General features: G+C 70.9%; 65 protein-coding genes. 47 read left to right on the top strand and 18 right to left on the bottom strand.

The annotated features are described in order from the left end of the window. Nucleotides 1-79 precede the first annotated feature (79 nt). Genes ACPXCS_RS37135 through tap form a run of 4 tightly spaced genes read right to left on the bottom strand, consistent with a single transcriptional unit; the run spans nt 80 to nt 3,402 of the window. Nucleotides 80-469: a hypothetical protein gene (locus ACPXCS_RS37135; protein ID WP_425971198.1), complete on the bottom strand. Its 390-nt coding sequence runs from the start codon at nt 467-469 to the stop codon at nt 80-82. A gap of 15 nt (nt 470-484) precedes the next feature. After that, nucleotides 485-1,045, bottom strand: a complete 561-nt coding sequence (gene tpg / locus ACPXCS_RS37130; protein WP_425971196.1) for a telomere-protecting terminal protein Tpg — start codon at nt 1,043-1,045, stop codon at nt 485-487. A 4-nt stretch (nt 1,046-1,049) separates the two neighbouring features. After that, nucleotides 1,050-1,274 (bottom strand): hypothetical protein, encoded by a 225-nt coding sequence (locus ACPXCS_RS37125; protein WP_425971195.1) that lies wholly within the window; start codon nt 1,272-1,274, stop codon nt 1,050-1,052. 4 nt (nt 1,275-1,278) lie between these two features. Beyond that, the gene (tap, locus tag ACPXCS_RS37120) at nt 1,279-3,402 is read right to left on the bottom strand and encodes a telomere-associated protein Tap (RefSeq protein ID WP_425971193.1); all 2,124 of its coding nucleotides are present in this window, start codon (nt 3,400-3,402) and stop codon (nt 1,279-1,281) included. Between the two features lie 245 nt (nt 3,403-3,647). Here tap and ACPXCS_RS37115 point away from each other — a divergent pair, with 245 nt between their 5' ends. Beyond that, entirely contained in the window at nt 3,648-4,175 is a 528-nt protein-coding gene (locus ACPXCS_RS37115) for a hypothetical protein (protein ID WP_425971191.1), read from the top strand. On the opposite strand, the gene ACPXCS_RS37110 is transcribed toward ACPXCS_RS37115, so the two are convergent. From ACPXCS_RS37110 to ACPXCS_RS37085, 6 genes are all read right to left on the bottom strand, one after another. After that, entirely contained in the window at nt 4,176-5,333 is a 1,158-nt protein-coding gene (locus tag ACPXCS_RS37110) for a protein kinase domain-containing protein (RefSeq protein ID WP_425971190.1), read from the bottom strand. Nucleotides 5,334-5,432: 99 nt separating this feature from the next. Then, complete coding sequence (locus tag ACPXCS_RS37105) at nt 5,433-6,269, bottom strand: DciA family protein (RefSeq protein ID WP_425971189.1); 837 nt, start codon at nt 6,267-6,269, stop codon at nt 5,433-5,435. Then, the gene (locus ACPXCS_RS37100; protein WP_425971188.1) at nt 6,266-8,884 is read right to left on the bottom strand and encodes a hypothetical protein; all 2,619 of its coding nucleotides are present in this window, start codon (nt 8,882-8,884) and stop codon (nt 6,266-6,268) included. The genes ACPXCS_RS37105 and ACPXCS_RS37100 overlap by 4 nt, the downstream gene beginning before the upstream one ends. Before the next feature lie 954 nt (nt 8,885-9,838). Continuing rightward, nucleotides 9,839-11,104: an XRE family transcriptional regulator gene (locus ACPXCS_RS37095; RefSeq protein ID WP_425971186.1), complete on the bottom strand. Its 1,266-nt coding sequence runs from the start codon at nt 11,102-11,104 to the stop codon at nt 9,839-9,841. 236 nt (nt 11,105-11,340) lie between these two features. Further along, on the bottom strand, nt 11,341-12,051 hold the full coding sequence (locus ACPXCS_RS37090; protein WP_425971184.1) for an AAA family ATPase: 711 nt from the start codon (nt 12,049-12,051) through the stop codon (nt 11,341-11,343). After that, nucleotides 12,048-12,806, bottom strand: coding sequence for a GntR family transcriptional regulator (locus ACPXCS_RS37085; RefSeq protein ID WP_425971183.1), 759 nt, complete (start codon nt 12,804-12,806; stop codon nt 12,048-12,050). Before ACPXCS_RS37085 ends, ACPXCS_RS37090 begins: the two co-directional genes overlap by 4 nt. 368 nt (nt 12,807-13,174) lie before the next feature. On the opposite strand from ACPXCS_RS37085, the gene ACPXCS_RS37080 reads away from it, so the two are divergent. The 32 genes from ACPXCS_RS37080 (at nt 13,175) to ACPXCS_RS36925 (ending at nt 33,732) form a co-directional block, all read left to right on the top strand. After that, on the top strand, nt 13,175-13,783 hold the full coding sequence (locus ACPXCS_RS37080; protein WP_425971181.1) for a hypothetical protein: 609 nt from the start codon (nt 13,175-13,177) through the stop codon (nt 13,781-13,783). A gap of 111 nt (nt 13,784-13,894) precedes the next feature. Next, entirely contained in the window at nt 13,895-14,059 is a 165-nt protein-coding gene (locus ACPXCS_RS37075; RefSeq protein WP_331740979.1) for a hypothetical protein, read from the top strand. A gap of 149 nt (nt 14,060-14,208) precedes the next feature. Further along, a complete protein-coding gene (locus ACPXCS_RS37070) occupies nt 14,209-14,622 on the top strand; it encodes a hypothetical protein (protein WP_425971179.1) in 414 nt (137 codons plus the stop codon). A gap of 158 nt (nt 14,623-14,780) precedes the next feature. Further along, nucleotides 14,781-15,149 (top strand): hypothetical protein, encoded by a 369-nt coding sequence (locus tag ACPXCS_RS37065; RefSeq protein WP_406723363.1) that lies wholly within the window; start codon nt 14,781-14,783, stop codon nt 15,147-15,149. A 295-nt stretch (nt 15,150-15,444) separates the two neighbouring features. Next, nucleotides 15,445-15,624 carry a hypothetical protein gene (locus tag ACPXCS_RS37060; RefSeq protein ID WP_331740985.1) on the top strand — a complete coding sequence of 60 codons (180 nt, stop codon included), beginning with the start codon at nt 15,445-15,447 and terminating at the stop codon, nt 15,622-15,624. A 139-nt stretch (nt 15,625-15,763) separates the two neighbouring features. Next, nucleotides 15,764-16,072 (top strand): WhiB family transcriptional regulator, encoded by a 309-nt coding sequence (locus ACPXCS_RS37055; RefSeq protein WP_331740986.1) that lies wholly within the window; start codon nt 15,764-15,766, stop codon nt 16,070-16,072. Between the two features lie 116 nt (nt 16,073-16,188). After that, the gene (locus ACPXCS_RS37050; RefSeq protein WP_254585069.1) at nt 16,189-16,575 is read left to right on the top strand and encodes a hypothetical protein; all 387 of its coding nucleotides are present in this window, start codon (nt 16,189-16,191) and stop codon (nt 16,573-16,575) included. Nucleotides 16,576-16,690: 115 nt separating this feature from the next. After that, nucleotides 16,691-17,050: a hypothetical protein gene (locus tag ACPXCS_RS37045; protein ID WP_425971177.1), complete on the top strand. Its 360-nt coding sequence runs from the start codon at nt 16,691-16,693 to the stop codon at nt 17,048-17,050. 238 nt (nt 17,051-17,288) lie between these two features. Next, complete coding sequence (locus ACPXCS_RS37040; protein WP_425971175.1) at nt 17,289-19,013, top strand: DUF2637 domain-containing protein; 1,725 nt, start codon at nt 17,289-17,291, stop codon at nt 19,011-19,013. Between the two features lie 123 nt (nt 19,014-19,136). Continuing rightward, nucleotides 19,137-19,628: a hypothetical protein gene (locus ACPXCS_RS37035; RefSeq protein WP_425971174.1), complete on the top strand. Its 492-nt coding sequence runs from the start codon at nt 19,137-19,139 to the stop codon at nt 19,626-19,628. Then, nucleotides 19,625-19,864 carry a hypothetical protein gene (locus tag ACPXCS_RS37030; RefSeq protein WP_189292999.1) on the top strand — a complete coding sequence of 80 codons (240 nt, stop codon included), beginning with the start codon at nt 19,625-19,627 and terminating at the stop codon, nt 19,862-19,864. Before ACPXCS_RS37035 ends, ACPXCS_RS37030 begins: the two co-directional genes overlap by 4 nt. A 152-nt stretch (nt 19,865-20,016) precedes the next feature. Further along, a complete protein-coding gene (locus ACPXCS_RS37025; protein WP_425971173.1) occupies nt 20,017-22,242 on the top strand; it encodes an ATP/GTP-binding protein in 2,226 nt (741 codons plus the stop codon). 14 nt (nt 22,243-22,256) lie between these two features. After that, nucleotides 22,257-22,673 carry a conjugal transfer protein TraB gene (locus ACPXCS_RS37020; protein ID WP_425971170.1) on the top strand — a complete coding sequence of 139 codons (417 nt, stop codon included), beginning with the start codon at nt 22,257-22,259 and terminating at the stop codon, nt 22,671-22,673. A gap of 86 nt (nt 22,674-22,759) precedes the next feature. Beyond that, nucleotides 22,760-24,874, top strand: a complete 2,115-nt coding sequence (locus ACPXCS_RS37015; protein ID WP_425971169.1) for a chromosome segregation protein ParM — start codon at nt 22,760-22,762, stop codon at nt 24,872-24,874. 80 nt (nt 24,875-24,954) lie between these two features. Then, nucleotides 24,955-25,143: a hypothetical protein gene (locus tag ACPXCS_RS37010; protein WP_425971168.1), complete on the top strand. Its 189-nt coding sequence runs from the start codon at nt 24,955-24,957 to the stop codon at nt 25,141-25,143. Nucleotides 25,144-25,212: 69 nt separating this feature from the next. Then, nucleotides 25,213-25,758, top strand: coding sequence for a DUF6197 family protein (locus tag ACPXCS_RS37005; protein WP_425971166.1), 546 nt, complete (start codon nt 25,213-25,215; stop codon nt 25,756-25,758). A 119-nt stretch (nt 25,759-25,877) separates the two neighbouring features. Continuing rightward, nucleotides 25,878-26,699, top strand: a complete 822-nt coding sequence (locus ACPXCS_RS37000) for a hypothetical protein (RefSeq protein WP_425971164.1) — start codon at nt 25,878-25,880, stop codon at nt 26,697-26,699. Nucleotides 26,700-26,749: 50 nt separating this feature from the next. Beyond that, complete coding sequence (locus ACPXCS_RS36995; protein WP_425971163.1) at nt 26,750-27,004, top strand: hypothetical protein; 255 nt, start codon at nt 26,750-26,752, stop codon at nt 27,002-27,004. 299 nt (nt 27,005-27,303) lie between these two features. Then, nucleotides 27,304-27,723, top strand: coding sequence for an RRQRL motif-containing zinc-binding protein (locus tag ACPXCS_RS36990; protein ID WP_425971162.1), 420 nt, complete (start codon nt 27,304-27,306; stop codon nt 27,721-27,723). Nucleotides 27,724-27,840: 117 nt separating this feature from the next. Next, nucleotides 27,841-28,350, top strand: coding sequence for a hypothetical protein (locus ACPXCS_RS36985; RefSeq protein WP_425971160.1), 510 nt, complete (start codon nt 27,841-27,843; stop codon nt 28,348-28,350). Further along, a complete protein-coding gene (locus ACPXCS_RS36980) occupies nt 28,347-28,697 on the top strand; it encodes a hypothetical protein (RefSeq protein ID WP_425971158.1) in 351 nt (116 codons plus the stop codon). The genes ACPXCS_RS36985 and ACPXCS_RS36980 overlap by 4 nt, the downstream gene beginning before the upstream one ends. Beyond that, nucleotides 28,694-29,674, top strand: coding sequence for an AAA family ATPase (locus ACPXCS_RS36975; protein ID WP_425971156.1), 981 nt, complete (start codon nt 28,694-28,696; stop codon nt 29,672-29,674). Before ACPXCS_RS36980 ends, ACPXCS_RS36975 begins: the two co-directional genes overlap by 4 nt. Continuing rightward, nucleotides 29,671-29,871, top strand: a complete 201-nt coding sequence (locus ACPXCS_RS36970; protein ID WP_425971155.1) for a hypothetical protein — start codon at nt 29,671-29,673, stop codon at nt 29,869-29,871. The genes ACPXCS_RS36975 and ACPXCS_RS36970 overlap by 4 nt, the downstream gene beginning before the upstream one ends. 137 nt (nt 29,872-30,008) lie before the next feature. Next, nucleotides 30,009-30,311, top strand: coding sequence for a hypothetical protein (locus ACPXCS_RS36965; protein ID WP_425971154.1), 303 nt, complete (start codon nt 30,009-30,011; stop codon nt 30,309-30,311). 89 nt (nt 30,312-30,400) lie between these two features. Then, entirely contained in the window at nt 30,401-31,078 is a 678-nt protein-coding gene (locus ACPXCS_RS36960; protein WP_425971152.1) for a GGDEF domain-containing protein, read from the top strand. Then, entirely contained in the window at nt 31,075-31,518 is a 444-nt protein-coding gene (locus ACPXCS_RS36955; RefSeq protein ID WP_031045603.1) for a hypothetical protein, read from the top strand. Before ACPXCS_RS36960 ends, ACPXCS_RS36955 begins: the two co-directional genes overlap by 4 nt. Next, a complete protein-coding gene (locus ACPXCS_RS36950) occupies nt 31,515-31,808 on the top strand; it encodes a hypothetical protein (RefSeq protein ID WP_425971151.1) in 294 nt (97 codons plus the stop codon). The genes ACPXCS_RS36955 and ACPXCS_RS36950 overlap by 4 nt, the downstream gene beginning before the upstream one ends. A gap of 20 nt (nt 31,809-31,828) precedes the next feature. Continuing rightward, nucleotides 31,829-32,032, top strand: coding sequence for a hypothetical protein (locus ACPXCS_RS36945; RefSeq protein WP_425971149.1), 204 nt, complete (start codon nt 31,829-31,831; stop codon nt 32,030-32,032). After that, nucleotides 32,032-32,517 (top strand): hypothetical protein, encoded by a 486-nt coding sequence (locus ACPXCS_RS36940; RefSeq protein ID WP_425971148.1) that lies wholly within the window; start codon nt 32,032-32,034, stop codon nt 32,515-32,517. The genes ACPXCS_RS36945 and ACPXCS_RS36940 overlap by 1 nt, the downstream gene beginning before the upstream one ends. After that, nucleotides 32,517-32,699, top strand: coding sequence for a hypothetical protein (locus ACPXCS_RS36935; RefSeq protein ID WP_425971147.1), 183 nt, complete (start codon nt 32,517-32,519; stop codon nt 32,697-32,699). The genes ACPXCS_RS36940 and ACPXCS_RS36935 overlap by 1 nt, the downstream gene beginning before the upstream one ends. An 89-nt stretch (nt 32,700-32,788) precedes the next feature. Beyond that, nucleotides 32,789-33,208, top strand: a complete 420-nt coding sequence (locus ACPXCS_RS36930) for a RapZ C-terminal domain-containing protein (RefSeq protein ID WP_425971145.1) — start codon at nt 32,789-32,791, stop codon at nt 33,206-33,208. Continuing rightward, complete coding sequence (locus ACPXCS_RS36925) at nt 33,205-33,732, top strand: hypothetical protein (protein WP_425971143.1); 528 nt, start codon at nt 33,205-33,207, stop codon at nt 33,730-33,732. The genes ACPXCS_RS36930 and ACPXCS_RS36925 overlap by 4 nt, the downstream gene beginning before the upstream one ends. Before the next feature lie 202 nt (nt 33,733-33,934). Here the strand turns inward: ACPXCS_RS36925 and ACPXCS_RS36920 are convergent, their stop codons facing one another. The 3 genes from ACPXCS_RS36920 to ACPXCS_RS36910 all read right to left on the bottom strand — a co-directional run bounded on the left by ACPXCS_RS36920 (nt 33,935) and on the right by ACPXCS_RS36910 (nt 36,745). Then, nucleotides 33,935-34,849: a ParA family protein gene (locus ACPXCS_RS36920; RefSeq protein WP_425971142.1), complete on the bottom strand. Its 915-nt coding sequence runs from the start codon at nt 34,847-34,849 to the stop codon at nt 33,935-33,937. A 32-nt stretch (nt 34,850-34,881) separates the two neighbouring features. Then, a complete protein-coding gene (locus tag ACPXCS_RS36915; RefSeq protein WP_425971140.1) occupies nt 34,882-36,342 on the bottom strand; it encodes a ParB/RepB/Spo0J family partition protein in 1,461 nt (486 codons plus the stop codon). Nucleotides 36,343-36,505: 163 nt separating this feature from the next. Continuing rightward, nucleotides 36,506-36,745: a hypothetical protein gene (locus ACPXCS_RS36910; RefSeq protein WP_425971139.1), complete on the bottom strand. Its 240-nt coding sequence runs from the start codon at nt 36,743-36,745 to the stop codon at nt 36,506-36,508. 641 nt (nt 36,746-37,386) lie between these two features. Between ACPXCS_RS36910 and mobF the strand changes: the two genes are divergently transcribed. The 6 genes from mobF to ACPXCS_RS36880 all read left to right on the top strand — a co-directional run bounded on the left by mobF (nt 37,387) and on the right by ACPXCS_RS36880 (nt 44,146). Beyond that, nucleotides 37,387-39,228: a MobF family relaxase gene (gene mobF / locus ACPXCS_RS36905; RefSeq protein ID WP_425971137.1), complete on the top strand. Its 1,842-nt coding sequence runs from the start codon at nt 37,387-37,389 to the stop codon at nt 39,226-39,228. 79 nt (nt 39,229-39,307) lie between these two features. Continuing rightward, on the top strand, nt 39,308-40,099 hold the full coding sequence (locus ACPXCS_RS36900; RefSeq protein ID WP_425971135.1) for a hypothetical protein: 792 nt from the start codon (nt 39,308-39,310) through the stop codon (nt 40,097-40,099). Between the two features lie 217 nt (nt 40,100-40,316). Next, nucleotides 40,317-40,514 (top strand): hypothetical protein, encoded by a 198-nt coding sequence (locus ACPXCS_RS36895; RefSeq protein ID WP_279543607.1) that lies wholly within the window; start codon nt 40,317-40,319, stop codon nt 40,512-40,514. 827 nt (nt 40,515-41,341) lie between these two features. Beyond that, complete coding sequence (locus ACPXCS_RS36890) at nt 41,342-41,770, top strand: hypothetical protein (protein ID WP_425971133.1); 429 nt, start codon at nt 41,342-41,344, stop codon at nt 41,768-41,770. Nucleotides 41,771-42,359: 589 nt separating this feature from the next. Beyond that, on the top strand, nt 42,360-43,757 hold the full coding sequence (locus tag ACPXCS_RS36885) for a replication-relaxation family protein (RefSeq protein WP_425971132.1): 1,398 nt from the start codon (nt 42,360-42,362) through the stop codon (nt 43,755-43,757). Between the two features lie 92 nt (nt 43,758-43,849). Beyond that, nucleotides 43,850-44,146, top strand: coding sequence for a hypothetical protein (locus ACPXCS_RS36880; RefSeq protein WP_385656075.1), 297 nt, complete (start codon nt 43,850-43,852; stop codon nt 44,144-44,146). Here the strand turns inward: ACPXCS_RS36880 and ACPXCS_RS36875 are convergent. Continuing rightward, the gene (locus ACPXCS_RS36875) at nt 44,125-44,379 is read right to left on the bottom strand and encodes a hypothetical protein (RefSeq protein ID WP_425971130.1); all 255 of its coding nucleotides are present in this window, start codon (nt 44,377-44,379) and stop codon (nt 44,125-44,127) included. The genes ACPXCS_RS36880 and ACPXCS_RS36875 overlap by 22 nt on opposite strands. Before the next feature lie 138 nt (nt 44,380-44,517). Between ACPXCS_RS36875 and ACPXCS_RS36870 the strand changes: the two genes are divergently transcribed. Next, entirely contained in the window at nt 44,518-44,922 is a 405-nt protein-coding gene (locus tag ACPXCS_RS36870) for a hypothetical protein (RefSeq protein ID WP_425971127.1), read from the top strand. A gap of 78 nt (nt 44,923-45,000) precedes the next feature. Here the strand turns inward: ACPXCS_RS36870 and ACPXCS_RS36865 are convergent, their stop codons facing one another. Beyond that, nucleotides 45,001-45,402: a hypothetical protein gene (locus ACPXCS_RS36865; RefSeq protein ID WP_425971125.1), complete on the bottom strand. Its 402-nt coding sequence runs from the start codon at nt 45,400-45,402 to the stop codon at nt 45,001-45,003. Nucleotides 45,403-45,489: 87 nt separating this feature from the next. On the opposite strand from ACPXCS_RS36865, the gene ACPXCS_RS36860 reads away from it, so the two are divergent. Then, entirely contained in the window at nt 45,490-45,939 is a 450-nt protein-coding gene (locus ACPXCS_RS36860) for a hypothetical protein (protein WP_425971123.1), read from the top strand. 26 nt (nt 45,940-45,965) lie between these two features. Here the strand turns inward: ACPXCS_RS36860 and ACPXCS_RS36855 are convergent, their stop codons facing one another. After that, nucleotides 45,966-46,529 carry a DUF6233 domain-containing protein gene (locus tag ACPXCS_RS36855; RefSeq protein WP_425971122.1) on the bottom strand — a complete coding sequence of 188 codons (564 nt, stop codon included), beginning with the start codon at nt 46,527-46,529 and terminating at the stop codon, nt 45,966-45,968. Between the two features lie 160 nt (nt 46,530-46,689). Between ACPXCS_RS36855 and ACPXCS_RS36850 the strand changes: the two genes are divergently transcribed. From ACPXCS_RS36850 to ACPXCS_RS36835, 4 genes are all read left to right on the top strand, one after another. After that, the gene (locus tag ACPXCS_RS36850; RefSeq protein ID WP_425971120.1) at nt 46,690-48,594 is read left to right on the top strand and encodes a pRL2-11; all 1,905 of its coding nucleotides are present in this window, start codon (nt 46,690-46,692) and stop codon (nt 48,592-48,594) included. 106 nt (nt 48,595-48,700) lie between these two features. Continuing rightward, nucleotides 48,701-49,156, top strand: a complete 456-nt coding sequence (locus ACPXCS_RS36845) for a hypothetical protein (RefSeq protein ID WP_425971118.1) — start codon at nt 48,701-48,703, stop codon at nt 49,154-49,156. Nucleotides 49,157-49,297: 141 nt separating this feature from the next. Continuing rightward, nucleotides 49,298-49,519 carry a hypothetical protein gene (locus ACPXCS_RS36840; RefSeq protein ID WP_425971116.1) on the top strand — a complete coding sequence of 74 codons (222 nt, stop codon included), beginning with the start codon at nt 49,298-49,300 and terminating at the stop codon, nt 49,517-49,519. Between the two features lie 137 nt (nt 49,520-49,656). Continuing rightward, nucleotides 49,657-50,703, top strand: a complete 1,047-nt coding sequence (locus ACPXCS_RS36835) for a hypothetical protein (RefSeq protein WP_425971114.1) — start codon at nt 49,657-49,659, stop codon at nt 50,701-50,703. A gap of 99 nt (nt 50,704-50,802) precedes the next feature. On the opposite strand, the gene ACPXCS_RS36830 is transcribed toward ACPXCS_RS36835, so the two are convergent. Then, the gene (locus tag ACPXCS_RS36830; protein WP_425971112.1) at nt 50,803-51,363 is read right to left on the bottom strand and encodes a hypothetical protein; all 561 of its coding nucleotides are present in this window, start codon (nt 51,361-51,363) and stop codon (nt 50,803-50,805) included. Here ACPXCS_RS36830 and ACPXCS_RS36825 point away from each other — a divergent pair. Further along, a complete protein-coding gene (locus ACPXCS_RS36825; RefSeq protein ID WP_425971110.1) occupies nt 51,353-51,781 on the top strand; it encodes a DUF6300 family protein in 429 nt (142 codons plus the stop codon). The two genes, ACPXCS_RS36830 and ACPXCS_RS36825, sit on opposite strands and share 11 nt — an antisense overlap. Before the next feature lie 71 nt (nt 51,782-51,852). Continuing rightward, complete coding sequence (locus ACPXCS_RS36820; RefSeq protein WP_381375446.1) at nt 51,853-52,095, top strand: hypothetical protein; 243 nt, start codon at nt 51,853-51,855, stop codon at nt 52,093-52,095. A gap of 59 nt (nt 52,096-52,154) precedes the next feature. Here the strand turns inward: ACPXCS_RS36820 and ACPXCS_RS36815 are convergent, their stop codons facing one another. Then, nucleotides 52,155-54,542 carry a Helicase associated domain protein gene (locus tag ACPXCS_RS36815; protein ID WP_425971107.1) on the bottom strand — a complete coding sequence of 796 codons (2,388 nt, stop codon included), beginning with the start codon at nt 54,540-54,542 and terminating at the stop codon, nt 52,155-52,157. Nucleotides 54,543-54,924: the final 382 nt, after the last annotated feature.

The raw sequence follows: 54,924 nt of genomic DNA, 5'->3' as shown, positions 1-54,924 counted from the left end.
CCTGGGGGGTGAGGTGCGGCACGAGGGCGGGCCCTGGCAGTTGCGATGCCGGGGCCCGCCCTGTGGTGTGCCGACCAGATCAGGCGGCGGGGCTGAGGGCCAGGGTGTAGTGGCGGCCGGTGTCCAGGTGGACCGTGAGGGTGTCGCCGTCGGCGGTGGCGGCCCGGTAGGCGGGGTGGGCCAGGAGCGCGGGGACGACGACGTCGCGCAGCACGTCGGCGGCGGGGCCGTCGGCCGGGGCCGGGGCGCCGGCCGGGGCCTGGAACACCTCGCCGTCGGGGCCGTCCTGGAAGTCGAGCACCCAGGAGCGCCCGGCCGCGGTGAAGACGATGTCGCCCTGAACGCCGGAGTCGGTGACGCCGCTGATGCCCGGGTGGTCCTCCAGGACGTCGGCCAGGCGCACGGCCTCTTCGTCCACGGCGGTCAGTGGGCTCTTGGCGCGGTCGATAGGCGGAATTTCGGTGGTCACGCTTTTCGCTCCTAGTCAGTAATCCAGATCGAGGTAATCAATGTCGTTGATTGCCACGTCCGACAGTCCCATAGCGCGACCTCCGCCGTCCTGGAAATAGACCTCCTTGAACCCTTCGGCGATGATTCCGCGCATCTGCTGGTCGCTGGCCCCTGCGTCGCGGGCGTCGAAGAGGCGGCGGGCGTATTCCGGGGGAAGGTGCACGGTGAGTCGCCGGAACCGTCCGTCGTCGGTCGTGCCAACCGGCGCGGTGTAGCCGAACCGGGCCCGCGTCTCCACGGTGATCCCGGTGCTGGTGGCCGCCTGCTTCTGCCGGCGCTTGCGCACCAGCGGCTGCCACCGCTTCCGTACGGCGTCGTCGATCTTCGCGGCGACGTCGGCGCGGGCGTGCTTGCGGGCGCCACGCCGGTAGCGGTTGACGGAGTCGGCGGTGACTCCGAGCTCCGCCGCGACGGCCTTCGCGCTGCCGAACTGCTTGATCAGGAACCCGATCTGCCCCTTGAGGGTCTTGGGCGGCTCCTTGGTGAACGCCTCCCGGTCGGCCCGCTCGATGGCGTCCTCGATCTCTCCGGCCACGGCTTTAGCTCCCTTCGGGGGTGGGGTCCTGGCCGTCGGGGTCGACCAGCCGGAACCAGGTCTCGCGCGTCTCGCGCAGGTCATGCCGCCACAGCTCGAACCGCGGCGAGGCCCGGCGGGCGCGCATGGACAACTGCAGGGCCTCCATGCGCGCTTCCAGGCGGTCCAGCGTCCGTTCCCGCTCCGCGTCGGCCTCGAGGGACCGTGCGCCGCTGGTGTCGGTGACCACGCCTCTACTCGCCCTCGTCCAGGACGGCGTCGCCACCCTTGATGTGGCGGGCCGGGTTGAGGCCCTTCTCCATCAGCTCCACCGCCCACAGCATCGGCTGGACACCCTCCAGCTTCGCCAGGCCCGGCGTCGGCCCGAGGCGGAAGCCGCCCGGCTGCGGCTTGCCCGAGGCCGCGTAGGGGAGGAAGTCCAGCGGGCTCGCGCCCGGCGAGGGGTAGACGACGCAGTCGGAGAGCACGGCGAGCGGGAACAGCCCGGTCATCTTCGCCATGTTGTTGAGCTTGCGGTGCATGTTGACCCGGGCCTTGCTGATGACGGCGGCCCGGATGTCGGGGCGCCAGGTCGGCCGCTCCAGGGCCGGCCACCGCTCGCCCTCCTTGTAGTGCTTGCCCTGCGGGCGCTCGCGCAGCTTGCCGACGCCGCCCTTCACCGTGGCCTTGATGGCCGACAGGACGGCGGCCAGGGCCGGGTCGACCTGCTTGTGCTGCTCCATCGCGGCGAGGAAGGCGCGGTCGTCCAGGTCCTTGGTGACGCCGAGGTCGGCGAGGGTGTCGACGTACGCGTTCTTGAGCCGGTCGTGCCACGGATCCAGGTACGCGCCGGTCTCGCGGCGCAGGTACGCCTCGATCGGGTGGACGTCGTAGCCGAGCTCCTGGGCATAGGCGACGGTGTGCGTCTGGTACCAGGCCGGGCCCGTCGGCCGGGAGCCGTCCGGCGTGAACGGCGAGGGCAGGCGCGGGTCCAGCTCGATGTGGCTCAGGTCGACCAGCCAGCTCCCGGGGATCTTCGGGTTGAACTTCGGGGCGTGGAAGTGGTCCGGAGCACTGAGGCCGACGACCAGGCGGGCCGCGGCGGCGAGGAACGCGGTGTTGAGGTCCAGGCCGACCGCGAAGGGCATCATGCACTCCTCATCGCTGAGCGAGTCCACCGACCGCACCCACTGGTACGCCTCCTCATTGAGGAACCCGCCCGTCCAGCCGGACTGAACGACGACCGGGTGCTCCGGGGTGGCCTCCGGTGGCGCCGGGTCCATCGGCTCCGTCCCCAGCGAGCCAGGGTTGTAGGCCGACACCCAGTTGCCGGTCTCCTCATCGCGCTCCGGCTTCGTCGGCGGGCGCAGCGCCGTCATCAACTCCAGCCCGGAGACCGCCGTCGACCCGCGGGGGGTGATGACCCGGGTGGCGTACACACCGAGGACGCGGGCGATGTCGGCCGGCTCCATCTCCGAGACGCCGGGCCAGGACCGCTCATCGAGGGCGTCCCACGACAGGATCGCCAGCTGCACGCACTGCCGCTCGCGCCCCTGCGCCTTTCGGTAGATCCGCGCCCACGGGCCGAACCCGCGCTGCGTGAGCTGCCACTTGGCCTTCGCTACCTGCTTGACGACCGGGTGGTCCTCCGGCAGGCGCAGGGAGCGGCGCTGCTCGTGGCCCTCCAGGCGCTCGGGCAGCCCGAGCTTCACGGCGGCCGCGGCGGTGAGCACGATCAGCGGGTCGGAGTCCTTGCCGTAGCGGTTGAGCTTCGGCGCACCGAGGCCGGACTCGCGCAGCGTCCACTCCACCAGCTCCGGGATCGTGGTCGCCGGGCAGTCCAGCACGATCCCGTCGACGCCGTACGCGGAGCCGTCGCCGTCCAGCACGGCGAGCGGGCCGTGCGGGAAGCGCGGGTCGACAGCGGGCTTCGTCGCCTTCTTCGCTGCCGGGCGCCGCGACGTCGCCGGACGGGCGGGGCGCTCCGGAGCGGCCGGCGCGGCGGGAGCCTCCACCGGCGGGGCGGCCTTCGCCTCGGGCGCAGCCGGGCCCGTGAACGTCTCCGGCGTCACCGGCTGCGGCGCGGTGGCCGGAGCCACGGTGGCGACAGGCGCGGCGGGGGTGCCGTGGGCGGGGTACTTCGCTGCCCACCCCTTCAGCAGCCGCTGGTACGCCTCCAGGCGCGGCGACTTCGGCTCGGAGCGGCCGTTCTCGTAGTTCTTGACCGTCTGCGTGGTGGTCTTCAGCGCGGCCGCGAGGCGGGCCTGGGTGATGCCGGCGGCCTCGCGCAGTCGGGCGCGTTCTGCCGGGGGCGGGAGCTGCGGCTCCTCCGCCAGCAGTGCGTCGATGTTCGCGAACAGCTCTTCCTCGGATGCCATGCGTGGATCTCCTCTCGTGCCCCCACCCTAGCAGCATTTACCCTAGCTTTTAACTCATTTCTTTAACCCTGTCGGAGTGACTTTGTGGCCCGGGGTGGACGACCGGCGCAGGCCCTGGCTCACAGCTGACAGGCTCCGCGTGCGACGCCCTCACCTGGGGAAACGCGGTGTGAGGCTCATAGATGGCGGACCAAGTTGCCGAGAGATCACCCCGTCGGCCGGGCGGGCTCGCTACGGTGGCGACCATGGCGGATCAGAGCGAGGCGCAGACGCGGTCGGGACAGGCGCGGCTGGGTGCTGTCGGGGAGAGCGTGGCGAAGGTTCGAGACCGTGGCGAGGTGCTGGGCTTCGGGGTGGCGGCCGCGCTCTTCCTGCCCGGGGTCGCCTACCTCGGGATCACCAACGGCCACCAGTTCATCGCCAACGACTTCTTCGCCTTCATGTACTGCCTGGCCTGCGTCGGCTTCGCCTCGGTCCCGCTGATGGCGTGGCGCCGGGGCGGAGGCCGCTACGCCGACCCGGGCTTCGTCCGCTCCGCCTGGTTCCCGTGGCTGTTCACCACCGGGCAGGGCGTCGCCTACAGCTCCGCGCGCGGCGACGCGAACGTCTTCGTGCTGATCGTGGGTTGGAGCGCCTTCATCTACGCCGGGATGGTCGCCCTGTACTTCCTCGCCCGCGCACTCTGGGCCGTCGACGACCAGGCCGCCCCGTCCAGCACGGCAGCGCCCGGTGCCGGAGCACGGGAGCTTCGCACGCCGGAGTCCGACGGCTGATCAGTCGACGACGTGCACGGTGACGTACATGTCTCCGGGCGCGCCGCCGTTCTTGCCGGGGCCGCCGAGCTTGCGGATGCGGACCTCCTGGCCGTCCTTGAGGCCGGCGGGGATGCGGACCTTGTAGGTGTGCTGCTCGCGCACGATCCGGCCCTCTCCCTTGCAGGTGGTGCAGGACTGTGCCGCCTTCTCGTCTGTCCTGGTGGCGCAGGCGGGGCAGGTGTTGTGGGCGGTGATCCGCAGGGGGATGATCGCGCCGTCTGTGGCTTCAGCCCGGGTGACGAGCACCTCGGTGGCGATGTCCTTGCCGCGGCTGGGCGCGGCGGCTCCGAAGTGTCGGTCGTTGATCTCCTTGAGGACGTCCCGGACCTTCCCGGCGGAGGCTGGCCGCTGAGCCGGGTCCTTGGCCAGGAGTCGGTCGACGAGCCGTTCGAGTTCCACGGGCGCGTCCGGGCGCAGGGTGCGCAGCGGGGCGGGCTGCTCCTTGATGTGCTGGTTGACCAGGTGCCAGGAGGTGCCGGTGAAGGGCCGGCGGCCGGTGACCATCTCGTAGAGCACGCAGCCGAGCGAGTACAGGTCGGAGCGGTGGTCGAAGGTTCCGGCGAGTGCTTCGGGTGCCATGTAGGCCGGTGTGCCGATCAGGACACCGGTGGTGGTGACGTCGTGCCGTTCGTCGTTGCCCTTGGTGATGCCGAAGTCGACGACCGTCGCCTTGCCGTTGGACCTGATGATGATGTTGGAGGGCTTGATGTCCCGGTGCGTCAGGTCCGCATCGTGGGCGGCTTTAAGGGCGTCGGCGACGCAGGCGGCGACGGACAGGGCCTTGGGCAGGGGCAGTCTCCCGGCTTTCAGGACGGCGCTGAGCGGCTTGCCGGGCAGGAGCTCCATCACCAGGTAGGCGCAGGGCTGTCCGTTGTGTGTCGTGGAGCCGAAGTCGTGGACGGTGACGATGTTCGGGTGGGAGAGGCCGCCGGCGACTGCGGCCTCGCGGGCGAACCGGGCCACCTGCCGACTGTTGCCCGCATCCCCGGTGAGCACCTTGACCGCCACCAAGCGGTCGATCTTGGGATCGTGTGCAGCCCAGACCTGCCCGAACCCGCCCGCACCGATCGCCTCGATCAGCCGGTAGCGCCCGTCCAGCACGGCCCCTTCCCGCACGACTCCCCCTTCTGCACTCACCGCGACGCACGGTGTACCAGGCGTGTACCCGTCACGCTACGCCGTGACAACCACCAGTAACAGGGGGTGCTGGTCTGCTCAGGCCGTGTCGCGCAGTGCAGCCGACTGGGGGACGTCGGTCGGCGTCCCGGACTCCCGGGCCGCACGTTCTTGTCGGGCCCGGCGCAGGGCGGCGGCCTCGGTGGCCGCGGCCTGGCGGCGGCGCTGTGCACGGCTCACCTCGATCGAGGCCGGCGCATCGTCCGCGACGACGTCCGGTTCGGGGAACGCGCGGCGGCTCAGCTCCCGCATCGCCGCGGTCTGCCGTTCCACCGCTTCGGCGATGGCCGGGTCCACCCTCGACGGCCGGGCGGCCTGGCGGTGCGCTTCGATGGCGCGGCGGTAGCCGTCCGGCGGGGTCCGTCGCTGCACCGGCGCGGCGGGCACGGTCTGCGGAGCCGGGTCGTCGGCCGCCGTGGCGGGGCCGGCCTTCATGGGTGCGGGCGCCAGGACGTGCAGCGTGCGGACGTTCGCGCCCTGCACCTTCTCGTTGGCGGCCGCGACCAGCTTCGGCGCGCTCCAGCGCAGCTTCGTGCCGTACGCGGGGGCGTCGGGGGCGACGTCCAGGCGGCCGGTATCCGCGTCGAACGCCACCGCCTGGACGTGACCGGCGAGCTCCGGCGCGGCCGCGGCGAGGATGTCGTCGAACTGCGCGAGGACGCTGCCGCCGGCGGCCGGGGCGACCATGCCGCGCTCGGTCATCATCATGCTGATCGCGCTGCCGAGCCCGAGCGGCTCGCGGCCGTCGCGGCGTACGACCGTGCCGGTGCGCCGCTTCGGCTTCTCCTTCCGGGCGGCCCCGTTCTTCCGTGCCGCTTCCCGGGCCGCGACCAGGGCCTGGCGCGCGAGGTCGACCCCGCTCAGCTCGGTGCTCACGCGATCACCGCCCCGGCCGCCTCGCCGTCCAGCGGTCGGGCGGCGAGCTCGGGCAACCGGTCCGTCCACGGCTCGGGCACGGCCGCCTCGGTCCGGGCCGCAGCCCGCTCGCGCAGCTGCTCCAGCCGAGCAGCCAGCAGGTACTGGGCGGTGCGCTCTCGGGCCGCGTCGGCAGCCTTCGTCGCAGCCGCGACGGCGTCCGCACCGTGCGGGTTGTGCTTGTACCAGCGGCGGTTCTGCTCGGTCTTGTACGCCCGCCGCGCCTCCGCCTCGGCTTCCTCGGTCCGTCCGAGCCGTCCGAGGGCGCTGCTGCGGTACTCCGGCAGGGCCTGCTCCACGGCCTGGAGCGCGGTGAAGGCGAGCGCGGACGCCGCCAGGACCGGGTCCGCGTCCAGCGCGCCCGGCTCCATGAGCTCCAGGAACTCGCTCTGCGCCCGCTCGATGTCGGCCTCCAGCGATCCCCGGACGTGGGCGGCGACGGCGGCGACGTCGCCTGGCTCGTCCAGGTCGGCCGACCAGGTCGCGGCGATGAGCCCGGCCTCCACGATCGCCGCCTCGGTCCGGCGCCTAAAACCGCACGCCTCGCACAGGCCGGCCGACCGCTGAAGTCCGCAGTCCTCGCACGGCAGGGCCTGGCGCACCGCGTCGGCCGCGGCCGCGGCCTGGCGCTCGCGCTCCGCCCGCTCCTGGGCAGCCGCACGGGCCGCTTCACGTCGGGCCTGCTCCGCGCGGGCCTGCTCCCGCCGCCGCACGAAGTCCTCCGCCTCGATGGCCGCCTGCTCCCGCAGCCGCTCCTCGAGGACCCGGCGGCGCTCGCCCTCACTCAGGCCCGGCAGCTCCCGGTCGACCTCAGCCGCGATCTTCGCCCGCCTAGCCCGCCGGATGTGCACCACGTTGCCGCAGTTCTCGCACTCAGCCCCCGTGTCCAGCCGGATCCCGTCATCGCACCGGCGGTCCGAGCACGCCTGACGCTGCACCAGGCCACGCCGCATCAGCCACGGGAACGGGCGCTCCACCAGGGCCTCGCCACCGGTCTCCTCCAGCCGGTCGGTGAACCGGTCGACCAGCAGCCGCGGCGCCATCTCCGGCCGCTCCAGCATGCCTGCCAGCCGGGTCAGCTCCGCCTGCGCCGCCACCTCCACCTGGCCCTGCTGCCAGCCCGACAGCCGCTCCCACAGCCCTGCGACCGGCCCCAGAGCCACCCGCAGACCAAGATCAGCCGGAAGGCCCACCCTCCGCTGCTGCTGCGCCTTTTCCCACCCCACGGCCTTCGGCCGGCCACCGGCCACAGCCCCGGCAGCACGCTGCCCCTCACGCCCTTCGACCGGGGACTCTCCCGGCTTTTCCCCGCGCAGCGGGCCGTCCTCGGCCACCGGCGACGCCGACTCGGCAACGGCCGTCCCGCCGTCGGCGGCCTGGTCCTCGCGCACGCACGCGCGCTCCGGCCGACGGCCTTCAGCCCCACGGCCTTCGCCGGAAAAACCACAAGAGAGCTGCGGAGGAACTACGGGAGTAACCACAGAAGCGTGGTTTGCGTGGAGCTCTGCACCATCGGGACGCTCCTGATCCCCGGCCCTGGCCGCCTGCTCAGCACCACCGATCCCAGGCGTACCAAGGGCACCGTCAGCACCAGCGGGAGCATGATCTCCGCATGCACCAACAGGACGCTGCGAAAACACCGCACCGGACCCCGAAACAACCTCCACAGGGGCCAGGGCGCGGCCGTACGCGCGAGCCACCGGCAGCAGCATGACCCGGCCCCGACCGCGCATCCGCGTCGCCGTCGCCTTGTGCTGCCGCGCCACGACACCGGCCTCCGTCAGCCGCGCCAGCACCTTCCGCGCCCCCGAGGGCGAGCAGCCCAGCAGCCGCGCCAGCGTCGCCGCCCCGCGCCCCTCCTTCAGCTTCACCGAGCCGCCGCACAGCTGCAGCCAGCCCGACGCCCGGGTGTTCAGCACCATCAGTAGCAGCCCGAGCCGGTCGGTCGCCGCCCCCTTGCCCCGGCGGCCGGCCAGCAGCCCCGGCGGCGTCGGCTCCTTGTTCTCCGGCGTCCAGCCGTGCCCGAACAGAGCCTCCAGCAGGCGCAGCAGCGTCGCCAGCTCCGCCTTCGTCAGCGCCAGCGGGTGCCCCGCTCCCCCGCCGTGGTGGGCGTTCCACAACGGCATGACCAGGCAGTCCAACCCGGTCGGGTGCCCCTTCGCGTCCGTCACCACCCTCGTGCGCAGCGCGCCCGAGCCGCGCAGCACCGGCAGCACCTTGTGGTGGACCGTCGACTCCTTCACACCCATCCACCGACCGAGCTCCGAGCCCCAGATGGACGTCTGGAGGTCGTTCTTCTCGCCCTGCGGAGCCCGCGACTTCGCGTACAGCACCACCGCCGCCAGCTTCGGCGCGTCCTTCAGCCCGGCGATCGACGGATCCGACAGCAGCGCCTGGACCGCAGCACGCAGCCGCAGCCGCATCGCGCGACCGAGGCGCAGCGGGTCGTCCAGGCCGCCGTCATCCGACTGCCCGAAGGCCGGCACCGACCGCAGCGCGTTCCGCTGCCCGGGAAGGACCGGAGCGTCGACCATGGCGTCGTCGGCGAGCTCCGGCAGCATCATGGCCGCGCTCACAGAGACACCCCCCAGGTCAGACGGGCCGCCGAACCGGCGACATCCGTGTGACAGTGAAGGGGTGTGATGTACGTCACAATCCTGCCAGAAGGGACACCACAACCAGCAGAAATCACCCCCGGCGGGGTTGCGGCCTGGTCGTGGTCGACCTGACAAGACGACTCACGCTCGTGCACTATGGCGATACCGACCTTCCATATGGATCAACGCAGACGGGCCCCCTGGCAGGGGCCAGCTCGATGGCTCGTGTGGCGGGACAGGTGAGCCCCCTCCGTGAGGAGCGGGCGACAGGGCGAAGGCCAGAGGCGGATCTCCTTCCGTTGGCGGTTTTCGAACTGATGTTTCGAAGCCCTTGGCCGGGCCTCGGAACGAACCGCGAAGCCCCTTGGCCGGGGCCCGCGGGTGTTGCAATGGCGGCCCTGATTAGGGGCCGGTGGGAATGCAGCGGCTTGATAAGCCGCGGCTCAGAATCGGGAGCGAACCGAGATCTGAGCGAACCGCTCTGGGTGGCGAATCCAGGCGGTAGACGGGCCGCGCGAGGCCGAAGAGGATGGCGAGTCCACTTCTTGGCGCGCGCGGCCGATGGCCGCTAGGTCATCCCAACCCCCTGAATCCGGAGGATGGCGTCAAGCTGCGCGCACACAGCCCGGATGGTGTGATCGCGATGGAGGAACGGCGTAGCTGCGCGTGTAGTTCCGCGCGGGCGGGTAGCCTTCATCCCGCGAGCACCTCCCAACCAGGTGTGTCGCCCAACGAGGCGTAGCCCCGTTCGAGAAGCCCCAGTGGACCAGGCGCGGTCCCTGGGGTTCTCGTTGTTTTGGATCACTTCTGCACACAGCCTAGCCGTACGACCCGACAGATTTGCGGGACGAATTCGCGCAGAGTCCGAGGTGCCCGGAATGCCGCGCCCGCCAGACGGGATGCACGCAGAAATCTGCCCGCCACAAAGGAAGCTCATTGGCCGCCTCGCAGTTCGCGGAGGTGGGTGACGAACTCCTGGGCTTCGGAGGCGTGTCCGTAGTGAGTCTGAAGGGCTTGCCCGAGGTCAGCGGCCACCATCGCGAGTGAAGGCAGCGACTTCCGTTCCCCCGTCAGGGCCCGTTCGCCGTAGGCGAGTGCGGTGTCCAGGTCGCCCTCGCGTGCAGCGACCACCCCAAGCGTGACGCGGGCCTCCGCGATCCGCATGGGCGACCGCTCCGTCCCGTCGAAATCCGTGCCCGCCCGGATGACTTCATTGGCCAGCTGCTCCGCAAGCCGGTTCTCGCCCGACTTCCTGAGCGCGTCCATGCGGTAGAAGTCGTATTTCGCGGGGTCGACGACGAAATGGTTCTCGATGTTCTCGGGATACGGGAGCCGTTCCAAGATCTGGCGGCCTTGGTCGAGCGCGACCTCGGTCTGCGACCGGTCGCCCAACCTCGCCCACGCCTTTGCCTTTTGCGCGTACAGCTGCGCGGCCACGCTCTCGTTCGGCGCCACGGCGATGCCGGCCTCCGCGGCCGCGATGACGCCGCGGTAGTCGCCCCGCGTCAGGGCGAACCATGCCCTCATCTCGTGTGCCCAGCCCTGCACGCTCAGGTCCCCGGCCTCCTGACCGAGCATCAGCGCAGCCTGCCGGGTCGCCTCCGCGTCGCGCGGCCGGCCGGAGTCGTACTCGACGCAACCCACCAAGAGCGACAGCTTCCCAGCGAGCGCGATGATCTCGCGATGCTGCGCCAGGCTGACCCGCTGGTGCTGGAGGCCGACGACGCGGGCGAGCCATGCCTTGCCCTCCAGGAGCAACTGGTCGGCGGGCATGTACGCGTACTCGCAGCACAGCCGATCCGCAGTGATCCGCAACGCGTCCAGCGTCGCGACGTCCACATCCGAGGCCCGCAGCCGCGCGATGATGTCGACCGTGTCCATGCCGCTGACCTGCAAAATCTCAGCACGGCCGTCGCGCCGGCTGCGCTCGGGGAAGAAGGCGCCCGTGGTCGTACCGAAGGTCTGAGCGATCGCCGACCTGTACTTCGTCGGTTGAGCCTCGCCCGCCTCCCACCGCTTCCACTGGCGCAGCAGGTCCTGCTCGCTCACGACCTGGTCCTCCGGGAGCCGGGCCATCAGAGCACGCACGGCGTCGGCCTGCGACCAGCCCCGAGCAGCACGCTCATCCACCATCCGGCGAGCCCAGTCAGGACGCTCGTCAACCATCCGGCGAGCCCAGTCAGGACGCTCGTCAACCATCGCGCTCCCCTTCCCCGTACGGTCCAGCGGCGCAGCCTGCGCCCCGACAGGGTGATGCCCGCGGAGCGGAAGCCGGCCCTTCTGCGGCCGAGCATGGCACGGCCCCTTGATCGCGCGGAGGTGACAAGTGGCGGTGACATTCCGAATGTCACCGGCTGATGTCACTTTCCGCAGCCGAAGTACCCGAGCACGGTCATGGTCATCGAGTGCTGGGAGCTGTGGGCAGGAGGTAGAGATCAATGCGGGCCGCCATCCGTGGAAGGACGTGCACGGCGGAGCTTGGCCAGCACGTGCTTCGGGTCACCGTCGTACACGATGTGCGGCTCATCGCCGGTCGGCGGTTCGAAACGGCCCGCATGCCGAAGCAAGTCGCTCTCGCTGAACTCGATGCTGTTCGGGTCGATCAGCGAGTTCTCGTTGCGCTTCCGGATTCGGTCCCAGCGCACCTCGTGCGGCACAGGCAAGTAGATCAGGACGGGCTCGCCGCCAGCCTCCATCACAGTCGCGGCCCACTGCGCCCGCTCTTCTCGGGTCCAGAAACCATGGTCGACCACGGTGTCATGACCGGCCGCCAGGAGCTCCTGAAGCTCAAGAGCGATGTCCTTGAGTACGGGCGCCTCCCTGACCCTGAACTCCCCGCGCGGAAAGTCCCTGCCGTAGTGGCCATAACGGCGGAACATCTCCTCGTCAGGGCAGAGGCGCCGGAATCCGGCCTCTTCCAGGGCGCGAGCGAGCGTCGTTTTGCCAGCCCCCTGCAGACCAGTCATGAGGATCGCGCGAGGCGCGGGACCCGGACGGCCGGACATGGTGGCGGAGATGCGCGCGATCTCGAATCGTCCTTCCAGCGTGAGGGTGTCGGTGCGCTCGGCTCGAAGGAGCTGACCGAGGCGGCCTTCGAGGCAGGAGACGAGCGTGTCGTCCAGGTCGACGGCACTGTCCGGGGTCACGGCTGTGCCTCCGTTGTCGTGCGCCGGGTGCGGCCTGGTGCACCCAGGTCGACGCCGTACTCCAGCACCTCACCGTCGGTGTCCAGGAACTGTGCCGTCAGCACGAGGATCGCTGCAACAGTGCCGGCTTCCAACTCCAGCAACTCGAGGTCCTGCGGTGTGGCGATGCGAGCCGCCTCCTCGTCCACGCGCTTAACGACCTGGCGACCCGTGGCCCGAGCGATCAGGTCCAGCGAGAGGCCGCCCTTGAGTCGCTCACTTCTGGCCAGCTCCGGTACGGCCTGGACGAATTCAGCCGGGATCCATGACGTGGAGTGGGAGACGATGCCATGACCGTCGCGGTAGACACGGCTGCGGCGAATCACGTCGTCACCAGGCGAAATACCCAATACGTGAGCGACGTCCTCGGGAGCCGCCACTATGCCGGCGGTGTGGCCGGAGGATTTCTCTCCGACGCCCCACGACGACTGAGTCTTGCTGCTGCGGTCGTGACGCTCTGCCCCGGAGGAGAGCGAGATGGGACGCGCCATCACCTCGGTGCCGACACCCGGGATGCCCCGCACCAGCCTCTCTTCACGCAGCAGCCTCATCGCCCGGTCCGCAGTAGCGGTGCTGACCTCCCACTCGGTAGCCAGCGTCTTGATGCTGGGCAGGAGGTCGCCCGGCGAGAGCTCCCCGGAGCTGATCAAGTCGCGGTAGTGGCCCGCAATGCGCGCGTACGGCGGCCGATTGTCGGCTCGGGGTGGCCCTGACATGTGCCTTCGCCTCCTTCAAATTCCCTCTGGGTGCCTCACTATACCGCTTGACACCTGAGGGTACCTGATGCAACCTGATGTATGTAAGGCGTCGGTGATCCTCCGGGAGCACCGAGTGAGCACCACCGCAAGACCGCAGTAGTCGTCCGCCCTCCGGGGCGGCCGGAGTAGTCCTCAGCCCGCTGAAGGACGCGAGAGCACCATCGAACTCCTCCGGAGCCTGACGGCCGCGACGAACTGTGTGCACGTTGCAGCGCTGTGCGCTGTCTGTCTTGCGGGACGTCGGCCTTGTGCCGTGCGGCCCGGAGGGCGGAGAGAGCATCGCGACCCGCGTCCCCGCCACTCTGTTCTGTCCGTGAGGAGTTCAGATGTCTGCTTCGACTCTTGAGCGCACCGCTCGTCCCCGCCGCAGCCGGACCCGCTCCCGTACCGTCAACGCCCGGCCGGCGCTGGCCCTCTCCGCCCTCCGGCCCCACCAGTACGACCTGCGTCCCGCCTGTGCGTCGCTGGTCTGCCCCGACTGCGAGACGTGGGTGCCGATCACCGGCCTTCAGACCAAGAAGCCCAAGGTCGTGCCGCACGACACCGGCCGCGCGGGCAAGGACGCGGCCGTCCGGTGCCGTCTGGGCAGCAACCGCCTGGTCCTCGTCGACGTCACGGTCCGGAAGTGGGAGACGCGCCTGACGGACGGCAACTCGGAGACCGTGCACCGCCGCCGGACCAGCGTGCGGCGCAAGCCCAAGGTCGCGGTCGCCCCGGCCCTCAGCCAGATCGCCGCGCAGAAGCAGATGCCGGCGGCCGACGAGCCCGGCGACGGCCGGCCCCTGTGGCTGCTGCGCAAGGAACAGTGGGAGGCGACCGAGTCCGCGGTCCGCGACGCCGACACCCGCCGCGCGCAGCTGCCCGCCGGTGAAGCGCCGCTGGGTGCGCCGCCGGTGCCGCTCACGACGCTGCACCCCGAGCGCCGCGCCAACTGACCCGCTCCGGACGAACGATCACGGTCCTGGCCATCCCACAGAGGGGTGGCCGGGGCCGTGGTCGCTCGTAGCGCCCTTTCCCCTGTTGGCCTGACTTCTTGGGAGGACTTCATGCCCGTGCCGACCGATCCCCGGACCCCGCAGCAGCGCATCGCTGACCAGGTGGCTGCCGCCCGGCGACAGCTGACGCAAGAGGGTCTGTCCCGGTCGCAGCGCCGTGAGATCGCCGACCGTATCCACAACCTGAACGAGCAGGCACGCCGCTTCGGTGCCTGATGCAGCCTGCGCTGCCCGTCGGTCACCACGCTCTCCGGGGTGGTGGCCGGTGGAGTGCGCAGGACGCACTCACGCGACAAACCCCCAGGGATTGGCCCCCTGGGGGTTCGTCTTGCCGCAGGTCACCCTGATGGAAGGACTCGACCTACATGACCAGCATGACACTCCCGGCGCGTGCGGAGACCCGCCCGCCGCTGCCGATACGTCCGACCCCGCACGAGCGGGACGGCCGCCAGGGCGGCGCGGGCACGGGGCGTCCACATCCGCAGCGGCACATGACAGCGGGCCGCAGAGCCGCCGACCTGGCACGTGTGGAGAAGGAGATCGGCCCCCGCCTCCCTGGCGCGATCTACCAGAACGTGGACGGGCGTTTCGAGGTCCTGGCCCTGGTCACCGACCCCGCCGACGCCGCGCAGCTGCTGCGCCGCGACAGTGCCCGGTGGGCGGTCATCGTCCGCGACACCCTGCGCCCGGACGGCCAGCCGTTCGCCATCGGCTCGGTGTGGACGACGTCGGACTACCTGATCCGCCCGGCCAGGACCGCCTACGCGCCTGCGGTCTGACGGCTCGCCACGGTCCCCCTCCCACCTCATCAGAGCGTTAGAGGTGGGAGAAGGGCCGTGGCTGGCCGTCAGGGCCAGCCACGGTGACAGCCCCGGAAGGTGAGAGCTCCGGGGCTGTCCGGTCAACAGAAACGGAGAATCCCTTGACCACGGCGATCATGACACGACCTGCGGCCCGCACGACAGTGGCCGCGGCCAACCCGGAATCCGTGTGCGACCAGTGCGGCACCTTGCACACCGGTCCCTGCGCCACGGCGGCCGGCCGCCAGCTCGGTGACCTCCTGGCCCGCATGGTGCGCGAGACCGATGCCCGTGTCCCGGCCGGGCGCCGGGCGCAGCGGACGCTTCAGGAGATGATGCCCGGCTACGAGCGGCAGCCGGTGCTCACTCTGCACCGGCCGGCGATGGCCGATGACGCCTGTCCGCTGTGCGGGCGGTGGAGCTGCACGGGCAGCGACTGCCCGCCCGGTGTGGCACCCGCGCCGAGCCTCACGGTCCGGGACGGGCGTAAGGCGGTGACCGCATGATCACCCGCCTCACCGAAGAGGAGCAGAAGAAGCTCTCCGAGAAGGTCCGCGAGGTCAACAAGCGGTCGGAGCAGCGGCCCCGCTGACGAAACGGACCGGATGACTCACCTCATACACGCGGCCCGGGCGGCGCAGCACCGTGCTGCCCGGGCCGCCCTCGCTCTCGGCCCCGGCCATCCCCTCGCCCGCCTGCTGCTGGCTGCCGCTGCCGTGACTGCCGCAGCGGCATGGGAGGCGGGATACCGCGTCGCCGACCTCCACCCCACCCGCCGGCACCACGAGAGACGGACAACCCGTGCCTGACGACCTGTACCAGCGCTACCAGGCAGCCGCCCGCGCCCACCGGGCGCACACCACCAGCTGCCCCCACTGCACCGACACCGCCCGCTGCCCCGAAGGCACGCGGCTGTGGTCGGCGTTCGAGCGACTGCAAGACGCCTACCTCGACCGCCAGCGCACCAAGCACACCCGCTGAGCCATCCCCGCTCAAATCGCCACCTCTGCGGAGAGCGTCGGGAGCTCACCCCTGCTCCGGCCATCCGGCCGCCACCACGTGAACAGCCCCGGGGATTGCGGCCCCGAGGCTGTCGTACGGACCTTCTGGGAGGCCCTGAATGAACCGCTCCATCGTACGCACCAGCTACGCCCCCGACGCCGACCTGCCCGTCAACACCAACTGGCGCGAGGACGGCGCCTGCACACGGGAGGACCCCGAGCTGTTCTTCCCCATCGGCAACACCGGCCCGGCACTCCTGCAGATTGAGGAGGCCAAGTCGGTGTGCCGCAGGTGCCCCGTGCTGGAGCGCTGCGCCTCCTGGGCGCTGGAGATGGGCGAGGCCCACGGCGTGTGGGGCGGCATGAGCGAGGACGACCGCCACCGCATCAAGCGCCGCGCCGCACGCAACCGCACCAAGGCCGCCTGATCCGGTCTGGCGGCTGCCTGATCCGCCCGCACCGGCCGCTGCACCACGGCGGCCGGGACGGGCGGTGACGGGGAGCCGGACAGCCCGGACCAGCTGATCGATGTTGGGAGTTCCTCATGACCCTGGACATGTCCAGCTACGGCAAGAGCCGCTGGGTGAAGACCCACCCGAACCACGTCTACACCTTCGGCACGCTCGAGCCCCTGCTGAGCATCCTCGACGTGCGCGGTTTTCCGCTGCACAACCTGTTCCTGATGGGCATGGACACCGACTGGGGCTCGATCTTGTTCCCCACCGAGTCCCGCGCCCAGAACGCGGCGGCCGCCCTGGAGCCCGCCTACGCGACGCGGGTCTACCTCTTCGCCACCCACGAGGGCGAAAGCGTGTGGGCGACCGACTACACCCGCCGCGCACTGGACGGCACCACGCTGTCCGCGTTCATCACCGACCTGACCCTCAAGGACGGCCGCCAGGTCATCAAGGACGGCCGGTGGATCCGCTGACGATCCGGCCTGCAGGCTGCCTGATCCGCCCGCACCAGCCGCTACACCACGGCGGCCGGGACGGGCGGTGACGGGGAGCCGGACAGCCCGGACCGACAGTTCGAGGGAGGCCCTCATGGCCACGACGATGACCCCGCTCCAGCCCGGCACGGAAGCCGCCGCCCAGGCGTGCGCCTTCGCGATCTTCGGCAGCGACATCCCGCCGATCGACCCCGACGACTACGACGGCAGCTGGCGCACCACCCTCCACGTCATCGCGGAGGAGTGGGTGGGCGAGGGCCGCTTCGAGCGGCACGCCGCCCGCACCGCGACCGCGATCAACGACCTGCTGAACACCCAGCGGCTGTTCGGCGAGGGATCGCCCGAGGCGCGCGCCGCCGGTACCGCGCTCAAGCCGCTGATCGACAAGTGCCGGATCTACGGCATCACCACCGACGACCTCCGCCGCCACGGCGCGCAGCTCCACACGAGCTGACTTCGCGCCCGCCCAGCGGGAGCCGCACCCAGTTTCGCGCCCGCCCCGTGACGCTTCGCGAGTACGGCCACCCGCCCCCGGACCGCCGGCCTTTTCGTGCGCGCGGAGCGGGTAGAGCCGGTGTCCGGTTCGCAAACAACCATCCGCACAACCGACCGCTTCGGGAACGCCTCACCGCGTTTCGGGAGCAGCCCCACCGTTTCGCGCACACCCTGACCGACCCCCTCCGGAGGCCCCCATGACACTCACCGACTGGCCGCGCACCGCGGCTGAACCCGACCCCGAGACGGCTTCACCGGCCGCCGTTTCGGGAACGCCCACGCCGGTTTCGCAGACGCCCGGCACCGTTTCGGAGACGACGGCGTTCGTTTCGGAGACGGAAAGCGGAACCGGAACGAAGCCCTCCCCGGCGAAGCTGACCGGCACCCAGAAGTGGACGGCCGGAGCGATCGTCGCTGCCGCGCTCGCCCTCGCGGGCATCGGCCTGTACCTGTCCTTCGAGCACGTCGCGGCCTTCGCTTTCGAGGAGCTGCGCTTCGGCTCGCTGGACAAGGGCAAACTCTTCGCCGTTGGCGTCGACGTCGGCATCATGGTGATGATCGCCGTTGACCTGCTGATGGCCTGGCTCAAGCGCCCCATCAGCTGGATCCGCTACCCGGTGTGGCTGCTGACCGCCGCGACGGTCGTCCTCAACGCCGCGTCCGGCGCCCCGAAGGACCGGGCGTGGGAACTGCTGGACTACGTCGCCGCCGGCGCCCACGGCGTCGTACCGGTCCTCTTCATCATGGTGGTGGAGCTGGGCCGCACCTCCATCGATCGCGTTGTCCGCCCTGACCAGGGAGAACGGGACTCCATCCCGTGGCTGCGGTGGGTCCTCGCCCCGGTCGCAACCGCCCGGATCTTCCGCCGGATGCGGCTGTGGGGCGTCACCTCCTATCCGGAGATGATCCGCCGCGACCAGCAGCTCATCGCCTACGAGCAGTGGCTCAAGCGCAAGTACAAGGGCGACATCTCCAAGGCATCCGAGGACGAGCTGCTGCCGATGAAGATGGCCCCCTACGGCTACACCGTCGACCAGGCCCTGGCCATGCCCGACGAGCAGGAACAGGCAGCCCAGGAGCGCGCGGAGGAAGCCGAGCGCCGCCGCCTGGACGCGGAGACGCGCAGCGAGGTCGCCAAGGCGGAGTCCGAGGCGGAGCGGCTGCGCGCCAAGGGCAAGGTGGCGATGGTCCAGGCGGAGGTCGACGGCCAGACCGGCCAGGCCCGCGCGCACGCCCGAGCCCAGGTCAGCGCCGCAGAGCGGGCCGCCGCCCTGGAGCAGGAGGCGCTGGACCAGGCCCTCATCGCCGAAGCCCGCGCCCGCGAGGCGGAGGCGGAGCGCAAGGAGGCCCAGGAGCGCGAGGCCAAGGCCGAAGCGGACCTCCGCGCAGCCGAGCTGGAGCGCCAGGCAGCCGAGAAGCGGAAGGAAGCGGCGGAGGCCGACCGGGTCGCCGCGGCGGAAGCACAGGCCATCGAGACCCAGGCCATCGCCGAAGCCCGCCAGGCCGCTGCCGAAGCGAACCGGCGTGCTGCCGAAACGGAGAGGGCCGCCGCCGAAACACGGCGGGTCGCTGCCGAAGCCGACCGCAAGAAGGCGGAGGAGGAACGCCTCGCAAAGGTCGCTCTCGCTGATGCCGCGCGTGCCGAAAAGGAAGCTGCCGAAGCCGAGCGGGCTGCTGCCGAAACGCGGCGGGTCGCTGCCGAAATCGAGCGGCGCGCGGTCGAAGCCGAGGACGTTGCGAAGCTCAAGCCGCGCGAGCGGGCGGTCCGCCGGGTCGCGCGGATGATCCTCGCGGCCGGCGGCGACGCCGACCGGCTGCCGCTGGCCGACATCCAGCACGAGCTGGCGGTCACCTCTCCCGGTACCGCCTCGGAGTACCGCCAGGAGGCAGCCGAGCTGCTCGCCGGCGGCTACCGACCTTGATCCACCGTCCGGCACACACCAGTGAGGGCCAGCCCACGGCCATTGGGCTGGCCCCCGCTGCGACTGCCGGAAGCAGTCAACAGCCCCCCGAGTACAGCAGATCCGACCCCCACGGAGGACCCCGTGAGCACCGAAGACAAGCCCTTCTTCGACGACCCGAACGCGGCGCTGCGCGAGATCGCGCAGAACCCCGCCGCCTACGCGCACTACCTCGCGGACTTCCACCGGGTCGTGCTGGACATGGCCGCCAAGCTGGAGGTTCTCCAGCGCGAGACCCGCGTGCACTGCCGTGGGACCCGCGTGGAGGGCGACAAGATGGGCCAGGCTTTCCTGCGCTCTTTCCCGGTGGAAAAGTCCCTGAACGACGTCATCAAGCACCTCAAGGGCGTCACTTCCGGCCTGGAAAAGAGCGCGCATAAACGCCACGCCCACGACGAAAAGGTGAAGGAGGTCAGGAAGCAGCGAAAGGAAAAGGCGCTGCTCAAGGAGTGGAAGAACAACCCGCCGCTCCAGGCCGCCCCGGAAAACCCGGGACAGCAGGGTGCGCAGAGCCCGAATATGGGCTATGGTGGCCCCACGTCGATTTACAACCTGGACCGCAGGGAGTCGGCGTGAGTGCAGGTCGCCCGCTCACGAAAGCAGAGCGGAAGAAATTCAACCGTGCGGAACATGAGCGGAAAATCAAGCAAGAACTGATTGCTCAGCACGGGGAAGATCTCGGCACCTTCTACGCCTGGCTCCGGGTTGTGAATATCAGGGGCACGCAGGCTTACCGCGACGACGGAGACCTGACGTACATCCGTGAGGTCGTGCGCGCCCTGCACAACGTCCACAGCCGCCACGGCGGCTAGCTCCCCGCGTCCCGCACGAAGGGCCGCCCCCGATCCTCGGGGGCGGCCCTTCGGCGATCCCAACGCGTGCCGCGCGTGACGCGTGCCGCGCGTGTCGCGCACGCGCGTACGCGAGGCCGGTGCCGACTGTCAAGCCCAGGAGGAGGGGTCGCGTGTCCGACGACACCGACAGCAACGTGCTTCACCTCCCCACCCGGGGCAGTGATTCCGGAGGAATGCCGGACGCTCCCGACGGCGGGGAACTCTTCTATTCCGAACCGCCTGACAGCGGCTCGGACAGCGTCGTTCCCCCGGAATCCCCGGCGGAGACGACCATGGAACTCCCGACTATTCGCGGGCCTATTTCCCCGGAAACCGCATTGCGGGAAACGGGAATGCCCGCCGCGCCGGATTCCGACGACGGAGAATATGAGGAAGGCGAATACGTCCAGCCTCGTTCTCTCGCCGATAGGCTCGGTGACTGGCTGGAACTGCGGATCGAGATGGCGCGGGACCGGCACGCCTCCGAAGCGCCGTTCCGTGAGGCGGAAATAGCGCGCAAGGCCGCGCTGCTGGAAGCCCGCACCGCTCAGGAAACCGCGATGATGGAGCAGAACGCCAAGCTCCACACCGCGCAGATGAAGGCGAAGGCCGACAAGGCGGCGGCGCGCGGCAAGGCCGACGCGGCGCGGTCCTCCAGCTCCGGCATGGGCGCCGACAAGGGCGGCCGCTCGAAGGCCGGCGGCGGGGGCGGCTCACGCGGAGGCGGCGCCAGCTCCGGCGGATCAGGCCGGGGAAGCGGCGGCGGCCGGGGCTCGGGAACGAACGGGTCCGGAGGAACCGGTCGCGGTTCCGGGAGCGGCAACTCCCCCAAGGGCACCGGGAAGGGCTCTGATCGATCCTCTGGCGGCCGTGGGGGTGCCTCGAAGGGCAATGAGTCGTCCGGGGGCCCGAAAGGCCGCCAGAACGGCTCTGGAGGCTCTGGCAAGCCCGGTACGGGCAAGGGCAGTTCGGGCGGCTCGGGCAAGAACGGCTCGGGCAGCTCGGGCTCCGGCAAGGGCGGCTCGAAGGGCGACGGCGGCAAGTCGAAGGACTCGCCGGCCTCGAGCCCCCGGGCCGAACGTGCCCGCGGCCGCCAGGAGCGCGCCGCCGCCCGCCAGTCCGCCCGGCAGCAGCGGCGCAGCGCCAACCAGGCTGCCAACCTCGCCGACCGCAGCAAGGACCGCGACCAGGACCGCGCCAACCGGCAGGCGGAACGGGAGCAGCGCCGCGCGGCGAAAGCCGAGCGGAAGGCCGCGAGGAAGGCGAAGCGGGAGGCCGCCAAGGCCGCCGAAGACCGCACCACCCTCGGTGAGGCCGTGGCGGAGGAAGCGCAGCGCCGCTGGGACAAGCGCCGCGCAGCCGAGAAGGACAAGGCCGCGAAGGACGACAAGGCCAAGGACTCCAGCAGCGACAAGGACTCCGAGGCCACCACCAAGAAGATACCCAAGGACGGCCCTGAATCGGCCTCTGACGGCCCGAAGGACGGCTCCGCGACCAAGGAGCCGGACGACGGCAAGAAGAGCGGCGAGAAGCCGTCTGACGGCTCCGGCGACAAGGACGCGAAGGACGGCCCCAAGCCCGACGACGTCAAGGACCCGCCGGGCACGGACGACAGCGACGACGGCCGTTCGTTCAAGGAGAAGCTCAAAGACTTCTTCACCAAGGCCGGTGAGGACACCCCGCCCGAGCCGGAGGAGCCCTCAAGGCTCCGGCCCGAGGACTTCAAGGTCACGGTGGACCGCCCTGGCGGCCCGACCAAGTCCACGAAGACCGAAGCGGCTGAGGAGGACATCACGGACGCGGTCATCGTCGAAGACCCGTCCGACCCCTTCGGGGCCACCGTCACGAGCACGGCGAGCCTCCCGCGGGCCCCGGAGCCCCATACCCAGCGTCCCGGCACCACCCGACCCACCGCACAGGAGGACTCCGTGGCATCGGAGGTCAGCACGCCCACGTCGGGCCAGGCCGGCATGGCGGCCAAGCACCGCACCGACATCACCTTCGGCGAGTACCTGATGGAGATCGTGAACATCGCGATCGCCGCCGCGCTCGACAAGGAGCGCGCCCAGGACCTGGCCGTCGCGCTGGGCAAGGTCGCCGACGCCCTGCGGGACATGGCGGCCGACCTGGTCGGCGACCACAACATCGCCACCGAGGTCGTCGACCAGATCACGGACCTGGCCGACGCCGCGGAGCGCATGAAGCAGCTCGCCGAACGGTGCGCCACCGAGTGCGAGATCGCCTCCGAGGCCGCCCGGATCGCCGCCATGTCGGTCGGCCGTGTCTACGGCGAGGACATCCAGGCCATGGACGACGCGGGCCTGGCCCACGCCTCAGCCGCCGCTCACCACGACTAGGAAGGAGGTTCGCCGTGAGCGACCTCGCACCCACCACCGGCGGCGGCGCTGCCGCCCGCACCGACGGCGACAACCGCTACAAGGCCGTCCAGCAGAAGCTCAAGACGCTGGGCACCGCGATGGACCTGGCCAGCAACGAGCTGGAGCAGCTGCTGCGCGGGATGCGCATGAACGCGCAGCGCGCGGAGGGCCTGGCCGTCGACATCGCCAACGCCGAACTGGACCGCAAGTTCATCGAGATGACCAACCAGGTGGCCGTCGCCCTCGGTGGCGCCGCTGTGGAGGTCCAGAAGCTCCACGAGACGGCCCAGGAGGTGTCCGGCCTGGCCACGGACGCGCGGCGTACGCACGCGCGGCTGTACGAGGGCCTGGACACCATCCGCTCCGGCCGCAAGGAGCGCACCCCCAAGCCGGGCTTCTTCGCCCACTGACCCCACTCCGACTCACCGAAGTCCCTGATGGGCGGCCCGCCACCGACGGCGGGCCGCCCATCGTCACTCCCGAAGGAGAAACCCCCGTGTCCGTGCCGCGCAGCGTCGCCCTGGAGCGCACCCTCTACACCCTGGCCGCCCCGGTCCTCGCCGCGGCCCCGAACATCGCCCCCGACAGTCCCGTCAACACGGTCGTGCAGCTGGCGGGCGCAGCCGGCATCGGCGGCTGGGTGCTGGCCGCCAAGAGCGACGAGCCCGGCGCGGGCCGCAAGATCCTGCGCTGGTCCCCGCTCGTGCTCGCGGCCGCTGTCGACGTCGCCGCCAAGAACACGCCCGGCGTAGGTCCGTGGTGCCTGGACGTCCTGCTCGCCGCAGGGTGGGCGGCGGCCGGCCTGATCGTGCTGCCGTTCTCCCGGCACACCCGCCGCGGTCACCGGCCCGCGCTCGCCGCCCCGGCCCCCGCCCCGCAGCTCCAGCCCGCTCCCGAGCCGTCCCCGGCGCAGCCGGACGACGGCGCCGACGCCTTCACCCGGCAGGTCCGCTGGCTGTGGGAGAACCGCGGCATGCCCGGCCGCACCATCGTCGTCAAGGCCACCCCGCACCACGGCATGCCCAACGACCTGTCGCTGCTGCTGCGCGCCTCCGAGGCCGGGCGGCCGATCTCCGGCCTCACTCAGGAGGCGGTCGCTGCCGCGTTCGGCGTGGACGTCACCGACGTGACCATCAAGGAGGTCGTCCGGCAGTACGGGCGCGAGGGCGGCCCCGCCTGGAAGGAGGTCGACGTCACCCCCGACGCGAACGAGCGGCGCCGCAAGGCCCCCACCGCCCACGAGTGGTGGGCCGACCGGATCGGCGCCGCCGGCGGCCCGGTGCCCGGTTCCGAGTTCGTCAGGGAGGTCCGCGACCACGGCCGCCGGGTCACCCACTACATCGCCCAAGTCCCCGACGAGATGGGCGAGCCGCGCGTCAACAAGCACGCCCTGGCGGCCGCGCTGAAGACCAAGTACGACGAAGGCAGGCTGTTCGTCACCGTCGACGGCAGCCAGGTCCTGGTCTCCCTGTGGGACAGCTCGCCGCTCGCTCAGGTCTTCCCCGCAACGAGGGAGCTGCTCACCCCGGACAAGGACGGCCGGTGGGTGACCGGCTACCTCGGCAACGGCCAGCCCGCCCGCAACCGCGTCTACACCGACCGGGGAGCCGCGCACGGGATCTTCGTCGCCCCCTCCGGTGGCGGCAAGACCCAGCTGATGGGCCTGCACATCGCCGCCGACGCGTTGTGGGGGGCCGTGGTCATGCTGGCCACCGAGGCCCCGGACGAGAAGACGGCCGCCCTGGGCAAGCACACCGCCCGCTACGGCGTCGGCGCGCTCTACATGATCCGGCTCCTGCGGGCCATGGTCGCGCTCATGGAGATCCGCGGCGAGATGCCGTGGGAGGACGGCCAGGTCCACGAGTGGGACCCGACCCGGCCGGGCTGCCCCTACCGGATGCTGTCCGCGTACCTCGATGAGTTCCTCTCCGCCGCCCGCCACGGCGACTACGGCGCGGAGATCATGGACCTCGCGGAGCTGGTCTCGGTCAAGGGCCGCAAGTACGGCGTCGGCCTGAAGGTGGCCGGCCAGTCCATCTACGTCCAGGACGGCTTCACGCAGCTGCTGTGCGAGAACCTCCGCGACAACTGCATCCCCGTCGTGCTGAAGGTCGCGCCGAAGAAGGTCGGCGACATGTTCAAGGCCCTCGGCATCGCGCCCGAGCACATCCCTGACCCGCTCCCCCGCTCCTTCTCCCCGGAAGAGAAGGGCCGGATCGAGCGGATCATGCGCGGCGAGCCGGAGCCGCCCGCCGATTCCAACACCGGCGGTGCCGGATGGATCGTCGAAGGCAAGCAGCCTGAAGTCCTGCGCACGCTGTTCATGGACTTCAAGGCGGGCATCGACGGCTTCTTCCCCGACACCGTCGCCACCCTGACCGACTACGAGATCCGCGAGCTGGAAGCGCGGGACCTGTGGTTCGACTGGACCGAGCCGCCCCGGCCCGGCGAGTTCGGCCCCGAGCCGGGCGACGACGAGGACGGCGACGACGGCGCACCCAAGAAGGGCGGCGGCAAGCGTCGTGGCGGCGGGAAGTCCGCCGCGCGCCGTGACGCGGTCACCTCGCCCCGCCAGGCGCTGGAGGCCATCAAGAACCTCTCCGGCGTCTGACCCACCCCGCACCCCAACCCCCGCAGGGCCCGGCCGCACCCGGCCGGGCCCTGCTTGACCCCTGGAAGGACACACCGCCCGTGGCCGTATCGATCTCCGCCGTTGTCCTGCTCGGCATCGTCGTCTTCGTCCTCATCCGGGGCGGCTACGTACGCCTCGGACCGGCCCTGGCTTGCGGCCTGTTCGGCTTCTTCCTCGCCTCCACCGGCGCCGCACCGTTCATCACCGACGCGATCAGCACCGTCACCGGCTGGATCTCCAGCATCTGACCCCGCCCCGGCCGCCGGCGTCGAAGGCCGCCACCCCCGCCCCGCGCCTTCGACGCCCCAGGAGCTCCGATGCCTCAGACCCGCCCCGCCATAGACCAGAGCGCCACGACCACCCAAGCGTCCGCCCCGGCGAAGGCGCTGTCCCTCGAGGAACGCCTGGCGCTCATCAACACGGAGATGACCGCGCGCTTGGACGAAGCGGCCGTCGCCTACGAGGTCAACACGGCGCACATCGACCTCGAGCCCGTGGACCTGGCCGACGTCGTCACCGGCCCCGTCGACACCGGGCCCGCCCTGCTGCCCGACCTGTATCCGACCCCGGTCGCGGCCCTGCTGCAGCGCGCCCACCACCGGCTGCTCACCGGAGGCTGGTGCAAGGACGTCCTGGTCGACGAGGACGGCGCCCGCTGCATGCTCGGGGCCATCCGGATCGAGGCCCGCGGTGACAGCGGCCTGGAAGCCAGCGCGGCCGCCGTGCTTCTGGACGCGATCCGCCGCAAGTTCGGCGACGACGTCGACTCCGTGCCCTCCTTCAACGACGCGCACGGCACAGGCCGCGTCCCGATCCGCATGGTCGACCAGGCCGCCGGCCTCGCCGACGCCCGCGGCCTCTGAACCCCTGCTCCGGACCACCTGCCTCGCACCCGAACCCCTCGCGGTCGGGTGCGGGCCAGGCCGTCCGGCCTGCGCACCACCGCCCATCACACGAACCCGAGCGAGGGAGTCGCCCCGCCATGCAGTCCGACGACAAGCCCACCAACGGCCAGCCCATCAACGGTCAGCACACCCCGAACTTCCTCGACCTGCTCAACCAGGTGCCCGAGCCGCCGGTCCTCGACCTGGGGGACAAAGAGCCCGGCAAGAAGCGCTTCGCCCGGCTCCGCGCCGCGTGGGACGCCTCCTGGGAGCAGGGCGGCTTCCTGTACGAGCGGTGGGAGGAACTGTTCCAGGCCCGGCGCGGCTGGCACGAGATGGCCAACTGGATCAAGGCCGTGCTCAGCCTCGCCGCGATCTGCGCGGTCGTCGTCCTGCTGGACGCCGCCGGCGACATCGTCAGCGCCGTGCTGCACCGCCTGTCCGCCACCCGCACCGTGATCGAGCCGCCCGGAGTCGACACAACCAGCGGCCTGTGGGGCGTGATCGACAACCCGGTCCGCTCCTACATCGGGCAGCACAGCGCCGGCCTCCCCGTCCCCGGCACCGCCGTCTACGCCTTCTGGCAGCTCACCGGGCTGATCGGCCTCATCGGCGGATTCGCCGGCAGCACCGGCGCGCGCATCCTCTGGACCGGGTGGGGCCTCTCCGGCGTCGCCATGGTGTGGTCCGCCACGCCCGACGGCAGCCGCACCGTCGCCACCGGCATCGCCGCCCTCATGTGGGCGCTGGCCAGCATCGTCGCCCTGCGCGGCCTGAGCCTGCGCCCGGTCATCAACAACCTGGCCCCCGCTGCGCCGCAGGTCAACGTCTACCCCGCGTTCCACTTCCCGCCGCAGCCCGCGCCCGAGCACGACGACCTGGACGACGAACCCGACAACGTCCACCAGCTCCAGCGCTGACTTTGCGTCCATCCCGTCCCGCACCACCACCGAGCAGTGAAGGGAATTTGATGAAGCCGCAGCTGGAGGAGACCGAGTTCTGGGTCGGCACCTTCCACGGGAGCCACGACGGCCTGCCCGCCAAGGTCACCGCGACCCGCGACGACACCCGCCCCGAGCCGTACGTCTGGACGTGCACGTGCGGCGCGTCCCGCTCTTTCCCGACCGAGCACGACGTGTGGCCCACCGCCTGGCGGCACACCCACCCGACCCGCTTCGACCGGCTGCGGTCGTGGGCCGCCCGCCGCTTCCGCACCGCCCGCTGACCTGACGCCCTGCCTGGCCCTCGCCCGCCCCGCTTCTGGGGTCGGCGAGGACCGGACAGGCCGCCCGGCCGCACGTGGCGCCCCGCCGACACCAGCACGACGTCGGCGGGGCGCAGCGCTGTCCACCGACCACTGGAGGAACCGCTCGTGCTCATTCCCCGCCCGCGCCGACGGATCGGCCGGCCCCGCCCGCAGCGTCCCGGCCCTCGCTACCCGCACCGCCCCGACCGGCTGCCCGGCGCCTGGAGCAGGTGATGCCGCGCCCGAGGAAAAAGCGCCGCCGCCCCGAGGTGACCCGGGTGCCGCGCAGTGACGCGGCGCTGCCCGAGTACGACCGCAGCACGGTGCCCGAAGGCTTGGTCACCAGGCGGCAGTTACGGGAGATGGGGCTGAGCCCCGGCGACAACGAGGGCCCGGTCGCGATCCTGCGTTGCAGGCTGTGCGCGACCCGCCCGCAGTGGTCCTGCCGTCATCCCACCCGCGGCTACCTGCTCCGTGTCGACCTGGCCAAGCCCAAGCGGACGCCGACGCTCGCTCAGGAGTGGGCGCTCGATCGGGCGATGGCAGCGAGGCAGACCTGTGGCCAGTGCGGGAGGCGGTTTTACATCTGCCTCTCGAAGAAGCTCGGCTGCTGCCTGGAGTGCTTCGACGGTACGCCCGTCGACCCCAGCAGCCTGATGACCCTCCCGGCCCCAGCCGTTCACCGGCTGGCCGCGTGAGCCAGCCCCGTCCCGACCGTCCAGGCCGGGACGGGGCCCGCACAACCGGGCGGCCGCAGCACCGGCAAAGGCCGGCCGCCCGCTCCCTCACCCCTTCGAGTTCAGGAGAGATCCAGCATGCAGCATCGTCCCGCCGTCTTCGCCGCCCTTCTCGGACTGACCCGCGCCGGGAGCGCGATCGGCGATTTTTGGGTCCAGTCGGACTTCTGTGCCCGCGTGAAGGGCGCCTCCGACGACCACCCGGTCACCTACCAGGACCCGGTCACCGAGGAGAAGACGACCCACGGCACGGCCGACGGCCGTCAGGCGTGCCTTCAGCACTGCCTGACCTACACGGCCACGCAGGCGATCGTCGCCGGGGCCGGGGCCCGCGCGCTCGGCATCCGGGTCCACCCGGCGGCCGCCGCGGCCGCGCTCGCCATCTCCTTCACGACCCACTACGCCGCGGACCGACGCGTCCCGGGCAAGGGTTTGCTGGAGCGGATCGCCACCAGGACCGGCAAGGGCGGCTTCTACAAGCTCGCCGACTTCGGCATGAACGGCGCCTTCCACCTTGACTCCGCCTGGCACCACGGCTGGGAAACGGTCGCGGCCGTGGTCGCCACCACCAAGGCGACCACCCGATGACCGGCCGTTCCCGCACGCGCCTGGACCGGGTGCGCGCCTCGCTCGGCATCGCCCAGCTCGCCCTCCAGCAGGTTCAGGACGACCTGAACGCCGACGACGTCGACGGCCCGGAGCTCGCCGCGATCCTGCGCGAGCTCCAGGAGGACGTCGACGTCCCCGGCGGTCTCTTCCCGATGCTCGCGCAGGTGGTCAGCACCGCAGCGCGCCGGGCGGAGCAGATCGAGCCGGACCGCGACGGTGACGCCTCCTGCCCGCTGCACGAGGCCGCCGCCCTGATCACCGACAACGCCGGGCAGCGCCTGAACTGGGCTGCCCGCTCCCTCGACCCGCAAGGAGACGTCGAATGACCTCGGTGCTGTACCCGGACCTGCCGGAGAACGGGCTGATCGTGCTGATCGGCGCCTCCGGAGCGGGCAAGTCGACGCTGGCCCGCACCTGGCCGGCCTCCCAGGTTCTCTCGCTCGATGGTCTGCGGGGCGTAGTCGGTGACGACCCGGGTCGGCAGGACGTCACGGCTGATGCCGCCGACGTTCTCAAGTTGATCCTGGAGCGCCGGATGGCCCGGAAGCTCAACACGGTGATCGACGCGACTAATTGCGAGCAGTCCGTGCGGGTGGAGCTGGTGATGGCCGCCAAGCGGCACGGCATGCCGACCGTCGCGGTCGTCGTCGCCACGCCGCTGCCGGTCTGCCTGGAGCGCCAGGGCCCGCGGCCGGACAACCGGCGCGTTCCCGAGGACGTCGTCCGCGCTCAGCACCAGGCCATGGTCCACTCGCATCAGCGGCTCGCTGCCGAAGGCTTCAACACCATCGTCTTCGCCGACGCCCTGTACCGCCTGGAGCCGTTCCTGAAGCGGCTCTCGCAGACCCGGGAGGCCGAACTCGGGCGCGACGGCAGCACCGGCTTGGGCGATCTGCTGCTGGTCCGCCGCTTCTTCGGCCCTGAGATCCTGCCGCTGTGGCGGTGGCGGCCGGGCTCGGACCTGGTGACCGGCCGGGACCGCGTCGCGGAGATCCGCCTCGGGCAGCAGTACCTCACCCTGGCGTTCCGCGACGACGTCGACGGCGAGGGCGACTTCGGCTTCGACGTCCTGCTGCCGTGCCCCTTCGATGCGGAGTGCGCCGGCCAGGCGTGGGCGCCGGTCTACTCGGTCACCGACCTGTACAAGGCGCTGATCGGCGCCATGGACAACGACCCGGACATCGTCTGCACGGTCCACGGAGGCCCCGACGACGTCGACCAGGAGGCCGACGACCACGACCAGGACGACGACCCCGAGGGCCGCGCGGACCTGGAAGCGCAGTACGCGGACGCGGTCGCGTGAGCCGCGCCGCCGACGGCCCGCACCCGCACCCGCTCACCCCGGCCGAACTCCCGGCAGGGGATGAGTGGTGGCACGGCTGCCGCGACTGTCACCTGCCGATCCAGGGCGGGGCCGCCGGCCTCGCCGCGCACCGCCGCACCGTTCACACGAGCGCCGGTGATCCCCGGCCGCCCATCACGATCCACCTGGACCTCTGACCGGCGGGCCCGTTTCCCAAGTCTGGGAAACGGGCCCGGCGTGACGGGCGCTCCGTGCCGCCCCGGCCTCCACACGACGGAGGCCGGGGCGGTCGCGGTGGTCCCTCACCACCGAGCACAGAGAGGAGCTGGACGTCATGCACCTGCGGATCTACGAGGTCGACGTCCCGATACACGACAGCACCAATCCCGACCGGCGCGGCGTGCACGTCTTCACCGGCGTCGCCGACTCCCCCGCCGCTGCCCTGCGCCGCGCGCACGAGGTGTACGACGCCGCGCTCGCCGCGCACACGGCCGGACGCGAGATCCCCGGCAAACAGCCGGACAGCTGGGGAGCGCGCGGGCTTCGGCCCGGCTGGCAGATGGAGTGGCCCGCCGCGAAGGCCGGCCTCTGGCACAACCCCGTCAGCTGGACCACCCGCAGCGACTTCGCGCTGTAGCTCCGCCCCGGGACAGCCGCTCTGCTTGGCGGCTTGACGGCTGCCCCGGGCCCATCCATCCCGCACGAGACGAGACGGAGAACCCAAGTATGTCGTCCCTCCTGCGCGTTCAGGGCCGGATCGGCCAGCGCACCCTCTTACTGACGACCGCCGCCGTGCCGTTGACCGGCTGGGCAGTCCACGCGGTCACGCTGCACCGGCAGCTCGCCGCCACCCGCCGCGACCCGCTGACCGGTCTGCTGCGCCGCGACTCCTACACCGCCCGCGCCCGCCGGCTCCTGGCCCGCCACGGCGACGACACGGCCGTGGTCATCGTCGACCAGGACCACTTCAAGGCCGTGAACGACGACTTCGGGCACCCGGCCGGGGACGCCGTCCTCACGGCGACCGCCGCGCGGCTCACCGCGTGGGCGGGCCCCCGCGCGTCCGTCGGCCGCCTCGGAGGCGATGAGTTCGCCGTCGTCGTCCACGTGCCCGCCGCGCGCCTGGAGCAGCGACTCGCGCAGCTGGTCCGGATGCTGCGCACCCCGGTCGTCCTCGAGGACGGCCGCACCGTCGACGTCGCCGCCTCGGTCGGCGCCGCGACCCCGCGCACGGTCGGCTCCCGCGACCTGACCGTCCTGCAGCGGGCCGCCGACGCGGCCCTGTACGACGGCAAGCACTCGGGCCGCGCCGCCGTCGCCTCGCCCGCGCACACCACGGTGCCGTCCATCAACGGCCGCCGCGCCGGGCGCCCCGGCACCGCGGTATGGGGGCGAGCCGCATGAGCGTGATCACTCTCCCCGAAGGCGACTGGATCCGCGGCATCACCATCCGCCAGCCGTGGGCCACGTGCATCCTCGCGGGCAAGAACCCGGAGAACAGGCCGGTGCACTGGCCGTGGGAGGGCTGGGTCCTCATCCACGCCGGGAAGACGAAGCCGGAGCCCGCTGTGCTGCGCGACCCGCTGGTCGCCACCGCGATCCGCGGCCGCGAACTGCACCTGGGTGCGGTCATCGGCGTCGCCCGCCTCACCGGCTGCCACCCCGATCAGGGGCCCGAGAAGTGCGCCAGCCCCTGGGCGGAGCGCGGAGCGCACCACCTGGTCCTCGACGACGTCCAGGAGCTCGCCCTGCCCGTGCCCGCCACGGGCGCGCTCCCGGCCTGGAAGCCGAAGCCGGACCTGGTGGCGCAGGTGTTCCAGCAGCTGCCCGACTTCCGGCCGTGACCCGCCAGGGACGCACGAAGAAGGAGAAGCCGCCGTTCGAGCCGGGCCTGATCCCGGCTCCCGGCGAGCTTCTCGTCTGGCGCGACGGCCAGCACTTCGACCGCTGGCAGGACCTCCCCTGCACTCTGTGCGGCCAGCCCACGCCCATGCGCTCCCACTCCGGTGAGCCCGTGCACAAGGCATGCGCGGAGGGCTGGATCACCGCCAATCCCGTTGAGGCCCGCCTCGGGCGGTTCGCCTCCGACCTCGCGCCGAAGCCCAAGTCCAAGGGCCAAGGCGACCACGCCTGACCTCCACCTGGAGGACCTCCATGAGCAGCACCGACCGCGACGTCGACCACGCCCTCGCCTACCCCGAGCCGCCGGCCTCCCCGCTCTGGCACCGCCACGGCGCGAAGGCTCGCCCGCTCACCCCCGAACAGCAGCGGCGCAACCGCGAGCTGCTGGACATCGCACAGCGCACCACCCGACCCCGCTCCCCTCGCCCCACCGAGATCCTGGCGGAGGCCAACTGATGGACACCAAGCACTGCGTCATCGACGGCTGGGTCGACGGCAGGCCCGCGCCCGGCCCGCGTATCGGGACCGCCACCTTCGACCTGATCGTCCGACCCGACGACATCGACGCGCTCCCCGACGACGCCCCCGACACGGTCGTCACCTGCACCAGCGGCGACCCCCGGATCACCCACGAGCTGCTGAACGGCATCCAGCCCGGCGACCTGCTGCGCGTCACCGGCACCCTGGTCCAGCCGCAGACGCCCGGCGATCCCGCCCGGCTCACCGTCGACGCCCTGGAAGTCCTGGACACCGGACTCATCCCGGTCCTGCGGGACATGGTGATGGACCGCTACGGCGACTACTGCGTCATCTTCGACGCCGACACCGAGAAGGCGCCCGTCTTCACCGCCCTCGGGCAGTGGGTCGGCGAGGCGGACAACCCCGACGCCATCGCCACCCTCATCGACATCCACGAGCGCGTGAATGGCGGTGACGCCTGATGGCCACGACCAGCACGCAGGCCCGCACGGTCCTGGAGCGGTTCCCCGCCGGAGGCCCCCGCGGCTCCTGGCCGGCCGAAGAGTTCGCCGCCGCCCAACGCGCCCAGGGCACCAACGCTCAGGTCGTCATGGACCTGCGCACCGACCAGTTCCTCGTGGTCACCGACACCACCACCCAGTAGCACCGCCCCGGAGCGCCGCGCCCCGCCCTTCCCGGCCGGGCGCGGCGCTCCGCACGTTTCCGCCCTTCACCCCCGAGCAGGAGGCACCCTTGCACCCGATCCGTCTGATCTCGTTCGGCTACCTGCACCTGCCCACCGGCCCGGACGGCTCCCCCGTCCCGCCCGCCGCCGACCGGATCGAAGACGTCCGCGACCGGCTCCGCGACCCGGCCGCCGCCCGAGACATCCTCGACCTCGACGGCCTCAACCCCCGCGTCCAGGACGTCGTCCTCAACACGCCCGGCGCCCGCGAGCTGCTCGCCAACCTCGCCGACTACGCCGACCTGCCCGCCGGCCCGCGCCGCATCGCCATCGGATGCGCAGGCGGCAGGCACAGGGCATCCGGACTTACCGAACTCCTGGCCCGCGAACTGCGCGCCCGCGGCCGCCAGGTCGACGTCGAACACCTCCACGTCCATCTCCCGCGCGTCCTCAAGGCGGCCGACACCAACACCGGAGCGAGCGCATGACGACCACCGGCCTGTACGACCTGGTGACCAGCGAGGGCGACGACGGCACCAGGCACCCCGCCGAACAGCTCTGGACGCCCGGCGAGGACGCGGTGGAGAACGGCTTCATCGTCCATCGCGGCCTGCACGTCACCGGCATCGACGACCCCACCGACGATCACCTCTACCCGGTCGGCTTCGTCGCCCTCGGACACCAGCGGTGGGCCGACATCATCGAGGCCGCCGCCGCGTACATGGCCCGGGTCCACGGTTGGCGGAACCTGCATCTGTACCCGGGCGACGACCCGGCGGTGCTCATCCCCCGCATCCCGCGCGCCGTCCTCACGCACGGTGTCTTCTTACGGCACCCGCACCCGGACCACGGCTGCGGATGCGAGTGGGATGAGACCTGGCGGATGATCTGGGCACCCAGCACCGAACCCGGCGCGGTCCCGATCACCGCCATGCGACACCCGGCTGCCCCGGTGACTGCCGCCGGCATCCCCAACCCCGACGAAGGCGCCCCTGCAACCTGGGCAGCATGACCCCGATGCGGTGTGGATGAGGGCCCGTGCTCCTGTGTCGTGACAGGGGCACGGGCCCTCACGCGTTTCCAGGAGTGGAAACAAGAGTTTCCAAGTCGTTCGACGCGCTCGAACATCAGAAGGAGACAAGGGCCCGGTCCCCGCGAGCTGCGGAGACCGGGCCCTTTTTGCGTTCCTGCCGTCTTGTTTCCCGCGGGAAACGTCAGGCGCGGCGGTCGAAGCCGAGCGCGGTGGCGACCTTGTTGTACTCCTGCGCGGGCATGCTGTTCGGCGCGAAGATCGGCACAGGGCAGTCGTCGCGGTAGATCTTCGGCATCTCGCCGGACCAGTGAACGAGCGGCAACAGGAGTTCGCCGTAGGCGTCCTCCAGCTCTGCGAGCGTCTTGAAGTGCTCCTTGGTGCCGTATGAGGAGTTGGGCGCGGCGCAGGCGAGGATCCGCTTCACCTCGGGGGAGATGCCCTTGGTGATGTACTTCCGCTGGGTACGGATCTCGTGGAGCTTCTTCTCCAGGCGCACGAGTGCGCCGGCCTCCTTGAAGGTGCACAGCACCGGTGGAAGGACTTCGCCGTCGACGTCCTTGTCCAGGGCGATGAACGCGGTGACGGTGGTGCGCCCGTAGGTGGCCGGGCAGTCGATGAGGACGGCGTCCCACTCGCCGTCCATCGCCGCCAGGCCGTCGCGGATCCAGTACGAGTCGGCGTTGCGGTGGTCGTTGAGGAGCCGCTCGGCTTCGTCGATGTCGGGGTCGTCGATGTTGCCGGGGACGATGTACAGGTTCTCGATCAGCTCGTACGCGGCATCGGGGTCGTCCGGGTCGATTTCATCGACCTGGTACCGGGCCTGAACGACGGCGTCCTTCAGCTCGGTCTGTTCCTTCATGACGTCCGTGATCCCGAGTTGCCCGTCCCGGAACGTGCTGTAGCCCAGGACCTGGCTGCTGTTGCACTGCGGATCCAGGTCGATGACCAGGACCCGGTACCCGCGCTGCGCGATGATCGTGGCGAGGCTGGTGCAGGAGCTGGTCTTGGCGGTGCCGCCGGCCTTGAGGGCAAAGACGATGACGCGGGTCTTCTCGAGGACGCGTGCTCTGGCGAGCGCTGCGGTGCTGCTGTTCATGGAAGTCTCCGGAGAGCCGGGGAGGGCGGTGTTCACTTCGCCTCCTGGGGGGAGAGGCCAAGCAGTTCCTGCTCGTACTCGGTCGGCTGGTAGGCGACCTTGCTGGTGATGAGGAACTTCAGGTGCGCGCGGTCGCGGTCGTCCCATTCGCGGTCGGTGCGGGAGGCGCGTACCTCGTTGGCGGCGAGAGCGATGGCGAACGCGGCTCGGCGCTTCAGGTTGGCATCGCCGTCGGCGGCGACCGCGTCGAAGTAGGCGCTCGCCCGTCCGGCCTTGGGCCCCTTCCCCAGGTCCCTCAGCCACTCGTGGGCGCGGGTGGCCGCCTCCTTCCACTCCTTCGGGTTGAGCACGGCGTTGACCAGGAGCGCGTTGACTTCGGAGGCACCGGCGTACCGCTCTTCGGAGAGGATCAGTCGGCATGCGAGATCGCGCTGCTCGGCTGACTCGGCTGCTGCCAGGAGCCTGCTCCGGTCCTCGGTCGACTCCTCGGACTCAGTCCCACCGGACGGCTTGCCGTCTGCGGCGTTGTCACCGGTCGTCTGGTGCGGGATCGACGTCTCGCCCTGCTGGCCGGAGGGACCCGTCTGTTCTGCTCCCTGCTCCTGGTCGTGTTTCCCGCGGGAAACGTCCCCGTCGTTCCCCGACGTGTTATCGACGGGAGTGGAGCTACTCGACTTCGTGTTTCCCGCGGGAAACACAGTTGCTTCGAGCTTGAGCCGGTTCTTCGCTGCCTCCGCCGTGATCTTCTCGTCCTGCATCCAGCCGAATGCCTTCAGCTGGAGAGTGTGCGCAGCCTCGGAGGAGTTGCTGTCCTGGTCGTCCTTGATGGTCGACAGCGTGTAGCCGGCCTTGGGCGAGGTGCTGCCCGCGTGAATCGAGTCCTGGATTTCCTGCGGGAGGTCCAGCAGGTTGAGGATGCGTGTGACGCTTCCCCGACTGCCGTAGCCAGCCCGCTCGGCGATCTGCTCACCGGTGAGGCCGCGCCGCCGCAACAGGTCAAGCTGGAGGGCCTGCTCGATGGGCGTGAGGTTTTCCCGATCCTTGTTCTCACTGATCAGGTTCTCCTCGACCGTGCGCTCCTTGGCCCACTTGTCGCGGAGAATCACCAGCATCGGCTTCCCAGCCTTGAGCGCAGCTTCACGGCGACGGTGGCCGGGACCGAGGATGTAGGTCCGATCTGGGTGCGGCACCTGGTCCGCCCACTCCGGGTACATCTCCATGAACAGGTCGGTGTGCATCACGGCACCGGGCGTGTGCACCCCCTGACGCTGGACGCTGTCGACCAGTTCGTCGATGTTCCCCAGCCCGAGACGCTGGTTCATGGGGTTCGGGCTGATGTCGGCCGGGTCGTGCTCGAACAGCTCCCCGTCCTCGGGGTCAAGCGTGTGAATCCCCGAGGGTCCCGGGTTGGGCACGTCGACCCCGGCCTTCGCCCGCTCTTGGTTGAGCTTGCCGCCGCCCTTGTTCCGCATGGGCTTGCGTGGCGCGGTCATGAGTCCTCCGGGATGGTGCTGTGGTGATAACGGAGGGAACCCTAGCGGTCGCCCCCACAGCGGAGAGCCCCTTGGGCGCCGATGTTCGCTCTGAAGGGCTGAGCGGTGGTCGGCCTGTCGTGTTTCCCGCGGGAAACACGACAGGCCGGGCTTGCCGCAGGCGTCACTGGACCAGGTGCCACAGCAGCATGAGCGGCGAGACGCCGGTGGCGGCGTGGCCCAGGATTTCGGCTGCCGCCCAGGTGCCGGCCGTGTAGCCGAACCCGGCGAGGAAGTGCCGGGTGGTGAGCCGGACCGCCTTCCACATCAGCGCGCGGAGGCGGGCGCTGAGTATGCGCAGGCGGCGAGTGAACTGCTGACGGCGGTTGGGCTGGGCAGGCTGCGGAGCGTCCGCGATGGACACGAGTCCCCCTACGGGTACAGACGGGCCAGGGTGATCGGCTGCGCCGGGGGCGCAGCGTCCGCGGGGAGTCGCCGCGCGGTCGGCCGTCCTCGTAGGGGTGGTGCTCATCAGCCCGAGGTGGCTGTGAGATGCAGCGTAGGGCACATCGGGGCGGTTGGTTCCCCCGCTTGTGGAAGCCATGGCCTTCTCCTCTCGATCAAGGGAGCCGGACCATGGACCACCCAAGACGCTTACGTCGCGGGCTCGATCACGACTCTCCTTCACCCCCTGGGGCGGGAGGGATTCCTCCAGACAGCAAGACCGTGGAAGAACTTCGCCGCCGTATCAGATCGGCGTGCTTGCGTCGCGGGGTGACCCACTCGTAGATGTGCGCTCGTTGACGGTGAAGTCGTCTGCTGGCGGTCTTCGGGGTGTGTGAGGCGCGTGTGATCGGGTGCCGCGCAGCATTTACATGGCCCTCGTGGTGTCCGCCGGGCGGGCACGGTGTCAGCGGAAGCGCCCGCTGGACGGGACCGGCAGTGAAGTTCCGGTGAACTCTCCCGCCGTACGGGATCGCGCTTTTTCACAGGTCAGAGCCGGTGTCCCCTGTGGGGATGCTGAGTGTCGCGAAGGTTCAGAGGCGCAATGCGTGGCGTTACTACGTGCGCGGAGTTGCGTTCGGGGACGGCCGCCGTCCGGTCGGCCAGTCCCTCAAGGAAGCCCAGGAGAAGGCCGGCCTTCCGCCGGGGAGGTGGCTGGGGCGCGGCCTGGACGCGCTCGGGCTCACCGAGGGCGCGGAGGTGTCCGAGCGGCAGATGGAGCTCGTCTTCGGGCAGGGCCGGCACCCGGACGCCGACCGCATCGAGCGGCACCTCCTGGACGACGGCGTCGACCCGGCCACCGCACGACGTGCGACTGTGCTCGGGCAGCCGATCGAAGAGATCGAGGCCCGCAAGCAAACCCCGCTGCTCGCCCTCGACTTCACCTTCCGGCCGCAGGCGTCCCTGATCGTGCTGTGGGCACTGGGAGACGCCAGGACGCGGCGGATCATCGAGAGGGCACACAAGCGGGCCATCGCCAAGGCGCTGCGCTGGCTGGAGGATGAGGTCGCACAGACCCGGTGGGCCTCCGGCCGCGGCCGCGCGAAGACCCCGGCCCTCGTGGTCGCCGCCTTCCGGCACTTCGACAACCGCGACGGCTTCCCGCTCCTGCACGACCACTGCCTTGTCCTCAACCGAGCGCAGCACCTGGACGACGACGGCGAGCCGGTGTGGGGCGCCCTGGACACCTTCCGCCTCTACCGGAATGTGGTGGCGACCGGGACGCTCTACACCCTCGCGATGACGACCGAGGTGTGTGAGGAGCTGGGACTGGCGACGGTGCCCCGGGAGGTGACGCCGGGTCTGCGCCCGGTGATGGAGATGGCCGGTGTCGACTCTGAGCTCATTGCCTGGTCTTCCACCCGCCGCCAGCGGATCGAGGACGTCCTGGAGGGCCTCACCTACAAGTTCGCGCAGGAGCACGGGCGGCTGCCCGGCGAGCGCGCCCGCCACGGCCTCGGCTGGCAGGCGGCGCAGGACACCCGCCCTGAGAAGAAGACTCCGCGCCCGTTGAAGCAGCTGCTCGCGTGGTGGCGGGCGTCCGCGCTCCTGAAGTTCGGCAGGCAGATGGTCGACGGGCTCCTTCGGCGCTGCCGCGCGGCGGGCGCGGCGATCCGGGCCCGGGTGGATCCGCGCGTGGACGCCGTACTCGCGGCCGTCGACGTCGCCGCGGTCGTCTCCACCGTGCGCGGCAAGTTCGCCCGCCGCCACGTCCTGGCCGAAGCCCGCCGGCACCTGCTGGAGACGCTGCGCGGCCAGGAGTTCACGCGCGGCCTGGACGACTACATCGCCGACCGTGCCCTGTCCGCCCACAGTCGTCAGTCCACCGTTCCGAAGCCCGGCCGCCGGACTCCGGATGCCGACCAGCTCTTCTACACCGCCGACTTCGCCGAGCCCGATCGCTGGTGGATCGCCGGCACCGACGGCAAGCCTCCCCGCGAGTCGAGCCAGTACGAGCGGGCCCGGGTCGCCAGCCTCGCCGTGCAGAACGCGATCCGCGCCGCCCGCACCCCGCCCGCCGCCGCACGGGACGCCGCCCCGGCCGCCGGGCACACGGAAGACCACCACGATCAGGCGTCAGACCCGCCGCACGCCGTCGACCATCCGGGCCGGGATGCCGTGCTCACCCCAGCGCAGCGGGCCGCCGCCGTTCAGGCCCATCAGCAGGCCGCGATGCCCGAGGAGTATCTGGAGGGCCGTACGACTGACCCGGCGACGTGGCTGCGCACACCGGAGAACCTGGAACGGCTTGCCGCATTGACCCGCACGGCCAATGCCCGCCGCCGCGCCTTCGAGGCCCGGCCGAAGCCCGAGCAGCCCGCCGACGTGGTCAAGCCCGCCGACCAGCAGCAGCACCACACGAACCGGCCCGACCACGGCAGGGGAGCGGGCCGTGAGCGGTGAGGGATGGCAACCGGCCAGGGCGTGGCCGATCTGCGACTTCACCCGCGAGCCTGCGGGAGCCGGAATGAGAATCGGGGCGTTGGCACCCCGTTCCCGCGGCTGCGCCCCGGCCGCCCGGCACCCGCATTGGAGCGCCACGTTGCCCTACGAGGCCCGCGATCTGAACCTGACCGATCCGACGAAGGGCTACCTGAACTTCGTCCTCTACACCGAGCCCCAGCGCGGCGCCGTCACGTCGTCGCTGAACGCCGTACTGGAGATCGAGGCGCAGCAGACCGTGACACCTCACTTCCAGGAGTGGCTGAACAGGCTGGTGCGCTGCGAGCCGAACGCGATGCACTGCACACTCGTGGACCCGAAGACGATTCCGGCCCTGTTCCACCCGTGCGTCACGGAGGACAAGGCCAGCCCGTCGGCCATCGACGGATCGGGCTGCCTGTGTCGCCGGACCTTCTACGATCCCGAGTTCGGGCTGCCCGTCGTGGGCGAGCACTTCAAGCACGCGGGCACCGGCGGCACGGACCAGTGGAGCTACAAGACGTACGCCCCGCTCGAACTGCGACCGGACGACGTCTTCAGCCGCTTCTACACCGGCCGCAGTCTGTTCTGGGCCCGGACGGACAAGGGCGTGCTCTCGCTCCTTCCGCAGAGGAACGCCCTGGGCTACGAGATCGGGTACAGCGGCGGCGGCCCGCATGCCCTGGCCGCCTACCTCACCCAGGTCGCCACCAGCGACGGGCAGCACACGACCGCCGGGGCCCAGTACGAAGACGCCCACCCGGCGATCCTCGCGTGGACCCAGAGCAAGGCGGCGGACCGTGGCACGAACGAGCTGTCGCTCAGCGACCTCCAGGCCATGATGACGAGCTGACCGCATCACTGGCCGCGCCGGCGCCCACGGACCGGATGTCCGTGGGCGCCGGCGCGTTCGGATCCTCGAGGGCCTCGGAGCCCTCGTGCCCGTCTCACGGGACGACGGGCGAAGTCGCCAGAGCGCCTGTCGGGACGTGGGCCGCGCGAGCGCCTCCGCAGGCGACGCAGACAGGGATGGTGCAAGGGAGCGAACCCACCGAAGCATGGAGGCCCCGATGGTCCACCCGACCTTGCCCCACCTCTCGCCGGAGCAGCGCGAGCGCCTGGAGCAGCTCGCCGACGCGGCCCGGCTGCGCGCGGCGCTGTACCCGTCGCCGAAGCCGCCGCCCGTCCGGCGCCGCTCCCGCTCACGGCAGTACCCCGGCGGTCGGCCGAACCCGTGGCGCTCAGTGCGGGGCCGCCGCTGGGGATGAGTGGGCACGGTGAACTCCACCGCGCATCAGGGCGCGGATCGGCGGCTGAGTGGAGTCACTCGGAGAGTGGAGACCACGGTGGAGCGCACCGGGTGGACTCCACTCCGGTACACCGGTGCGGTGGGGGAGTGCAGGACATCCCGGCATCCGGTGCGCTGGTGCGGTGCATCGGGCGCACCGGTTCGCGCGCCGACGATGCCGCGCACTCATCCCCACCGCACCGGTGCGCCGCACGATGCGTACGGGAGTGGTCGCCACTCCCGCCCGATCCACCCGGTGTGCATACGGAGGGTGACGGTGCATCGGATGCGTTGCACTCGATGCACCCCCTTGTCCAGGTGTGCCGCCGCGGATTCCATCCAGTCCACCGAGCGGAAAGCAACCCTTGTCCAGCCACGAGTTTTCCGCGATCTTTCGACGTTTCCCCTTGACACCGTCCGCTACCACTGGGGGAGACGGCCCCACCGGGCACCCGATGCACGGTGGCAGAGGGGAGATCTCTCCCTCCCGGCACACCGCGCATCATCACCGTGCGTAAGAGCGATGCGTGGTGCGGACGATGCCGCGCGCTCTGGCATCGCGGTGCGTTCCACCGGGTGGGAGTGGACGCCACTTGGCGCATCGGGCTGAGAGTGGAGCCCATCGTGATGCGCATCGGCTGCGCGGTGGAGTCCACCCGGTGCGCTCCACCCGGTGGGGGAGTGCGGTGCATCGTGGGCAACTCAACGCGCCGCGCGCCTACCGGTGCGCCTCCGCGCGCCGCTGTTCCCGGTGGCTGGTGCGCGTGGCGCGCGACGGCCGCCAGGAGTCGGCTCTACGATCCGCGCGTGGGACAGACCCCGGCACAGAAGGCCGCGAAGGCGGCACGCGGGCAGCAGCCGAAGAAGCGGCCCGGCAAGGCGCAGCGCGAGGCGATCAAGCGGGCGCAGGCGGCGAAGAAGAAGGCGGGCGGCGGGAAGCCGGCCGCGAAGAAGACGGCGGCGAGGAAGGCGGTGCCGCTGCCGCGCGGCTCGGTACGCGCCGCCTATCCGGGCAACTGCCCGGCCTGCTTCAAGGACTACGCCAAGGGCGAGGTCATCACGAAGGTGACCGAGGGCTGGGGACACCCTGGCTGTGCGCCCCGGCAGATGTCGGCAGCCGAGCGGGAGTTCGCCCGGAACAAGGCCCGGATCGAGAGCGGCGAGACGTTCCGAGGCCAGAAGCCCTCGGACTGGCGGCGCGGAGCCTCGCCGTCCAGCACCCGTCCCGCCCGCTGAACTCCGCCCGGATGGTGTGGCGTCGGCCACAGACAAAATAGCCCTGCAAGGGTTGGTCAAGGCGAAAACGGACACCTGCCGGGTCTGGTCGTCAGACTGCGGACAAGGGGTCCTTCCTCACGGTGGCCCCGGCCCGTGCGCACATCCGCGCGCGGGCCGGACGACTACCGACCCGGCCAGCAGGCCGGAGGAACGAGGACACCGTGCCCGCCCCCGACCGACCCACCCCTTCCCGCCGCCCCGCGCGGCCCCGATCCTGGAGCCCCACCCCTCACGCTGTCGCCGCCCGGCCTGGCCGCGCCCCGCGTAGCGGCTGCTGGGCAAGCCCCGGTGAGGCCCTGCCGCCGGCGCTTGCGTTCCCACTGCCGAAGCCACTTCCGTGCCCGGCAGCCACGCACCCGGCATTTCCCCTTGTCACCACGGGTTTTCGGGCCCGCGCCGGATCGTCACAACCCTCTTCTCTCCCCTATGACCTGAGTTGGTTGTCGGTGGTGGGGGAGATCATCGGGTCCGGGGGCCCGGTCCCCTCCACGGCCGGGGGCCGGCGCCCGGCCGCTGGCCGGTCGCGGACGACGGGAGGGCGAGCCTGATGGCGGGCAAGCGCAAGGAGAACGAGGCGGGATCGAGCAACGACCTGCGCGCGGATGTGCTGCGCGTCCTCGGGGTGCTCAAGGTCGCCACCGCCGACCAGATCCAGCGGCTGTCCTCGCCGCACCTGACCTACCGGCACACGACCAAGCCAACCCCAGCGAAGCGGAAGGAAGCCCGGACCGCCTCCCACCGCGCCGCAGTGAACGACCTTCGGCGTCACGGCCTGGCCGTCGACGGCGGCCGCACGCGGGGCGGTGAGGAGACCCGGCTGCTCACGAAGGACGGTCTGGCCGCCGCCGCGATCGATCTGGACCGTGAGATAGAGGAGATGGGCGGCATGCCCAAGAGCGCGGGCCGCTCCGGCGCCTCGCACCCGATGACGGTGAACGAGACGGTCATCGCGCTGATCCGCCCGAAGCCGAACCTGAACAAGGTCATGCGGGAGCCGGCCGAAGCGGTCGCGGCCGCGCGGGCCGCCGTCGACGCACCCGACGGGATCGGCACCCTCGCCTCCTACGCCACCGAGGTCGCGCTCCCGGTGAAGGGCACCTGGAAGAACCCCGCGATCGGCAGCGCCCGCGCCGACGTCGTCCTGACCGCCCCGGAGGCCGGGGTGCCGCTGCTGTTCATCGAGGCCGACAACTGCACCGAGGAAGCCGCCCTCATCGCGCAGAAGTTCGACAAGTACGCCCGGTTCTTCCAGCGACAGGAGAAGGACACCGACGGCATCGAGAAACCGATGTGGCGCACCCGCTGGTCCGCACCCCCCTCCGATGAGTACGAGCGGGTGCACCCGCCGGTCCTGCTCGTCTTCCACCAGGTCGGCCAGCGCTCCGCCAAGAACCAGATGGCCAGGGTCGCCGACCTCACCCGCCACCACTGGCAAGGGCGGTGGCATCCCCAGGGCGGCTACCACTCCTACGACCGCTGCATCCCGATCGTGGCGACCACGCTGGAGGAGCTGCGCGCACACGGCCCGGCCGGGCCCGCCTTCTGGCGCTTCGGCCGCGACCACCGCCAGCCGCTGCTGGAAGCGATCGGCAACGCCCGCCGGGACGCCTACCTCGCCCGCCGCCGCCAGGCCGCCCGGGAAGAGGAACGACGCCGTGAGGAACGGGAAGCCGCTCAGCGGGAGGCGCGGCGGCCGGTCTGCGCGGACTGCGGGCAGAAGTTCACCGACGCCAGGTGGGAGGCGATCGGCTACACCCGGGACTGGAGCAAGCGCCAGTCGCACCCGCACCTGTGCGAGGACTGCCAGGACCGAGCCGTCGCAGCCGAGCAGCAGGCCGAAGCCGACGAACGCGAGCGCCAGGAGCAGGAGCGCCTGCGCCAGGAGGCAGAGGAACAGGCCGCCGCGCAGAAGGCCGGCGGCTGGCTCTCCCGCTTCCGCACCTGATCCGGGCAAGCCGCGGCCACCGACCACGCGGGCAAGCCCAAGACGTCCCTGGGCAAGCCCGCGTTGTCGGTGGCGGCTGTCACGCTGATCAGATGAACGGCGATGAGCAGCTGCTGAACGGCCGGGTCTACGGCGCAGAACACGACGACCCCCACCCCGGCCCGCTCCCACACCGGACCTACGCCGAACTGGTCGGCGGGCCGCTGGACGGCCTGCTGCTGGACATCCACGGCTGGCGGACCGAGGAAGTCGACGACGGTGTCGCCCTGTCCACCGAACTCGGACGGTGGCCCGGCGGCCGCGCTCTGTACGACCCGCGCCCCGGCGAACCCCGCACGCCCGGCCCAGGTGTGAGCTGCCGCTTCTACTACTCCGGCGACACACCCTGACGGACGCCGGCGCCGCTGCCCTCCGTCAGCTGGGCAGCCGTGTTCTCGATCCACAGCAGCGCCCACTCGACACCGGCCCGCCACCCGGGCTCCGCCCCGTCATACCGACCTTCGGCGTCGGCACGGATATTTGCGGCGAGGACACGCAAGTCCTTCTGCAGCCCCTGCCGCTTGGCCCTGTCCATGGCCTGGATCATTTCCTCAGTGATGTCACCGGGTCGGAGTGCGCTCATCGCCCCACCTTGGACGACCGCCCCCGCCGATGGCCATACCGTGAGGTCACCAAGCTGGGCGCCGCCCCGGCAAAGCTCTGTTCAGCAGGTGATCTCCCGTGGCAGGCTCGTGGCTTTCCAGGCGAGGGGAGCAAGCCGATGGAGGGCTTCGCAAAGACGGAAGGCGAACTGTGCCCGGACTGCAAGGCCGGTCCCGGGCCGGAGAACGCCTGCGTCGGGGTCGGCCTGCCGATCCAGATGTGGCACACCCCGGACTGCCCGCAGTGGACCATCATGCAGATCGGCTTCGAGGCCGGCTCCCGCCGCGTCAAGGAACAGGACGCGTGGGCCAAGGGCATCTTCCCGGCCGCGCATGAACGACTGAAGCAGGCCGCCGCCGCGCTGCCGCCGGACACGCCTGCCCGGCCGTTCGTCGACGCGCTCACCGAGCTGGTCCAGGCGCAGGCCAACACCACCGGCTTCGTCGTCCTGCACCGATGGGCGGAGATCCTGGAACGGCACTTCCCACCGGAGCTCCCCGATCCCGACCACACCACCGAGTAGGCGCGCCGCAGACCAGATCACTACGCGGGACACCCGACCATGAGCCCGACCAAGGCAGGTCAGCGCGCTGGCGAGTGTCTAGTCGCTCGGTTCCAGGAGCCGCCACTCGCGGGCCTTCCAGGCTCCCCGGTAGTCGCCGCCCGTCGGCAGGTTGACCACCGGCACCACGTGATCGGCGTAGACGATGAAGGCCGCCACAGTACGTGCGGAGTCGCGAACCGACCCCTGCTTGGCCTGGGCTACCCGCCAACCGTTGCCCGGCACTACTCCCAGCGGCTGTTCATCCGGGAGCTGTTCGATCTCCAAGAACCCGTCCTGCTCCGCCGCCGGCACTATGCGTCCGGTCTTCTCGTCCAGCAGCACCATCGCGGCGCCGTCCGACTCGCGCCATCCAACAACCGGCCGACTGATCACGTCGTCCTTCCCGGCATCCGGCGCGGGGTCCTTGAACCAAGCTGTGAAACGCAGGTGTGAGTGCATCTCGTCATCCTCGTAGTGATCACCGCTCCGTGTCCGCCGTATGGAGATCACGCCTCATCCGGGGAGCGGCCGTGACAGGATCCCCACATGATCAATCTGGGGGTACGTGTCGAGTTCTACGAGCGCGTAGGACAGGTCGGGGAGCCCTCCGAGGGATACCTTGGCGCGCTGGAACGGACCGAGGGCTACCGGGCCGCGGCGGTGCCAGCGGTTGGAACTTTCCTCATGGCGGCGTCGCTGCGCGTGGTCGACCGTGAGACGGCCCTACCGCTACCGGGCCCTATTCAGTTGCCGGTGCGGTATGTCGAGCACCACTTGGTCCCCGAGCGGGACGGCAAGGTGCCGGTCTGGTGGGACAGCTATGACGAGCCAGGTCCAACCGTCGTGGTCCATGTGGCGCTGGGGTCGTCACCGGGCGGCGAGCTGCTGCGGCGCATGATCCGCCAGTACATCGCGGACGGCTGGGAGTGCACCGGCCCGGAGGGCTCGGAGCTGCGCGAGTACAGCCTGGAAGCGCGACGGGACCTGGGCCTGTAGGAGTTCCTCTCAGGCGGTAAGACCGTCTAGCCGCCGTCGATGGCGGGGCCGATGTGGTCGAACCCGCTCAGCATCGGCGTCAGTTCCTGAGCGCACCCGCACAGCGTGCACAGCCGCGTCCCGGGGTTCTCCGCGACGTTCAATGCGTGCTCCACATTGAGCAGCGGTGCGCCCTGCGGAGCCTCTTCGCAGTCCGGCGCGTGCAGCACGCCCCGGGCCGGGCCCCGCCCCTCACGCACCTGCGCCAGCACCCACCCCGAAGGCCGGCGCTCCCCGAGCACTTCGCGGACCGCCGACTTCGGCGACGGCGTCAGCCGCTCGGTGGCGACCTGGTCGTAGTCGACGCCGTCGACCGGCCGCACATGGTCGGGCGCGCGGACCCACACCCGGTACTCCGCCGCCTCCACGCCGCCGTCCTCAAGGTCCCGGTACGACGGCAGCCCCACCAGGTACAGCCAGCCCGTCTCGGTCTGCCGCCGCCTCCACAGCCGCGCGACGACCTCCTGCTCCGGATGACCGAGCACCGGATCGGCGGGCAGCGCGACCCGCACCGGCACCGGCTGGGCTGCGTCGTCGGAAGGCGTGGTCACGGCCCCACGGTAGACAGCCCGACCCTCGAGGCCCTCACCGGAAGGGCGTGCCGTTCGAAGGTGCTCGAATCGCCAGACTTTATCCACAGGTCAACCGGTTTACGGTGCGTGTCCGCTTCCGGGTGTGAGGTGCCGGGACGCACACCGAAAGGGCACGACCATGGCGCAGACGAAGTTCGACAAGCAGCTGGAGGAGAACGCCGACTCCCTCGTGCGCGGGATCGCCCGGGTCCTGGCCGGCCGGGACCTGGACGGCGTGAAGCGGACCGACGCCACGTTCTGGCGCGCGGGCACCCGCGTCCTGCCGAAGGTGGAGGGAAAGGTCCGGCGCCGCTCCTACAAGCCCGGGTGGCGACGCCTGTCCTTCCGCATCGCGCTGGGGGCCGGCGTCTGGGAAGTCGGCTACCTGGCCACCCAGGACCTGGACGCCACCGTGCAGAACACCCAGGAGCTGTGGGACAACCGGGAGCAGGTCCTGGCGACGCTGGAGAGCAGCGGCATCGGCGGGGCCTGCGTGCTGACCGTGGGCACCGCGGCGTACATGGCGCTGACCCGCGAGCGCCGGGAGCTGATGCGCGAGTGGGTCGTCCCGCTGCATGACGCGATCCACCGGCCGCTCGGGCTGGCGGAGCAGACCGACCCGCGCCGCTACCTCCACATCCCGAAGAACTTCTCCGACGACGACGCGGAGATACGCATCGACCTGCCCCGTCATCTGGGCTTCTCCCGCGACGTCGTCGCCGACCTCATCACCCAGAAGCTCGCCCTGGAGGGCGTGACGTTCGACTGGCACCCGGAGGGCAGCAAGCCGTACGTGCGGGTGAAGAAGACCCGCAAGCCCCCGGCGAAGGCCCTCTTCAAGGACCCCAAGGTCCGCGAGCTGGTGGCCAAGGCCCCGGAGTCCGCGCCCATCATCGGGCTCGGTTCCGCAGGCCGGATCGTCTCCGTCGACCTGGACGCCGACTCCCCGCACATCCTGGTCAACGCCTCCACCGGCGGCGGCAAGTCGGCCACCCTGCGCTGCATCGCCTGCCAGGTGCTCCACAACGGCTCGCTCGTGTACGTCCTCGACACCAAGCGGATCTCCCACCCGTGGGCCCACGGCATCGACGGCGTCACCTACTGCCGCGACATCGCCGACATCCACGACCAGCTCATCGAGCTCGGGCAGCTAGGCCGGCTGCGCACCCGGATCGCCGACGAACTCGGCATCGACGCCGACCCGAAAGCCATCGGCCCCAGGGTGCTGATCCTCCTCGAAGAGATCAACGCCACCATGAAGCAGCTGGCCCGCTACTGGGAGAAGATCCGCGAGTCCGGCGACCCGAAGGTCTCCCCGGCCGTCGACGCCCTCAACGAGATCCCCTACATGGGCCGCCAGCTGCGCATGCACGTGCTCCTGGTCGCCCAGTCCGCCACCGCCCGCGCCCTGGGAGGCCCGGAGGTCCGCGAGCAGTTCGCCACCCGCATCCTCGCCCGCTACAGCGTCAACGCCTGGCGCATGCTCGCCCCCGAGGTCCACCCGGCGCCGAAGTCCACCAAGCACCACGGCCGCGCCCAGGTCGTAATCGGCGGCTCCGCCCGCGAGACCCAGGTGCTGTTCTTCACCGAGACCGAAGCCCGTGAGTGGGCCACCACCGGCAAGAAGGCCGCCGACGGCCCGAACCCCGCAGCCCTCCCCGCGCAGGCCGGCCCCGTGCAGCTGCAGAAGCCGCCCACGCCCGACACTCAGCCCGCCGCCGTGCCCGCGGACTCGCTCGCCGACGCTCGGAGCACCACGCCGACCACGGCCGCGCCCGACCCGGTCCCGGCTCCGGCCGCCGACCCAGCGGCGACGTCGCTGGCAGCCCCGCTCGACGACGACCAGGCGGTGGGACTCCGCGAGGCCGCCGAACACCACCTGCCATACACCCTCGCCGCGCTGCGCTACGCCCGCGCCAACGACCGGACCTTCCCCAAACCGGTCGGCAAGCGCGGCGCCGAACTCCTCTACCGCGCCGGCGACCTCAAGAGGTGGGCCCGCAACCGCCCTCGCGCCGCCACGGGCACCACCGACCTCGACTGACCGCGCCGGGCCGCCGAAACGGCCCTGTCCGGTTCAGCCGACACGATCCCCCGCCCTGGAGAACAGCCGGTTCACCAGGACCAGCACAGAACAGGAACACCGCACCGTGAAGAAGACCGCGCTCCCGAAGATGCTGAGCTTCTCCGCCCCCGACCTGCGCGAGCAGATAGAGGTGCTGCCCGAGGGGACCGCGCTCATTGGCATCAGCACCACCGGCCAGGCCATCGCCGTCGACCTGGACACCGAATCCCCGCACGTCCTGGTCTGCACCGCCAGCGGCGGCGGCAGCACCACGATGCTGCGCTCTCTGACCGCCCAGTTCCTCCACCAGGGCGCGCACGCCCTGGTCCTCGACCCCAAGCGGATCTCCCACCTGTGGGCGAAGGCCCTGCCGACGGTGACCCACCGCGGCAACATCGCAGGCATCCACGACGCCCTGGTCCACCTCGGCTCCGAACTGGAGCGCCGCCTCGACCTCGACGGAGACCTGGACGACGTACCGCGCCTGATCGTCGCGGTCGACGCGGCCAACACCACGCTGCGCCAGCTCGCCCGCTACTGAGAGACCTTCCGGCAGAAGGACGACCCGAAGACGTCCCCGGCCATCGCCGCGCTCGAGGAAGCCCTCTGGGCAGGACGCGCGGCCCGTGTCCACGTCATCTTCGACGGACGGCCCCACAACACCGCTCTCGGAGGGGCGTCCGTGGCCCACGAGCTGTTCGCCACGGTCATCCTGTCGCGGTTCACGGCCAATACCTGGCGGCGCCTCGCCCCGATGGCCGGCCCCACCCCGAAGAAGCAGACCCCGCACCCGGGCCGCTTCCACGTCGTCCAGCAGGACAGCACCCACGAGACACAGGCGGTCCTGATGACCGACGCCGACGTCGTCAACTGGCTCACCGACCCGGAGGACCCCGAGAGCTAACCCCGAGCAGGGACCCGGCCCCCGACGAAGGGGCGCCCGCCAGCACGGCGGGCCCCCTCGGAGGCCCGGTAAACGGAAGGCCCGTTGTCGGACCCCCTCCGTACCCTTGGCTGAGGTACCTGAGACAGGAGGGCAACGTGGCCCGCAGCGGCATCAACAAGCGTGAGATCGACAAGTGGGCAAAAAACCTTGTCAGGGAGACCAACAAGAGCCTGGAACGGGCTCAACGACGGAATCCTCCTCGCGTCTCCGCGCAGATCGAAGCCACCTCCAGCCCGGTGCCTGGTGAGGTGACCGGCTACCTGGCCCGCCTGCTGCTGTGGCTGGACGAGCGGGAGAAGCAGAACCCGGGCGGGTACATCAACGTCACCGCCTTCCCCGAAGAGCTCCGGCTGGAGGACGAGGACCCGGCCATCCTGGCTCTCCAGCTCGACCAGCACGACCTGGTGCAGATCCTTCGCAACATGGGGCCCCAGCACCATGTCCGTCTCACCGACGCCGGCCGCGTCGCGGTGCACGAACTGAAGGACCTGCAGAAGGACCGCGCCGCCCGGATCCGCCACACGATCGACGCCTTGCTGCGGTGGCTCTTCGACACCGCCAGCGACCAGACACCCGTCAATCCGGCCCTGTTCCTCGCGACACCCGGCTCCTACTTCGCCGGAGCCGAGATCAGCGGGACGGATCTGCACCAGGCGCTCGCATACCTCGCAGAGCACAACCTCATCGAACACATCGACACCGACCCGGCCACGGTCGCCATCACACCCCAGGGCACCCGCTGCGCCCTGGCAGGAGGAAGTGTGCAGGACCACGTCAACCAGCCCCGCCCCGGCACCACGTACAACACCTATCTGCCGAACGCCAAGGGCGTCATCATCGGCGAGCAGCAGAACTTCACGCAGAACAACACCGACGGCGTCGACCCGACGCTGTTCGTCCAGCTCGCCGGGTACGTCGGCCAGGTCAGCCCCATCCTGGGCCTGTCCGACGAGGACCGCGTGGAACTGGAGCGCGTCGCCCAGGACCTCCACGACGAGGCGACCTCCGGCAACCCCGAGCCGGGCCGCCTGCGCCAGTTCGCCACCCAGCTCAAGGAGAAGCTCCTGGCGGGCGCCACCACCATGGCGGCCACGCAGGGCATCCAGATGGCTGAGCAGGCCCTCGCCGCGCTGATGCAGTAACGGCTCCAGCACCACCACGGGCCCCGGGGGATCAGCCATGACATCCCCGGGGCCCGGCTTTATGGAGTCGCGCTGGTCAACGACGACGGGGCGACGCCGTCACGCCTCGGGCTGCAAAGGCTCCACCTGGCGCAGGCAGTACACGCACCTGGACTCCGAGTCGACGCGGCCCATGCACCGCCGGCAGTCCCCGCGTTCACGCACCGGCCCCCGGCCGTCCGCGCAGCCAGGGCAGGTCATCACCGGCTGCCGGAAACCGAAGCTGACCACCCACCCGTCCCCTTGAGCGGCGTCGCGCGCCAGCTGCGAGACTTCGGAGGCGGAGCGCGCGTCTTCATCGTCGCCGGTCTCCACCGCCAGGTAGACGGCGAAGCAGTCGTCGGTGTCGCACACGACAGCCACTCCAGTAGGCATCTGCTTTCCTCCCAACTCGGCACCCGCAACGATGACTTCAGCCGCGCTGTGCCCTCCGGTCGTGCCCTGCATGACCATCCTGCGGCAGAGCAGCGCCTGCGAACCGAGAATCCGCAGAGGCTCATCGAGCGCGGTCAGCCCCACCCCTCTTGCAGTGCAGCCCTCTTGACGCTGATCGACGGGCGGGCGGATCGTGGCCGTTCGCGTCACGTTCCACCCCGAAAGGGGGACTTGCATGTCGTTCACCTGGCGCTACGTCGTACGCCCCGATGGCTCCTTCTGCCGCATCGGCAACCTCGACGGCAGCCTCGACAACGTTCCCGACGAAGAACTCGCCCGGCTCCATCCCGTGCGGGACGAAGACGAACAGCCGGCCCGGCCCTGCTCCCGCTGCGGCACCGAACTGCTGCTGCACTGGCACGGCCCGCTGATGACCGGCGTCTGGATGGAACTCTGCCCGGCCTGCGACGCCCACCGCCCCGCCGCCCGCGCGTTCATCCAGTGGCACCGAGACTCCGACCGCGACCCGAAGGCGCTGCCGAAGCTCTTCGAGGACTGGGAGACCGAGACCATGCACGCCCATGGCTGGGTCCGCGCCCCACAGCCCGACGCCCCGCCCAGCCCACCAGCCCACCTCCACCTCGTACCTCGCGGACACGGCTGACGCCAGGCGCGCCCACACCGCCTGGAACGGTGCCGCACGTCCTATCGCGCGGCTGCCTCGTTGGGCTGGGCATGACGACGTACGACACCGCTCCCCGGCCAGCTCCGAAGGCGGAGGGCGCCATCCCGACGACAGTCCGCTTCGACCCGAGCGAGTCCCACGAGATCGACCACTGGCTCCTGGATCTGAGGGTCCAGACTGGCGTCCGCTGGGACAAGGCTGAGGTCATCCGTGAACTGCTGCGCATGGCACGCGCGTCCGATGGGATCCTGCGCGACGCGCTGACCGCCCGCGCCAAGAGGGCCGGCGCCTGACACAGCGCGAGGGGCCACGCCGACTCCGGCATGGCCCCTCGCGCGGTCCCTGACGGCTGCTACGCCGCCGCCCACTCCAGCCCAAGGTCCGCCAGCGCCTGGAGCTTGTCCGCGCCCAGCTTGGCGCGCCTGCTCTTGCTGTTGCTCAGAAACACCCCGAGCTTGACCTCCGTGCCGTCCTCCAGCCGCTCTACGTGGGCCCTGGGGACCTTCACAGAGCCCGTGCGGGCCTTGTACTGCGCCAGGGCCGCAACGCCCCGCTCGAAGGCGCTCAGAGGCGCCGTGGACGGCTTCGCGGGCTCCTCCGGCTCCGGGGCCAGCGGCACGATGCCGAGCTGCTCCAGGCGCTCACGCTGCCCGTCCGTCAGGGCCTCCCAGACCTCCGGCTTCCGCTGCCGGGCCAGCCACTTCCCAATGTCCATGCCGTGGACGGTGAACCCGGGCAGGACCTCCGCCTGGCCCTCTTCGTCGGCCACCAGCTCCCGCAGCGCGGCGTAGTGCCGCTGCCACTCCGCCGGCCACTCCGGGTTCCAGTCCTCGTCCACGGCCTCCAGCGCGGCCTTCCACTCAGGGTGGCCCTCCAGCGCACCGGGCCGCCGGAGGTTGGACAGCCACTGCCCCACCGGCCGGTCCAACATCGTCGCGGACCGGGGCGCGCACAGCGTCCAGTGCTGCTCGTAGTACGCCTTCGCGGCCTCCAGGTTCTCCTGAAACCGCTCATCCGCCAGCGACCAGACCATGCCCAGCTTCTCCAGCCGTCGGGCGCGCAGGCCGCTCATCTGCCCCGCCCCGTACGCCCGTCGCTGCTCCGCGACCCACTGCCCAAGGGGGTACGCGCCCTCCTTGTGCCCGTACGGAACTCGGGCGTGAAGCTCACGCTCCGCGAACTTCTTGAGCGCTGCCCAGCCGCGAGCCCAGTCCTGCTTCTCCGTGTCGATCACGTTGAAGCTGACCCAGTCTGCGACCATCACCGGGTCACGCGGAGCCGCAAAACGCAGCAGCAGACGGGATTCTTCCTCGCCTTCCTCGGGCGGCGGACCGATGTACTCGGACGGCTGCGCGACGTCCTTCTGAGGCTCCTGCGGGATCGCGAGCAATTCGACGGCCTCTTCGTCGTGAGCGCGCAATCCTTCAAGAACCTTCACCAACGGCCGATACGATCCCGAGGTGAACATGTCCTCCGGCTTTTCCCCGGGCTGGAGAAATACCGGCACGATCAAAGAGGCGAGCTTTCCTTGTCCCGGCTTCTGACGCAGCGCCCGGCCGATGGCCTGGACGATGTCGTGCGGCGCCCCCTTGGGGTCCAGCAGGGCCACGGAGTCCACGGCGCGGATGTCGACCCCCTCACCCAGGACACGGCAGTTCGAAAGCACGGCCCGCCGCGCAGTGGAGCCGAAGCCGCTCAGGACCTCGCGCCGGCGCTCGGGTACGTGCTCGCCACACAGCCAGTCCGCCCAGATCTTCGCCGGGTACTTCTCGGGTTCGTTGGCGTGCAGCTTCGCCGCGACGCGCTCCAGGCCCTCCGCGTACGCCTGTGCCTCTATCGTCCGGTGGTGGAAGGTGATGCACGTTTGGAGCCCGTGCTGCGCCATCGTGTGCAGGAGCGCGGCCTGGAGGGCTCCCAGGCGCTGCCCGCGGACCTCTTCGGTGTGCCGGTCCTCGCCCATCAGCCGCTCGGGCGTGACGACCGGGTCCTGGAGCTCCAGGACGATGATCTGGTACCGCGCCAGCAACCCGCGCGACACGGCCGACGCCAGGCTGAGCTTGTAGAGGACGGGGCCGAAGACCTTCTCGTCGTCCATGGAGGCCGCCATCTCGCGCGGCAGCGGGTCACGAACCCCCTCCGCGACCTCGCGGTTCAGCCGCTCCTCCCAGATCCGCGGCGTGGCCGTCAGGTACAGCCGCCGGTGCGACGGGATGACGCCCTGGTTGTGGACGTCGGCCCACGCCTTACCCATCGAGCCCGAAGTCCTGTGGGCCTCATCGACCACCGTCAGGTCCATCGGGGCCAGCTGCTGGCCGTAGGCGCCCTCGAAAGCCTCCGCCAGGACTCCCAGCGAGGCGTACGTCCCGAAGATGGTCACAGGCCCCTGGCCGTGCCACAGAGCCAGCTGCACGGGGTTCGTGGTGGAGCGCACCTTCAGGCTCCACAGCTCCGGGTCGTCCTGGAGCGAGCACACCGCAACCGCCGGCCCCGTGTGCCCGGCCGCGCGCCACGCCTGGACGGTCTGGGTCAGAAGATCCAGCGTCGGCACCAGCACGAGAATGCGGCCCTTGGGCACAAGGCGCTTTGCCGACGCCGCTGCAATGATGGTCTTTCCCGTTCCGCACGCGGCGTGCACCTGCCCGCGCAGGCCATTGACGGGAATGCCGCCCGGCGGGATATCGAGACCGCGCACAATGGCAGCAACGGCCTCGATCTGATGGTCACGCAGTTTCACGGCCATTCCCGTGTTCTCCTTTTCGCGGAATGTGGCGCGCAATCTGAAATGAAAGTCCGGCGCGGTGAGGGTGGCCGGGGGGTGCGGTGTCTGATCCCAGACTCTACACAGCCGGGCCGCGTGATGCATCACTCCCGCGCCATGTTCCCGCCCTAGGGTGATACATGGCTGAATCTCGTCCCGATGCGGCGAGTTGTGGTGTATGCTGGCGGGGTATTGGTGAACGTGTCGGGGCGGTTTTGAGGGTGAGGGAGGGGTTCGGGTGGAGCGCAGCGGAGCCCGTCACTGCGGTGGGCCGGCACCCTGTCAGGCCGATGGTCCGTCACTTCCGTTGTGGGGGTGGTGGCTGGGATTCCCAAGCCCTACACAGGCGCGAGCGTGATGCACT

The organism is Streptomyces sp. DT190, from assembly GCF_049846985.1.
In the GTDB taxonomy this organism is placed as follows: domain Bacteria; phylum Actinomycetota; class Actinomycetes; order Streptomycetales; family Streptomycetaceae; genus Streptomyces.
This window is presented reverse-complemented; position numbering and strand designations above follow the sequence as displayed.

Coding starts and splice junctions, on each gene's coding strand:
- tap (WP_425971193.1), bottom strand. CDS start 3,402: ATGGCATCCGAGGAAGAGCTGTTCGCGAACATCGACGCACTGCTGGCG.
- ACPXCS_RS37115 (WP_425971191.1), top strand. CDS start 3,648: ATGGCGGATCAGAGCGAGGCGCAGACGCGGTCGGGACAGGCGCGGCTG.
- ACPXCS_RS37095 (WP_425971186.1), bottom strand. CDS start 11,104: ATGGTTGACGAGCGTCCTGACTGGGCTCGCCGGATGGTTGACGAGCGT.
- ACPXCS_RS37085 (WP_425971183.1), bottom strand. CDS start 12,806: ATGTCAGGGCCACCCCGAGCCGACAATCGGCCGCCGTACGCGCGCATT.
- ACPXCS_RS37080 (WP_425971181.1), top strand. CDS start 13,175: ATGTCTGCTTCGACTCTTGAGCGCACCGCTCGTCCCCGCCGCAGCCGG.
- ACPXCS_RS37075 (WP_331740979.1), top strand. CDS start 13,895: ATGCCCGTGCCGACCGATCCCCGGACCCCGCAGCAGCGCATCGCTGAC.
- ACPXCS_RS37070 (WP_425971179.1), top strand. CDS start 14,209: ATGACCAGCATGACACTCCCGGCGCGTGCGGAGACCCGCCCGCCGCTG.
- ACPXCS_RS37065 (WP_406723363.1), top strand. CDS start 14,781: ATGACACGACCTGCGGCCCGCACGACAGTGGCCGCGGCCAACCCGGAA.
- ACPXCS_RS37055 (WP_331740986.1), top strand. CDS start 15,764: ATGAACCGCTCCATCGTACGCACCAGCTACGCCCCCGACGCCGACCTG.
- ACPXCS_RS37050 (WP_254585069.1), top strand. CDS start 16,189: ATGACCCTGGACATGTCCAGCTACGGCAAGAGCCGCTGGGTGAAGACC.
- ACPXCS_RS37045 (WP_425971177.1), top strand. CDS start 16,691: ATGGCCACGACGATGACCCCGCTCCAGCCCGGCACGGAAGCCGCCGCC.
- ACPXCS_RS37040 (WP_425971175.1), top strand. CDS start 17,289: ATGACACTCACCGACTGGCCGCGCACCGCGGCTGAACCCGACCCCGAG.
- ACPXCS_RS37005 (WP_425971166.1), top strand. CDS start 25,213: ATGCCTCAGACCCGCCCCGCCATAGACCAGAGCGCCACGACCACCCAA.
- ACPXCS_RS37000 (WP_425971164.1), top strand. CDS start 25,878: ATGCAGTCCGACGACAAGCCCACCAACGGCCAGCCCATCAACGGTCAG.
- ACPXCS_RS36995 (WP_425971163.1), top strand. CDS start 26,750: ATGAAGCCGCAGCTGGAGGAGACCGAGTTCTGGGTCGGCACCTTCCAC.
- ACPXCS_RS36985 (WP_425971160.1), top strand. CDS start 27,841: ATGCAGCATCGTCCCGCCGTCTTCGCCGCCCTTCTCGGACTGACCCGC.
- ACPXCS_RS36980 (WP_425971158.1), top strand. CDS start 28,347: ATGACCGGCCGTTCCCGCACGCGCCTGGACCGGGTGCGCGCCTCGCTC.
- ACPXCS_RS36975 (WP_425971156.1), top strand. CDS start 28,694: ATGACCTCGGTGCTGTACCCGGACCTGCCGGAGAACGGGCTGATCGTG.
- ACPXCS_RS36965 (WP_425971154.1), top strand. CDS start 30,009: ATGCACCTGCGGATCTACGAGGTCGACGTCCCGATACACGACAGCACC.
- ACPXCS_RS36960 (WP_425971152.1), top strand. CDS start 30,401: ATGTCGTCCCTCCTGCGCGTTCAGGGCCGGATCGGCCAGCGCACCCTC.
- ACPXCS_RS36955 (WP_031045603.1), top strand. CDS start 31,075: ATGAGCGTGATCACTCTCCCCGAAGGCGACTGGATCCGCGGCATCACC.
- ACPXCS_RS36945 (WP_425971149.1), top strand. CDS start 31,829: ATGAGCAGCACCGACCGCGACGTCGACCACGCCCTCGCCTACCCCGAG.
- ACPXCS_RS36940 (WP_425971148.1), top strand. CDS start 32,032: ATGGACACCAAGCACTGCGTCATCGACGGCTGGGTCGACGGCAGGCCC.
- ACPXCS_RS36935 (WP_425971147.1), top strand. CDS start 32,517: ATGGCCACGACCAGCACGCAGGCCCGCACGGTCCTGGAGCGGTTCCCC.
- ACPXCS_RS36925 (WP_425971143.1), top strand. CDS start 33,205: ATGACGACCACCGGCCTGTACGACCTGGTGACCAGCGAGGGCGACGAC.
- ACPXCS_RS36920 (WP_425971142.1), bottom strand. CDS start 34,849: ATGAACAGCAGCACCGCAGCGCTCGCCAGAGCACGCGTCCTCGAGAAG.
- ACPXCS_RS36915 (WP_425971140.1), bottom strand. CDS start 36,342: ATGACCGCGCCACGCAAGCCCATGCGGAACAAGGGCGGCGGCAAGCTC.
- ACPXCS_RS36895 (WP_279543607.1), top strand. CDS start 40,317: ATGGTCCACCCGACCTTGCCCCACCTCTCGCCGGAGCAGCGCGAGCGC.
- ACPXCS_RS36885 (WP_425971132.1), top strand. CDS start 42,360: ATGGCGGGCAAGCGCAAGGAGAACGAGGCGGGATCGAGCAACGACCTG.
- ACPXCS_RS36880 (WP_385656075.1), top strand. CDS start 43,850: ATGAACGGCGATGAGCAGCTGCTGAACGGCCGGGTCTACGGCGCAGAA.
- ACPXCS_RS36875 (WP_425971130.1), bottom strand. CDS start 44,379: ATGAGCGCACTCCGACCCGGTGACATCACTGAGGAAATGATCCAGGCC.
- ACPXCS_RS36870 (WP_425971127.1), top strand. CDS start 44,518: ATGGAGGGCTTCGCAAAGACGGAAGGCGAACTGTGCCCGGACTGCAAG.
- ACPXCS_RS36865 (WP_425971125.1), bottom strand. CDS start 45,402: ATGCACTCACACCTGCGTTTCACAGCTTGGTTCAAGGACCCCGCGCCG.
- ACPXCS_RS36860 (WP_425971123.1), top strand. CDS start 45,490: ATGATCAATCTGGGGGTACGTGTCGAGTTCTACGAGCGCGTAGGACAG.
- ACPXCS_RS36850 (WP_425971120.1), top strand. CDS start 46,690: ATGGCGCAGACGAAGTTCGACAAGCAGCTGGAGGAGAACGCCGACTCC.
- ACPXCS_RS36825 (WP_425971110.1), top strand. CDS start 51,353: ATGTCGTTCACCTGGCGCTACGTCGTACGCCCCGATGGCTCCTTCTGC.
- ACPXCS_RS36820 (WP_381375446.1), top strand. CDS start 51,853: ATGACGACGTACGACACCGCTCCCCGGCCAGCTCCGAAGGCGGAGGGC.
- ACPXCS_RS36815 (WP_425971107.1), bottom strand. CDS start 54,542: ATGGCCGTGAAACTGCGTGACCATCAGATCGAGGCCGTTGCTGCCATT.